This is a genomic window from Chitinivibrionales bacterium (genome assembly GCA_014728215.1).
Classification (GTDB): Bacteria; Fibrobacterota; Chitinivibrionia; order Chitinivibrionales; family WJKA01; genus WJKA01.
In genome coordinates this window covers 1-57,671 of sequence record WJLZ01000200.1, presented here as the reverse complement: position 1 = coordinate 57,671, position 57,671 = coordinate 1, and the positions used below count along the sequence as shown (strand labels likewise).

The window sequence follows — 57,671 nt, the reverse complement described above, 5'->3', positions numbered from 1 at the left end:
ATTGCAGCTTCTCGACGATATTGCTGCAAAGAGCGAGAAAGTCGCAATCGTCGGCGATATGCTCGAGCTGGGAAGTGCATCGAACCGATTGCATAAACAATTGGGAAAGCTGGTGTACGACAGTGGGGTCAAACGGGCGCTCGCCGTTGGAGAGTATGCCGATTCTATTGCCGAAGGCGCTGTAAAGGCGGGCATGAAAGCGAAAAATATTGCGACCGCCCGGTCGGCGGAAGAGGCCCTTGATCGGGCCCGGAAAATTATCAAACCGGGAAACGCGGTTTTAGTTAAAGGAAGCCGGAGAGTCCATCTGGAAACAGTATTTGAAAACTTGTAAGTAATTACTAATGAACAGGCAAAACAAAACAAATCAACTTCCCCAAAGCGTCGCGGTTATCGGAGCCGGGAAGAGCGGTATGGCCGCGGCCAGGTATCTGGTGGAGCATGGCGTGAAAGTGTTTATCAGTGATTCCTGTTCTCAGGACCGGCTCGATTTCAAACTTGCGGTCAATGAGCTGGCGACCGTCCCTCATGAGGCTGAGGGCCACAGTGAGAAAGTGCTGGAATACGATACGATTGTTATTTCGCCGGGAGTTCCCACCGACATGCCGATTATCGATCAGGCTAAAAGCAAAGGTATACCGGTATGGGCCGAGATCGAACTTGCCTGGCGCATTTGCCGCGCGCCGGTGCTTGCCGTAACCGGGGCCACCGGAAAGAGCACCACCGTGAGTCTGATGGGAAAGATTTTCGAATGCGCAGGTGTTACAGCGCCGGTGATCGGCAACATAGGACTTCCGGCAACAAACGCCGTACCCCCTCTGGGCCCTGCTGATTTTGCCATTATCGAGGTAAGCAGCTTTCAACTCGAAAATATCGATCAATTCAGGCCCCGTGGAGCATGCGTGCTCAATATCCTGGCAAATCATCTGGACCGGTATGCCGATATTGATGAATATTTTGCTGCAAAAAAGGAGATCGCGAAAAATTGTACTCACGATGATTTTGTCGTGCTCAATGAGAATGATCCGGCACTCAAAGCGTGGGGTGAAGAGTTGTCGAAACAGACCCGGTGCCTGTTTTTCAGTGACCGGGATGGAGCCGGGGAGCGGATCTGGTTTCATGAAAACACGATTCATTACCGGCTGAAAGAGGCGGGAGAAGGAACTCTCGATCTGAGCAGGATGAAATTGACCGGTGCACACAATAAACTGAATGCATGTGCCGCAGCAGTAATGGCATTCTGTGCAGGAATCGGTCCGGGTGCGATAGAAGAAGGGATTACGGGTTTCACCGGACTTCCCCACAGGTTGGAATTTGTCGCCGAATTTAAAGGGGTTAAATACTACAATGATTCCAAAGCAACAACCGCCGAATCGGTGCAGAGTGCTGTGTCGTCGTTTGATGTCCCGGTGCATCTGATCGTGGGCGGAAAAGATAAGGGATGTGATTTCGATTCGATAAAAGAGACCATTAACAATAAGGTAAAAAATGTCCTTTGTATCGGTGAAGCTGCTGGGCGGATTAAACAGGCATGGCGCAAGGCCGCCGATATTCGCAAATGCGACACGTTACAGGATGCAGTATGTGTCGCCCAGAGGACTGCCCGGGAAGGAGACGTCGTTGTCCTTTCACCCGGATGTTCGAGTTTCGATATGTTCAAAAATTACGAACATCGAGGCAATGTCTTCAAAGAAATCGTTTTTGCCATTGAAGAGAAAGAGCGTGACGCCTGATGAATGAGCGGATAACAAAAATGGATCTGGGAATTTTTATCGCTTCCCTTTTAATGCTGGCCTGCGGGATCGTTCTGGTCTACAGTTCTTCGTTCGCCCTTGCAGCGGCAAAGTATGGTGACGGCTATTTTTTCCTGGCCCGTCAGGCGGTACGTGCACTGGTGGCGATTGCAGGGTTCATGATCTTTATCAACATCGATTATCATTTCTGGACAAAAAACAGTAATATCGCATTCATTATTGCCGTGGCACTGTTGATTATGGTGCTTGTGCTGCCGCAGGGACAGGCTATCAAAGGCGCCCGGCGGTGGATTTCAATCGGTTTTATCCGGTTCCAGGTCTCCGAATTCGCCCGGACAGTGCTTATCCTCATGCTCGCACATCAGATCGGAAAGATGGGTGATGCACTGAAGGAATGGAAAAATGTGGTTGTTCTACTTGTCAAGATTGGCATTATCTGTGGGCTAATCGTTATCGAACCGGATTTCAGTACCGGACTGGCGGTTGCGGTTGTGGCACTGGCAATCCTCTTTATCGCCGGGGCACGGTTTTCCCATCTTTTTGCGATCAGTGCCCTCTCGATCCCCTGCATTGCGGTGCTTTCGATCAGCAGTCCTTATCGTTTGAAACGATGGCTCGGTTTCATAAACATGACCGATCATTCAAAGGATATCGGCTACCAGGCATTTCAATCGCTGGTCGGGCTGGGAAACGGTGGTCTTTTCGGACGGGGACTGGGACAGGGCAACCAAAAATATTTCTACCTTCCCGAACCACATACCGATTTCGCCTTTGCAATTCTCGGCGAAGAGATCGGGTTTATCGGACTGGTTATTGTCCTTGCGTTGTTTCTGTTCATGATTTTTCGGGGATTCAGAATTGCGTTTCGGGCCCCGGACCTTACGGGCCAGCTGATCGCATTTGGTTTTACGCTGACCCTGGCGGTCTATGTGGTTCTGCATGTCAGTGTCAATACGGGACTGGTTCCCACCACCGGAGTGCCGCTTCCATTCCTCAGTTATGGAGGGGTGAACCTGATATTCATGATGTGCTGTATGGGGATTCTTCTTAACATATCGAGCCAATGCATTGCCCGGGAAGCAAGGAAAGATCGCACGAACGAGAAATTCGCTCTCCGGACCAGTGAATCACGAAAGGCGAACGGCCGGTGGAAATCACGACGAGTTAACCAACGACGAAGGGGGAATCGATGAAAATCGCGATTGCCGCAGGAGGTACCGGAGGACATATCTTTCCCGCACTCTCCATAGCCCTGGCCCTGAGAAAACAGTCCCCCTCGGTTTCGCTGGTATGGTTCGGTACAAAACGGAACAGGGAAAAAGAGCTTTGTGATGCCAATGACATTCCTGTCGAGTTTTTGTCGGTGTCAAGTTCGCATCGACGGATAAGTTTCAGGATTGTCGGTGCTTTGATACAGTTTGGCCGTGAAGTTTTCAAGGCAAAACGGATACTGAGCACGCATGAACCCGACGCCGTTATCGCTTTTGGCGGGTATGTGTCCGCACCGGTGCTTGGCGCCGCCATCCTGAAAAGGATTCCCTTTTTTCTTCACGAGCAGAATACAATTCCTGGCTTTGTCAATCGGATTTTTGCACGATTTGCCAAGGTTACCTTTCTCGGCTTTCCTCTGGTCGGTAACTGGAAACTTGCCGGAGAACTACGGGTTGTTGGAACCCCGGTCCGGGATATTGAGGGTGATTACTTTGATTATCCCTATCCCGAAGGTCTCGACAGAATAAAAAAAGGCGTTCTCATTTGCGGTGGAAGTCAGGGGGCTCGGTCAATGAATCTCACTCTTATTGATGCGGTCAGGCACTGGCTCGAAAACGATATCCAGGTGGTGTGGCAGACCGGAACCGCAGGATACAAAGAGATCTGTGAGGCCCTTGGAAATCATAAAAAGGCCTTTCTATTTGAAAGTATCGAAGATCTTTATCCCTATTATGCGATGTCAAAAGTTGTGGTCGGACGATCCGGAGCATCGACACTTGCCGAGGTGGCCTTTTTCGGGCTTCCCTGCGTAATGATCCCTCTGCCGTGGTCGGCCGAGAACCATCAGTGGATGAATGCCGGACTGGTGGAAGCCCAGGGATGGGGAATCAGAGTTGCGCAGGATGACGATACCGGCGTAAAGGTGGATGAAGCCGTGATGCAAATTCTTACCAATCAATCGGTTTTTGAGACGATGAGCAGGGCTGCATTGGATAATGGTTTGACAAATGCATCGAAGGTAATCGCAAAGGAAGTACTTTCACAGATGGGGAATGAGCGTGCTGAGGTATAAACGAAGAATTCACTTTTCCGGTATCGGCGGCGTCGGTATGAGTGCGCTCGCCGAGATACTTCACGCCCATGGCTTTGATGTCACCGGCAGCGATCACCTGAAATCATCGGTGACCCGCCGGCTCGAATCATTGGGTATCCGGGTCCAGTATGATCATACTCCTTCGTTAATGAAAGACGCCGATATGCTGGTCTATTCGAGTGCGGTAAAAGAACATAACCCCGAACGTGAATACGCTTTAAAGACGGGGATACCGGCGCATAAACGCTCGCGTATCGCAGGAGAACTGATGCAGTGCCGTTTCAGTATCTGTGTTGCAGGCACTCATGGGAAAACAACGACATCATCGATGATAGGAAAAATATTGGTGGATGTACAGCGTGATCCAACGCTGATTATCGGTGGATTTCCTCTTCAGGGAGATTCCAATGCCCGTACCGGTGCAGGACCTCTGCTGGTTGCAGAGGCGGATGAATACGACTGTTCGTTTCTTGACATGATACCCGCTATGGCGGTAATTACCAATATCGAAGCCGAGCATCTTGAGTGTTATGCCGGCCTCGAGGAAATTAAAGATGCTTTTACTCTGTTTGCCGGAAAAGTTCCTTTTTATGGCGCGGTAATCGCTTGTGTCGATGATCCCAATGTAAAAGACATTCTTTCCCGTCTCGACCGGACGGTCATTACCTATGGGTTCGAGGAGGGTGCCGATTATCGGGCAATAAAGAAGACTGAAGGGCACGAAAAAATCCATGCAATCGAATGTCGTGGGGAACATTTAGGCACTCTGCAGCTCAGTGTTCCCGGCGAACACAATGTATACAATGCTCTGGCTGCCCTCGCCGTGGCAATGGAAATGGATATCTCTTTTTCCGATGCCCAAAAGAGTCTGGGTGATTTTACCGGTGTCAAACGTCGGTTTGAGACGGTCGGCAAAGAGCGGGGCGTAACGGTTATTGACGACTACGCTCATCATCCCCGAGAAGTGAGGGCCACTATCGAGGCGGCAAAAGAAAAGGGGTTCAACAACATTATTGCCGTTTTTCAACCTCATCTCTATACCAGAACACGGGATTTCATGGGTGAATTTGCCGATGCATTGCTGGAATGCTCTGTTGTTATCGTGACCGAAATTTACAAGGCCCGTGAAGAGCCGATTGCCGGCGTGAGTGCTGAAAAGATCGTCGAAACGTTGTGCTCCCGTGGTCATTCCGATGTCGTCTTTGTTCCGGTAAAGGAAGCTGCTGTGCAGGAGGTTATAAAAAAAGCCCGGGATGGCGATGTTGTCATTCTCATGGGCGCAGGGAATATCAATGCCCTTGCTCCGGATATAATCAAGGAGTTGAGCCATGCCTAAGAAGAAGAGAGTCGGTGCAAATCAGAAAAAAAAGATGAGCGAAAATCGTCGTGGCCCGCGGAAGGGACGCAAACTGTCGATACCCTCATGGATCTGGTTTGTCTTTGCCGGCATAGGCGTTGCAGGGGCCCTTGGCTTCGGTTGGATTCGGTATGGTTCCGGAATCGCCGAGCGGGTAAGAAAAATCGAAGCATTTACTTTGCGTGAAATTGAGGTTGGTGAAACCAGAATCGTCGATAAAGAAATGGTCGTTGCGCTTTCGGGACTCGGGGAAGGTATGCATATGCTTGATGTCAAACCGAAGAAAATCCGCAAAAAGCTGGAAGAGCTTGAATGGATTAAAAAAGCGCATGTATACCGGCGATTGCCCTGCAAAGTGAAAATCGCAATTGTCGAGCGAAAACCTGTTGCTCTTGTCGGGCTTGGAAAAGTCTACTATATGGACAGAGACGGTAATTTGTTGTCGCTTTTGCCGGGAACATTTTCCGAAGTGCCGCTGATTACCGGGCTCAGAGATACGATCGCCGATTCGACAAAAGGAAAGCGCCTGAGCAAACAATCGGTTGAGGCAATTACAGGCTTTTTCAAAAAGGTAGAACGGCGGGACCCGGCATTACTCGGCAGAGTAAGTCAGGTTGATTTTTCCGGCCCCTCGGAGATCCTATTTACTCTGGCGCCCGATAATACTGTGATTACAATAGAGAGAAAAGGAGTGACAAAGAAGATAGAGCAATTATGCAGGCTTCTGAATGTTCTCAAGAATGAGTCGACAGGCATGCCGAAACACATCAATCTTTGTCGCAATAATTTTGCGTATGTGAATTGACGTTAATCCTATGGGAGGCTGGTTATGGATGAAAATTTGTATGTTGGATTAGATATCGGAACAACAAAAATTGCCTGTATAATAGCGGAGCTTGACAGTGCCGATATGCTGAAGATCGTAGGCGTAGGAGTGTCGCCTTCCGATGGATTGCGCAAGGGCGTTGTTGTCAACATTGATAAAACGGTCCGTTCGATACAAAAGGCTGTTGAAGAGGCCGAATTAATGGCCGGGGTGGATGTCGACTCAGTGTGGGTCGGTATTGCCGGTGATCATATCAGATCGATCAACAGTAAGGGAGTGGTGGCAATCTCACGGGAAGATCATGAGATTACCGAACTCGATGTTGTGAGGGCAATCGAGGCGGCCCAGGCGGTTTCAATACCCATGGATCGGGAGATACTTCATGTCATTCCTCAGGAATTTATTGTTGACGATCAGAAGGGGATCAGAGAGCCGATCGGTATGTGTGGTGTACGGCTCGAAACGCAGGTTCATATCTGTACCGGTGCGGTTACCAGCGCACAGAATATCTACCGTAGTGTCGATAAAGCCGGGTTTAAAGTCGAAGATCTTGTCCTGCAACCTCTGGCATCGAGTTATGCTGTACTGGAGAAAGACGAAAAGGAGCTGGGAGTTGCCCTCCTGGATATGGGAGGTGGAACGACCGATGTCGCCATCTATTCGGATGAGAGCATTCGACATACCGCTGTCGTTGGGCTGGGTGGAAAGAATGTAACCAGCGATATCGCCATCGGGATACGAACACCTGTTGACAAGGCAGAAGAAATAAAAAAGAAATACGGCTGTTCCTATTCTCCTTTGATCAAAACCGATGAATTTGTCAGTGTTCCCGGGGTTGGGGGACGGGAGCAACGTGAAGTCTCCAAGGCGATCCTGACATCGATAATAGAACCTCGGTTGGAGGAGATCCTTTCACTCGCGCTTCGGGAAATCAAGCGTACCGAATATGCCGATATGCTCGGTGCGGGAGTTGTGCTTACCGGAGGCGGCGCGCAAATGGATGGTATTCAGGAACTCGCCGAAAAGGTATTTGAGATGCCGGTGAAAATCGGTATACCCTCCAATTTCGGCGGTTTGACAGAAGCGGCAAAATCACCGGTTCACGCTACCGGTGTCGGTCTCTGTATGTATGCCGTAGAACAGGGCAGAGCAAAGAAGAGGACCGGAAAGGGAGGGAAAGGAGATGATACCTTCAGAAAGATATTTGATAAGATGAAATCTTGGGTGAGCGAATTTTTTTGAACCGAAAACCTGAATAAAAACGCCAGATTTGTTTAGTAAAACTGGAATTGATAATGAAACGAAATATTAACAAACAAAAAAGGAGGCCCTATGGTATTTACCATGGATGATGAATTCAACGCCACCGCAAAGATGAAAGTTGTTGGCGTTGGCGGCGCGGGCGGAAACGCAGTCAACAGAATGATCAGCGACGGTTTGAGCGGGGTCGAGTTTATTGCAATCAATACCGATGCGATGGCCCTTGACAATAACCAGGCAACCCACCGGGTTCAGGTCGGTGAGCGCATTACCAAAGGTCTTGGCGCAGGAGCGAATCCCGAGATCGGCCGAATTGCCGTCGAAGAAGACCGGGAACGGATTGCCGGTATGCTTGAAGGCGCCGATATGGTTTTTATTACTGCAGGTATGGGCGGCGGTACCGGAACCGGCGGTTCACCGGTTATTGCTGAAGTGGCTGCAGAGATGGATATCCTCACAGTCGCCATCGTCACCCGTCCCTTTCTCTTCGAGGGAAAAATCCGGGATAGGAATGCTAAAGCGGGAATCGATAATCTCCGGAGAAGTGTCGATACCATTATCGTTATTCCCAACCAGAAACTGCTCTCAATCGTAGATCGGTCGACATCATTAATCGATGCTTTCAAGAGTGCTGATGATGTTCTGTATCAGGCTACAAAAGGAATTTCGGATCTCATATCCGTGCATGGCCTTGTTAATCTTGACTTTGCAGATGTCAAAACAGTCATGCGTGGAATGGGCGATGCTCTTATGGGTACCGGACACACCGATGAAGGTGAAAACCGGGCAGTCCTTGCTGCGGATAACGCAATTCACAGCCCATTGCTTGATGATATTTCGATTACCGGCGCGCGCGGTATTCTTATCAACATTACCGGTGGTGAAGACATGACCCTCTATGATGTCAGTGATGCTACACAGACGATCTATGATGCTGTTGGTGAGGATGCCGATGCCAATATTATCTTCGGCGCGGTTACCGATCCTGAAATGAACGGCAAGATCAGAGTGACGGTCATTGCAACCGGGTTTAATGATGATCAGGGTGTGGTAAGGAAAAAGACCGGTGCGGCGATTCCCAAAGGTTCGTCAAAGCCTGCCGCAAAAAAGGAAGAATCATCGGTAAAACAGATGGCTTTTGAATTCAAGAGCCCGGAAGCGAAGACGCCTGAGAGGAGCAAGGAAGAAGCTTTTCCGGCCGGGTCACTTCATGAAGAAAAAGACCCCGCTGTGATGAAAGCCGAAAACATCGAATCCAAACAGGAGCCCCGGAGTGAAAAACCTGAAGAGAAACAGAAAAATGTATCGTCATTGGACATTCCGGCGCCCTATCTTAACAAAGAGAATATTAAGAAAGAGGCCCAGGTATTCGTGCATAAAGGTGAAGTTATTACCCATTATCAGGATGATATCGACGTACCCACTTTCTTACGGAAACAGATGCAGTGAGATAATGTTCTGTACGGATATGCAATTTGTGATGATGTGATTCCGGTCGGGGCCTCTCTCACGGGGAGGGAGGCCTTACTTTCAGTACCTCCGTCAAAGGAACGCCAATGAGCAGATTACAGAAGAAATTGATTAAAATGGCGCTGAAACAACACAAAACAATTCTTCCCTGCGGAGATAAGAAAAGCCTTGAGGAATGCTTTACACAGCATGAGGATACCATGCTTTTCTGGTTTAACACTCATGACAAAACCACAAAAATAATAACTATTAACAAAAAGGACATTCAGAAAAAGGAAAAGATACCCGCCTGATAGTATAACAACGCAGCCTTCGTTCTTATCCCGTCTCTTGCTTCAAGTTACGATGCCGAGCATCGAATTTCGAATTTATTTCTATCCTGGGGGCCAGGTCAATTTCCGTCCGCTCAGAATGTGGACATGAATATGGGGCACCAGCTGTCCGGAATCCTTTCCCGAATTGATCACTAACCGGTAGCCGTTTTCGGTGAGATTTTCCTGTTTGACTACTTTCCCGATCGTTGCATACAATGTGCCCATGGTATCGATTTTGTCGGAAGGAATTTCATGAACTCCGGCATAATGCTCTTTGGGGATAGCCAGCAGATGGACCGGCGCTTTGGGATTGAGGTCCTTGAAAATCACCGAATGCTCGTCATCGTAAACCTTTTCGGAAGGTATCTCGCCTTTCGCTATTTTGCAGAAAATACAATCTTCCATGGTATGCTCCTTGTTTTATTTCCGGTTACCGCATATCCACTAATTAGAAACCATCTCATAAATGCGGACCGAGGATCTCGGAGCGCGACGAGGCCATATGTGAGGCGCGAGATCGGCGCATACCGGGCGTATGCAACGATTGAGCAACGAAGCAGATGGGCTCGTCCAACCCGATCAGTTGGCAGGAGCATTTGTGAGATGGTTTTGAGTATATATACAACCAAAATTAAATATAATTGATGTTACAAATCAAAAAATCCGGCAGCATCGCAACAGCATGCCGGTCCATTACAATACTATGCTGAGTACTGGTGAACAGTCGCGATGACAATCTTATTTCCTCGTCAAGATAGTAACGACCCATGGATTGGTGATATTTTTTCCGTTGTTCCTTCTCACATCGTTGTCTCAGATCTCCTTTTTCTTCCCCCTCCTTCATCCAAAGTATATTTTGAAAAGAGAGTGTCGATATCGGTCTGTGTCCTCACCATACCGGATTCGGATCGCTAACCCATCCTTAATTTCTGTAAACCGGAAGGAGGAAGTGAAATGATGAGAATCTTTTCTTCCCCAACAGGAATAGTTTTATTTGTTTTGCTCACAAGCTGTGCTTCCCGTCAGACATACAAGATTATTGAAGGCGATCAGCCCCGGAAGAAGGCCGAAATCGTGTATGGCGGAGGAAATGGGGAATCGTATGAAGAGGCGGTCATTATTGAGGGCGCCCGGAATCAGAAGGAAGGCGTGGCGGCGGAATACGATTTTATCGCAGAGATCTACGGGAAAAAGGGGAAGGACTGGAAGGTTACGGCCCAGAGCATGAGCAAGGAAGGGAATAAAATTTTTGATATTGTGGAAATCCGCATTCTCGATACTGAAGACAGGTATTTTTATTATTTTGATATAACCGATTGTACCTGGAAATCTGAAGATTGACGGCGCAACCACTATTTAATCTTCTCCTTATCAAAGCAAAAAAAGTATAGATTCACTGGTTAATGATTGCGACACTCTTTTTTATCAGCATCATTGGCGGATTTTTATCGGGATTGCTTGGCCTTGGTGGCGCGGTGGTGATGATTCCTCTGATGCTGACGGTTCCACCCTTAGTTGGTGCCGGGCAGTTGACCATGAAAACCATTGCCGGCCTCTCCATGGTACAGGTCCTTGCCGCATCATTGTCCGGAATCATGGTGCATGGAAAAAACCGGTTCATTCATACAAAAATACTGCTCTATATCGGCATTCCGATGGGAATATTTGCCCTGGGTGGATCTTATTTATCAAAATATATGACCAACAGACCGGTAATGATACTCTTTGGAATACTGGTTGTGGTCGCTTTTTTCCTTCTGCTATTTAAAAAAAACGATCAAGAGAACGGGGCATCCCTCGATCAGGTCGATTTCAATCCTTTTCTTTCATTTGGTGCGGGCGCTTTTGTCGGCACCTGTTCGGGTATTGTTGGTGCAGGTGGAGGATTTATTCTTGTTCCCATAATGATTACACTTCTGAAAGTCCCGGTAAAAATAACGGTGGGAACCAGTCTGGGAGTTGTCTTTATCGGCGCGCTCTTTGGCGCCCTGGGAAAGATAATAACATTTCAGGTTGATTTTATTCTTGTTCTGCCAGTCATTCTGGGATCGATTATGGCGGCACAAATAGGCGCCAGGATAAGCAAAATAGCCTCCCCGAAAACTATCAAATATCTTCTTCTCCTCGTAATCATCTTAAGCATTATTCAGGTGTGGCTGAAAATCTTCGGCATTCTATAAACATCATTCCTCAGTTTATGGGCATATTTTGTGCCCAGATTGCCCTTTAAAGGCTGTAAAAAGCAAATTTCCTTTTATATGTTGAATTAAAAAAAACTTTTATTCCGAATTTTGGTATATTATATGATGATAAATTCAAAAAAAGTAAATATCATTCAGCAAAATGTAATTTCTTTAGCAAGAGTGGCAGTTGTGGGAATTGCCATGGGGGAGAGGTTTGATGTTCAGCGAAATGAAAATTCTTGCCTGTATTATTGTTTATATAAATCTTTCACTTTTTGCAGAAAATATAATTTACCCTCCCAATTCCGGTGTTATCGATGTGACCAAGTCACCGTATGATGTCGATAAATTCGGCAATTACGACGTAACTCAGAAACTTCAGGAAATACTTGATACCTACGCAGACCGGAACAGGATTATCTATTTCCCCAATGGTACCTATCTTGTTTCAAAAACTCTTCAATATGGCGGAGCTCAGAAACGAACGGTTCTTCAGGGGCAGAGCACCGAGGGTACGATAATCAGGCTTGATGACAATTGCTCTGATTTTCAGGATATACGAAATCCTGCCGGGGTGATCTGGACCGGCGAAGCGCCTGCGCAACGATTCAGGAACTCTATTCGTAACCTTACTGTTAGTGTAGGAAAAGGAAATCCCGGGGCCAGCGGGATCCAGTATAACTCAAGTAACCAGGGGCACATCTTTAATGTGAAAATAGTTTCCGAGGGTAGTGATGCAACTGCCGGTCTCGATATGCGCTATACCAATGAGATTGGCCCCTGTCTAATCAGGAATCTGCACGTTGTCGGTTTCAATTACGGCATTTTGACCGAAAATCCCATGAATAGTATGACCCTGGAGAATATAACGCTCGAAAATCAAAAAAAACTGGGAATATATAATAAGCATCAGGTCATGAATATCCGGAATTTGAAAAGCACTAACCGGGTTACGGCGGTTTATAATGTCAGTCCTGCGGTTACAACCGTCATCAATGCCGAGTTGATCAACCCAGGTGGTGATACATCAGTTCCGGCAATGCGTAATACTTCAATGATGTTTGCCAGAAATATTAAAACAACAGGATACAATCAGGCCATCGAAAACTTTAATGATACAACCCGTTCTAAAAAGGGCTCAAACGTTACCGAGTTTGTTTCCCATGAGCCCTATTCGTTGTTTCCATCGTCGAGATACTCTCTTAATCTTCCGGTAGAAGAGTCGCCGGAAATGGTCTGGCCGCCGCTTTCTGAATGGGAGAGTCCGCTTGAACACGGCGCACAGGGAGACGGTACCACCGATGATACTCGAGCGGTTCAGGATGCGATCGATGCGGGGAAGAGTCTGGTTTATTTCAACGGTGGGAAAACATTTCGTATTGACGGGACTGTTTATCTTCGCGGCAATGTTAAGCGCCTGATCGGTCTGGAGGGGCGCTTGTCGGGAAGCGGGACCTTCGTTGTAGGAAACAGCGGACCCGATACGGTAATGGTCCAGGGTGTCGACTGCGGAGGCGCCGGGATTGAAATCAAACATTCGAGCAATAGAACTCTGATAATCCGCGGAGTCCTTGGAATGCAGTATGTGAGTGATGGTAATGTGGGAACGCTTTTCCTCGATGATTACTGTATCAATGAACTCACGTTCAAAAATCAAACAGTCTATGCGCGGCAGCTCAATTGTGAAAGTTCGAGCACCAAAATATTCAATAACGGGGGTACTCTCTGGATTTTAGGCTATAAAACTGAACGGCACGGGACCCTCTGCAACACTTTCAATGGCGGCAAAACCGAAATACTCGGCTCTTTTTCCTATGCAACCGGCGATCCGAAAACCATGTCGATGTTTATCGATAACGAATCGGATTTTTGTCTTGCCGGGCATGGTGCAAAGAGCACTATTCTTAACAACTGGGAAACATTGGTTGCCGAAAAACGGGACAATACCACAAAAACACTCGATAGGGGTGATGTTATTCCCCGTGAATATGACAGCGCTATTCCGCTCTTTATCGGCTTTGAAAGTGATGAAACCTCTCCTTTTTTCAGCGGCAAATTATCCGATACTACGGTCATGGCCGGCGACACACTCGAACTTCCTTTACTTGCCGAAGACCTCAATCCAGGGGATACCCTGACCTACAGCATTGTACAGGGCCCTCAGAATATGGAGATTATTGATCAGCAAACAATTCGATGGCCGATACCGCTTGAGGCGCAGGATGCAACAGTTATCATCCGGGTTGAAGATGTAACTGATCTGGCAGTTCAGGATACATTCACCCTTTCGATAAATCATCCTCCGACTATTACTTCGGATCCTCCGCCTGAAGATACCATAATTTATGTGGGCGATGCCTTTCGATGGAATGTCGATGCCGTCGACTTGGATAGCCATTCATTTACCTTTCATCTCGATTCGGGTATTGGATCAATGATCGTTCAGGATGTGTCGGGACTTATTGCCTACTCGGCATCCCTTGAGGATACCGGTATTCATCCGGTGACTATCCGGGTTACCGATTCTCAGCAGGGATCTTCTTATCAGACCTTTTCTCTTCGAGTTGCGGAAAACCGCTTGATTTCAACATTACGGAGAATCAGGAACGAACTACCCACCACGTTTGGATTAAATGTTTGTTCGGAAGGTTTCGCTTCAGGCAAAACGATGATACACTTTGCCGTGCCTCCAATAAGGGGAACTGAAAAAAACAGCACGGTTTCCGGACAGTCAATTCGTATCTGCCTGTTTGACATGAAGGGGAAGCTTGTCGCAAAGCTTTTCGACCGTTCTGTAGCGGCGGGATACTATTCTGTGCCTCTGAATGCCGGCTCATCTCCGGTTACAGCCGGAGGAAGCGGCCTGTATGTGGTTACCATGCATTCACATGAATTTACTACGCAGCAAAAAATTATTCTTTCACCTTAGAAGTATTCTCTCTGCTTTTCAGCAGGGGCTTTTTCCAGAGAATGAGAGACCCGATATCGGTGTTCAGGTCTCGGGCTACGCACTTGCATTTTATTCGCAAAATAAAAAATATCTTCTCATTGTCAACCTGCAGCAGGGTTTCAAGATTGCCCTGTCCTTTGGAGATAATAATATCTGCATTCCAGAATAATTTTTTGAATTCGCTGCTGGCTTCTTCCAGAACCGTTCCCGGATAAATACTGCCGCTCGATATGACACAGGCAATCGAATCGATTTTTGCCAGAAGAGCATCCTCCCGGGTCGCGTCGTTGATAACCGGTCTTTCACGCACCGCATAGGTAAGAGATACCGACGGATAGCTCTTTGCTATGTAGTCGAGGAGTACTTTGTCGAATACCGTTTCACCCGAATTGTCACCAATGTAAAGAATCTGTCGGGCATTGTTGAGTCTCGATAGGAATAACTCATAGTCGAAAATAGAAAACTCGAGATTCGGAATGTTTTCGATTTCACGGTCCACATCCACGGAACCATGATCTTTTGCGCCAAAATCGATAATATTTCCTGCAGCGGCAACCTTGATTGCCGCAGCCGGTTTATCCTGAGAGTTGTTTACAATATCAAAGAGTGCCTGCTCGTGGCTGAGTGCAATTGAATTGGTCGAAGCCTTTATTTTCCTGTAAGGGTCAAAACATTCGCTCCCCTCGTGAAGTTCTTCCTGAATAAAAGAATACATCTGCGCAACCAGATGGGGGGGAGTTGTGTGAGGTGCCCTATCAATCAGGAGTCGCATTACTTTATCGATTATTGCTTTTGATCCGATTGTCCCGAGTCCTGCAACCTGAGCGGTATTCAATGCCATACGGAGAAGGCAGGGATAGCAATCGAGGTAAAATTTCATATGGAGAGTCCTAGTAAAGGTGAATAATTCCGGGTAACAAAAAAAATACCTAATTCCCACGTTGTAGAGGGTTATTTGGGCCATCATGAGATAAGAAAATAGAAGATTGAACATGCGCAATGAGAGAAAAGATATATTTTTGAACAGTAATCTGGATTTTTTAGTAAAGGAATGGTTATGACATTGATTGAAGAGTTGAGATGGCGGGGGATGATTCAGGATATTACTCCCGGAGCGGAAGAACAACTGGAGCAGGGGGCGAAAACTGTGTACGGAGGTTTTGATCCTACTGCATCTTCGCTCCAGCTGGGTAATCTGGTTCCTATTATGCTGCTGCTTCATTTCCAGCGCGCCGGACATAAGCCACTGGCGCTCGTGGGCGGGGCAACCGGTATGATCGGCGATCCTTCCGGAAAATCTGCTGAGCGTAACCTGCTTTCGCCCGACACGGTGAAAAACAATCTCGAAAGATTTAAAAAGCAACTTGAAAAATTTCTCGATTTTGATTGTGGTGATACAAGTGCCGAAGTGGTCAATAATTATGACTGGTTCAAAGATTTCAGGTTTCTGGATTTTCTCAGAGATGTAGGAAAGCATCTGACCATCAATTACATGATCGCAAAAGAATCGGTGAAACAACGGATGGAGACAGGGCTTTCCTATACCGAATTTTCCTACCAGCTTCTTCAAGCCTACGATTTTGTCTGGCTGTATAAGAATAAGCACTGCACATTTCAGGTTGGCGGTTCCGACCAGTGGGGAAACATGACCTCAGGGACTGAACTGGTCAGACGAATTCTTGGAAAAGAAGCCCATGTCGCAACGTGTCCGTTGCTGACCAAAGCCGATGGAACCAAATTTGGGAAAACCGAAGGGGGAGAAAGAATCTGGCTGGATCCCTCGATGACATCACCCTACAAATTTTACCAGTTCTGGCTTAATGCTGCTGATGAAGATGCGAAGAGATTTATTCGCATATTCACGCTTAAGTCCAAAGAGGAAATCGAGAGTCTCGAAAGTGAACACGCCCGAGCTCCACACCTTCGGACTTTACAGAAAGCCCTGGCAAAGGATATTACCATCAGGGTCCATTCCGAGGAAGATTATCGGGCTTCAGTGGAAGCATCGGAAATTCTTTTCGGCAAAGGAACAACCGAGGCATTGAGAAAACTTTCCGAAGAAGATCTTCTCAGTGTATTTGAAGGTGTCCCTCAGAATGTGATATCCAGAACAGAACTTGAACAGGGAATTCCCCTGATCGAACTTCTGGCAACAAAAGCATCGGTTTTTTCTTCAAAGGGTGAAGCTCGTCGCATGCTCACCGGTGGAGGAGTAAGTGTGAATAAAGAAAAAATTACCGATATTGATACCGTTATCTCAACAGATGTCTTACTGAATAACCGCTATATACTTGTTCAGAAGGGCAAGAAAAACTATTATTTGATTATTGCTTCTTAGAAAAAGCCTTTTTTCTTTTGAGATTTCCGGCTTTCGTAGTGAAGGATCGGGTCGCATTTCCCCGGGAATTTTTCGGTAACTTTGTCCTCGCATCCCGCAGGACCGAGTTTGTCGCATTGGAGACAGACATTTTTATACCATTCATCGGTGATGCCGGCCGGCTTATTACCTTTTTTGCCGCTGCCTGCATTAAGGTTATCCAGTTTTCCTACGATAGTTTGAGCAACTTTGGCAACTTGTTGTACCTGATTACCGGGCATCCGGGTGGCAAGAATCTGAACATATACCTGCAAAGCTTCGGATATAAGTGATTTTTCTTCGGTAGTAAGTGACATACATTCCCCCTGTTCAGAATAATTATTAACGAAATATTAGTATTCGGCTTTTTTCAATCACTGCTAAAATAATATATTTTTAAATTCACTTTTTTATTATCTCTTGAATATTTAGAAAACAACAGGGGTCTATTGCTTGAATCGAATTGTTTTTATTTGTACGGGAAATATGTGTAGAAGCCCAATGGCGGAAGCGATTTTACGGGAACGATGGAATCAACTGGGGCGCAATGATCTCTATGTTTCTTCAACAGGAACCTATGCTCGCGACAATCAGCCGGCTGCCAAACTCGCTGTGGAGGTCTGTGGTGAAAAGGGCATTGATTTATCCAATCACCGTTCCCATTCCGTAGACCCCAAAGAGCTTACCGCATCTGATCTCATTTTCACCATGGAAAAAATTCAAAAAGAGTACTTTAACCTCTTTTTTCCTTCAATTTCGGATAAAGTTTTTATGCTGAGCGCTGCATGGGACGGTCCCGAAAATAAAAAGAAGGACATTCCGGATCCCATGGGAGGCTCGATTAAAAAGTTCCGTAAAACATTCGACATAATCGACCAACACATCGACCGTATCGTTCCCTACCTCAAAGAACGGTTTTCGGAAAACCGGTAAGAAGCACGGCATTTCCTGAAATTCTTTATCCATTATTTCCCCCGGCGTTTTTACCCAATATGCCGTCCGCCATCAACATACATGATCTGACCCGTTATATAGGTATTTTTGATAAGGTATTCGTAGGCCGACTGGAGCGATTCCATGGAGCCGGTCTTTCTAAGGGGTATGGTTTGTTTAAGCTTTAGAAATTCTTCCCGGCTTTGTCCCGGAGCAGGGAGCATGGCGCCGGGAGCAATCGCATTGACCCGGATTCGGGGGGCAAAGGCAAGAGCAAGTTGCCGGGTGGCATCCTCAAGAAGTCTTTTTGACATACGATAGTTCTGATACGGAAGGTTACTGCGGTATATATTGGCATCGGTAATATTGATAATCCAGCCCTCTTTCACTGAGCGGGAGAATGCCGCCGCAAGTTCCATTGGAATAAGTGCATTGATAAGAAGCGTTTCTTTGAGATGGGAGAAATTTGCGAGATCGCCTTTGTTGAAAACAGAAGCATTGTTAACAAGACCTTCAATGTAGGGAAATCGTGCACACCATTCTTCGATCAGCTGTGATGGACTGTTACGGAGATCTGCATCGACAAAATGAACCTTGGGTGAGAGGTGCGGATTTTGCTCTATCCATTCCTGCGCTTCCTGATTGCTGCTTCGGTAGTGAAGAACTACTTCGTAGCCCAGGGCCAGGCTTTTTTTTGCCATGGCAAGGCCCAGACGTCGTGTCCCTGCGGTAATGAGAATAGCTGGTGCGGTATGAGGCATAATCGATTCCTTGAGGGGAAAAGTGACGGCATACTTCAAAACAGAACGATTTTTCCTGTTTGAGGTAACATAAAAATATAATTCGTCAAATAAAATGAAAGTATGGCGCTTATTTTCTTGGCATTTATTATTCGCTTAAACCATATTTTAATAAGACAATTATCTCTAACGGTGATATTTCATACCGGTGTTATGGAAATAAAATCCTGCCTTCTTCAAAAATACAACGACTATCCCCTGGGGGAAAGCACTATTGGTGAGTTAATCGGAAGAAACGGCAAAGATCACTTATGGGAAGATCGGACCGATGGAAATGTGGATACGATTGTAATCCATTATATTAGTGCTAATAAGGTAGTGCCCGGGGAGCCTTTTAATCGTGATCTGATTCTGGGTATTTTCTGTGAATATGATGTCAGCAGTCATTATTTGATCGAAAGAACCGGGAATATTTTACGGCTTGTGCCCGAAGAGTACAAGGCATGGCATTGCGGTGGAAGTATCATGCCGGAGCCGGATAACCGTCAAAAGGTTAACGATTTTTCGGTGGGAATAGAACTGGCCGGTACCGAAAGTGATAAATTCACCGATGAACAGTATCATTCATTGCAGGAGCTTCTCGACCACATCGAAGCTCGGTATGGGGGAGCGCTCAAAATTCTGGGGCATTCTGATGTTGCAGGAGAGCGCGCAGTAAAAATGGGGATCCGGAGTATGGCAAAACCCGATCCCGGCCCCTTTTTTGATTGGAAAAGGCTTCACCAGTCGCATTTTGAAGGCCATAATGGTAAAATATGGATCAGTGGAAAATAAGACCTTGAATTTAAACGTCTTGAAATTGCATTACACAAATAAACATATTATAATTTCCTATTACATTCTTTGAACAAAATTACTCAAATAATTTGTGATTATTAACCGCATAAATTATTCTAACCAGGCAAACATACCATTTAATTGAAGGAGGCCGGGCAATGCGCAAGTTCCATGTTATAACAATTCTCTGGTGCATCATTGCATATAGTATGAATTCATGGAGCGATGAAACCCTTGATAAGCTTATCAAAGGAAAAAAGTACAAGGAAGCAATTGAGCATGCAGATCAGAACATTGCTCCGCCGAACCGTTCTGCGGATGAGTGGGTCCAGATCGCCAGGGCAAATGAACAGCTGGGACTCACCGAAAAGGCACTGGCCTGTTATCTGGTTTCATCGCGGGTAAATCCCAAACATTACGAATCATTCCTGGGCGCAGCGAGGATCTACAATAAGCTGGGCCAGCACGAGAATGCTTTAACCAATGCCAAAAAAGCACTGGAATTGAATTTTACCGGTGATGCAAGCTGGCAGTATGCCAATGCGTGCATTAAACTCGACCGTTCTGCTGAAGCAAAGAAAGCGTTGGAAAAGGTTATTGAGACCGATCCTGATAATATCGTTGCAAATCGGGAGCTTGGGAACATTTATTTCAATGATAAGGAATACAGCAAAGCAATTCCGCTGCTTCAGAAGGCATACGAGAAGAAGGCTAATGCTGATGTGGCGTATAAAATCGGAAAATCCTATCTTGAAACCGGCAACACACAATCTGCTATCGATTACCTTAATAAGACGCTTAAAGAGAAGCCCGGGTTACATCAGGCCCGTCTCGACCTGGCCCGGACGTATTATCAAATGGGTAACTATAAGGATGCAATTGATGAATATGAAAAATCAATTGACAAGGCAAAGAGTGAGCCGAAAGATAAGTATCATCTGGCCATTTCCAAAGAAAAAACCGGCGATTCGGCGGGTGCCTATAAAGCGTATAATGATGCGATCAAGGCGTTTGGTGCCGATCGTTCGAAAGAAGCTCTGCTCAGCCGCTTGACAGTAGCTAAGGCGCAGTTGAATAAAAAACAGTATCAGGAGGCGCTCGGACATTTGAAGTTTATCAATATGGCCGATAAGGAAGGAAAAATTGCGCCCGATATCTATTTCCTTCTTGCCGATGCCTATGAAGGATTGAAAAAAATATCCGATGCGATTACGAGTCTCAAAAAAGCGATCGAAAAGGATGAGAAAAATATCGAAGCTTACGCACGCCTGGCGGATCTTTACAAGAGAGCCGGTAATGATGCGAAGGCTAAAGAAACATACGAAAAAATGATCAGTTTGAGTCCTAATGATCCCAATGTCTATCTCATTTTGGGTAACTATAATCTCAAAGCCGATAATTATACCAAAGCCATGGAGCTTTTCCAGAAAAGTAATACGCTGCAAAAGAGCGGCGCGGCTCTGGAGGGAATTGCTATTTCATCGGCAAAAACTGATCGATGGGATCGTGCACTCGATGCCGCCGAATCGGCAATCCGCATGGATCCGAATCTTCAGGAAGCAAGGAAAGTTCTGGCAAAGGCCCTGATGAAAGAAAGTAATTATGCCGCCGCAATCCAGCATTACGAAAAGCTGGCAAATAAAAATCCCAAAGAAATCGAGTACTGGAGAGCGCTGGCAATCTGCTATGAAAAAACACAGAACCGGGAAAAACTCGCCAACGCTGATAAGCAGATCATCAAGCTTGATTCAAAGGATGTTCCTTCACGTTTGCGTTACGGGAAATATCTTCTGTCTAAAAAAGAAGATAAAAAAGCATTGAAAATTTACCAGGAACTCGCTACACTGGCTCCCAAAAATGCCGCGGTTTTCAAGAACCTGTATCTTATTACCAAACGTCTGGGCGATAAAAACAAGTCTCTCACCTATGTAAACAAGTATCTCGAACTTAATCCGAAAGATGCCGAGGCATACAGAGACAAAGGAAATTTTCTGTATGAAAAGAAAGATCTCGACGGCGCCCTGGCCGCCTATCGTACAGCCTTGAAACTCGATCCCACGATCAGTGGATTCTACGATCGTTACGCCGAAATTGTTATTGCCAAAGGACAGCATGATGAGGCTATCCGGGCGATTAAAGGAAAAATCAAATCGGGAAATGCAACGGTTGAAGACTATACTACCCTGGGTATGATTTATCAGAAAAAGAAATCGTACAAAAATGCTGTGGAAAATTACCAGAAAGCTCTTCAGATGAATCCACAGAAACTTGATGTTCTCACTGCGCTTGGAGAATGCCAGGCCGCAATGGGACAAATCAAGGAAGCGATTATTACCTACGAACAGGTTATCATGATGAATCCCAAGGCCTCGAAAGAGTATAAGGCCCTCGGTGATTTATATGCAAAGCAGAATCAGGATGAACAGGCGCTTAAGGCCTATAAGAAATATCTTGATAGCGGAGCAAAGGACAATGCTGTTGCCCGAAAAATCGCCATGATCGAATTCAACAAGAAAAACTATAAAGACGCGGTAAAATATTTTGGAATGGTAAGCGGGAAAGAGGCTGATGAATTTGGTCTTAAACTGGCCTATGGTGAAGCCTGCTACCATGCAGGACAATATCAGAAGGCAATCGATATCCTGTCCTCACTCAAGCCAAGGAATCCCAGCCGTGATGCACTAAAAACAATTAATCTCTTGAGTGCAAAGTCGTACGAAAAACTGGGAGAAGATGCCAAGGCTGCTCAGGAATACCTGGCCTACACAAAAATATCTGGTGTTCGTGATGAAGATGCTGCGTATAAAGTAGCACTGCTTCAGGAAAAAACCAATCCGTCTGCGGCCATAAAACAATATGAAATAAATATTGCCAAATATCCCAAGGACTATCGAAATTACCTGCAGCTTGGTCTTTTGTACTCCGATAAAAAGGAGACGCTCAATAAATCGATAGCCATGTTTAAAAAGATTACCGCCATGGCCGATTCATTTCCGGTTATCTGGGAAAAACTTGGTGATGTTTATGGTAAACTGGGTAAAGAGGATGAAGAACTCAATGCCTATAAAAATTATGTGAAAAAGGAGCCTCAGGATACAAAGGCCAACAAGCGTATCGGAGTTCTTCTGGTTAAAAAAGGCAAGTACAAAGAAGGCTTGATCTATCTTGAAACTGCAAGCACGCTTGCTCCAAAAGATGTTGAAATCATGTATTCGCTTGCCCATAGTTATGCAAAAACCAACCGTCCTAATGAAGCGATCAGTGTTTTGACAAAAGCAAAGGAGCTCAAACCCAGAGATACCAAGATTCGCAATCGTTTATACAAGCTCTATATGAAAGTGGGTAAGGAAAAAGAGGCTCGTGAAGAGGTCGAACAGCTTCTTGCAATCGATCCGAATGATGTCGAATCCCGGATGGTTTATGCCGAGCTTTTATTTCAGGACAAGAAATACAAAGAGGCCGAAAACGAAGTTGAAAATATCATGGCAACTTCGCCGGGCAATGATGTCCTTATGCTGCTTGGAAAGATAAAGACCGCGCAGAAAAAATATAAGGACGCTCTTACTGCATACGATGAAATCATTGCGATGGAAAATTATGCCCCTGCACTGTACGAAAAAGCCGAATTATTCCGAAGTTATGGAAAGGAATTGGGAAAGAGTCCTAAATGGGCCGAAACGTTCTATAAAAGAGCTTTGCGTTCCGATTCGACCTATGCGCTGGCAGAGCTCGGACTGGCTCGTCTGCAGAAACTCTGGAAACGTGATGACCTTTACCGGAAGCATCTTCGGAGAGCCAAAGAGCTGGATCCAACGAACGATGAAATCCAGAAGGAACTCAAAAAAGCTCGATAACATACAGTGGTATTTCCTGCGTATTCATACGCATTTCCGACAAATCATCGTTTCTACGCGATACGCTTCACAAAGGCCCTTCAGAGAGGGGCCTTTTTTTCTGATTGAAGTAAAAAGCACGCATAAACATCGATTAAATAGGCAGTAAAATCATCTCATTAATGCGATTTATTATATTTTTGTCTTAAAACCGGGTTGAAAAATCTAAAAATTTCACAATAAAACTAACGGACCAGTCGTATTCACTATGAATAATTCAGACAACGACAAAGATTTGTTCGATCTTTGGCAAAAAGGTGATCCGAGAGGTTTTTCGGGTTTATATGAAAAATATAAGCACCGTGTTTTCGGATTTCTGATGAGAATGACCGGAGATCGTAACAAAGCGGAAGACTTGATGCAGGATACATTTATTGCTGCATTGAGGAATATCAATCAGTTTGATAAGAACAGAAATTTTTTAAGTTGGATTTTCGGTATAGCGCATAAACGGACAATCGATTATTTCCGTCATGCAAAAGTCGAAAGCGACCATGAAGAAGATGCGGTTTCATCGATCGGGAGCAAATTCGAGACTCCCGAAGGGAGCATGTCCAACAGATCGTTGCGTGAAAAAATAAACGAAGCTGTTCAGTGCCTGGAGGCTTCACAACGAGAGGTCTTTCTTTTGCGTGAGCTTGGAGATGTACCTTTCAAGGATATTGCCGAAATCATGAATTGTCCAATAAACACAGCGCTGGGACGTATGCGCCTGGCATTAAAGAATATCCGTAAGGAACTACAGAAAAGGGGTATTCATGGAGTGCAATAAGTGGGAAGATGAAGGATTACTGTATACATCAAATGAACTTGATGGTACGCAACGATCCGAATTCGAAAAACACCTGAGCGAATGCAACTTCTGTTCACAAGAACTGAAATCCTATCAAAAGGAGAAACGCGAATTTTTCTCCGAATCTATTCTGGGTGAGTCACCTTCACCGGAAACCGACCGGGAGATTCTCCGGGTCTGTTCCAAGCCTCCGCGGCTCAAGACTTCATTTAACGTTTTCTCCACAGTCATGAGGAAAGCAGCAATTTCCACAAGTCTCCTGCTCATGGGATTTCTGGGGATGGGATATCTTGTATATGTTATGCAGGATACCAACCAGGACGTTCAATTTGCAAATGAAAAAACAGATGAGTCGTCGGTTCGTACCGCAGAATCGGTAACCACATCATCGGAAAAAGAGGTTCTTCTTGCCGATGGTCGTGATACTCTGCTCAACGATTCTATTAATTCCGATGATGATTCTATTCCCTTCTCCGACAGATTAGGTGATATGAAACGCGAAGGCGTTTCTACCGTTGATCTCAACGCTCAATAATCCTTCTACGGACAGTTTTGGCTGATTTTAAAAGCATTCTTCGGAATGCTTTTTTTTTGGTGCCTATTCAGGTTACGCTTTGTCGTCGCATTATTATATTTTATTGCCTTGCATTCTGATATCCACCATGAAAAATTTTAAAAAAATCAGCACACTATTAAAGGTTGCTCAATTTATTGCGGTAATTTTTCTGACTGCAATGATGATAAAGGCCATGAAACTGCTTTATTGTGCTATGAAAGGGGAAGGGCTCTTTTGATCACCTGCACGGTATTTAATCCCTGTCTTGATGTCACTTATTCACTGGATGAGTTCCATGTGGGAAATACCTATAACGATACAATATCAAAACGTGGGCCTGCAGGAAAAGGAATCAATGTCGCACGAGCGATAAAAGAACTGGGAGAAGATGTCGGGGTGGTGATATTTCAGCCCGAAGAAAATCATGGACGGTTTAAAAAATATTTTGAGGACTGCGATATCGATGCAAAATATTTTACCTTTCCCGGCAGTGTACGAATTAATACGACTATTTGTGAAAGGGCTGCGGGAAGGACAAGTCATATCAACAGCCTTGGAACGGCGGCACCGCCGGAGGTCCAGAACGCTTTTATTAAATTTATCGAGCAAAAAGTTCGGAAAGACAACCGCCTGGCACTCTGTGGAAGCCTTCCACCTGATCACGATATGGATGCTTATCGTAAAGTAATTACGGCGTTGAAAAAGAAGAGCGTTTTCTGCCTGCTTGACTCCAGGGGGGATGCCTTCCGCAGGGGGCTCCTGGCCAGACCCGATGCCGTAAAACCTAATCATGAAGAACTCGAAGAATATTTTGGAGAAGAAATCCGGGGAATTCATCATATCGCATTGAAAGGGAAACGATTCTGCGATATGGGAATCCGATATGCCTTTATTTCTCTGGGTTCCGACGGCATGATTGCGATTCATGACAACAATTGCCTGCTCTGCAGTGTTCCTCCCATAACACCGGTCGATACTATTGGCTGTGGCGATTCGGTCGTTGCAGGAATTCTGGTGGGAATGCAGCGAAAACTTTCATTCGTCGAGACATGCAGGCTTGCTGTTGCATGTGGTATCTCCAATGCATTGAATGAAGGAGCCGGAATAATTAATAAAGGGGATGTACAGCGGCTGATGAAAGACATCTGTATCGAGTCGGTTTGACCGTGGAGTGCAGAACCGGCATAGAGAAATATATTTTAACGATAACGACAAATGGAATATAAGGAGGCAGTTTGATTGAAGAATATGATCCGCATAGTATTGAACCTAAGTGGCAACAATACTGGGAAAAAAAGAAATGTTTCAATGTTGATGAAGATAAGTCAAAGAAGAAGTATTATGTTCTTATAGAATTTCCCTATCCATCGGGGGAAGGGCTTCATGTAGGCCATCCCCGCAGTTATACTGCCCTTGATGTTGTTTCGAGAAAACGGCGGATGCAGGGATATAATGTACTTTTCCCTATGGGGTGGGATGCATTCGGGCTTCCTGCCGAGAATTTTGCCATTAAAACCGGGCAGCATCCACGCGAAGTAACGCAAAAAAATATCCAGCGATTCCGTTCTCAATTAAAACGGCTCGGATTTTCTTTTGACTGGTCCCGCGAGATCGACACGACCGATCCTCATTATTACAAGTGGACTCAGTGGATATTTTTGAAACTGTGGGAAAAGGGGCTGGCCTACAAATCCGAAATGCCGATCAACTGGTGTACATCGTGTAATGTCGGGTTAGCCAACGAAGAGGTCGTTGGAGGAGTTTGTGAGCGATGTGGCGGTGAAGTGGTACGGAAAGTTAAAAGCCAATGGATGCTTAAAATTACCGAGTATGCGGAGAGGCTTCTTGCAGATCTGGAAATGGTAGACTTTTTGGAACAGATAAAAATGCAGCAGACAAACTGGATCGGCCGGTCTGTTGGTGCGGAAGTGGATTTTCCGGTGCACTCCAAAGATGAAAAAGAACGCACAATGCGCATATTCACGACCCGTCCCGATACACTTTTCGGGGTAACCTATATGGTTCTGGCGCCGGAGCATCCGCTGGTCAACGAATTGCTGCCGGTGTGCGAAAATGCAGAGGAAGTGCGCAAGTATGTGGAGGAAGCCGCAAACAAATCGGATTTTGAACGGACCGAGGTCGTTAAGGAAGTAAGCGGGGTGGAATTCAAAGGGATTACCGCACTCAATCCGGCTACTCATAACAAAGTTCCTGTATGGATTGCCGATTATGTGCTCATTTCTTATGGCACCGGTGCAATCATGGCTGTTCCGGGGCACGATGAACGGGACTGGAAATTCGCCGGAAAATACGGATTGCCTGTTGTCGAAGTCATCTCCGGTGGTGATGTATCGCAGGGAGCTTTTGTTGACATCGACAAAGGTACACTGGTCAATTCAGGTCCTCTTGACGGGATGCCGCCTCATGAAGCGATTGAAGAAATGATCCGTATTGTTGAATCTGAAGGGTATGGGAAAGCATCGGTCCAATATCGCTTACGAGATTGGGTGTTCAGCAGACAGCGGTATTGGGGGGAGCCTATTCCCATGGTGAAGTGTCCTCAATGTGGATGGGTGCCCTTACCGGAATCGGAGCTTCCGTTGCTTCTTCCCGAAGTCGAGCGTTACCGTACAACCGATACCGGTGAATCGCCGCTGGCGCTTATTAAAGACTGGGTTGAGGTATCCTGTCCTCGATGCAATGGGCCGGCCCGGCGTGAAACGGATACGATGCCCCAATGGGCGGGATCGAGCTGGTATTTCCTGCGCTTTACCGACGCCCATAACGATACCGCCCTTGCTTCACCGGAAAATCTCTCATACTGGATACCAATCGACTGGTACAATGGTGGTATGGAACATACGACGCTTCATCTGCTGTATTCCCGGTTCTGGCATAAATTTCTCTATGATATCGGTGTCGTGCCGTCTCCCGAACCCTACAAAAAACGAACTTCTCACGGCCTTATTCTGGGGCAAAACGGAGAGAAAATGTCCAAGTCCCGTGGAAATGTGGTCAATCCCGATGAAATGGTCGAAAAATACGGCGCAGATGCTTTTCGGCTTTATGAAATGTTCATGGGGGCTTTCGATCAGCCTATTCCGTGGAATACTCAGGGACTCACTGGTATGAACCGTTTCATAAACCGTGTATGGGAGCTTATTGGTAAAGTCAGTTCCGAAGCTCCGGAAAACAATGATGTCACCACTCTCTTGCATCAGACAATTAAGAAAGTTTCTGAAGATATCGAGGCGATGAAATTCAATACGGCGATTGCTCAGCTGATGACTCTTTCCCACACCCTCAACCGCCAGGATGCCGTCAGGAAAGAGGATATGGAACGTTTCGTATTGCTTCTTTCACCTTTTGTCCCTCATATTTCCGAAGAATTGTGGCAGAAGCTCGGGCATGATTCAACACTTGCCTATGAAGAATGGCCGTCGTGGGAAGAGGATAAGCTTAAAGTCGATACCGTGACTATTGTTATACAGGTTAACGGCAAACTGCGTTCGAAATTCAATGCACCGGCAGATGCATCAAAACAGGAACTCGAAAAGTCTGCTCTCAATGACTCTAAAATTAAGCAGCATATCGAAGGTAAAACCGTACGCAAGGTTATCGTGGTTCCCAATAAATTAGTAAATATCGTTGCAAAATAACTCATCGAATTGGTTTGATATCATTGACTAAGAAAGGCTAAGCCGTCGACCCATGAAAGAGATGGTTGATACCAGGAATTCAGTCTCAGATGAATTGCTCATTGCTACGGGTAACAGAGGCAAAGTTGAGGAGATACAAGAGATACTTGCCGGGTGTAACTTTACAATTACATCTCTTCGAGATCATTGGGACCCTAAACCTGAGATACCGGAGACAGGGGATACCTTTTTGGAGAATGCATTTTTGAAAGCCCAATGGGTATTTTCCCGAAAAGGGATAATGACGCTTGCTGACGATTCGGGGCTGGAAGTCGATTTTCTGGGAGGAGATCCTGGTGTTCGCAGCGCCCGGTATGCCGGTGAAAAGGCTGATGACCGGTTAAATAACGAAAAACTGCTTAAGAAAATGGAACTCTGTCCCGAAGACCGGCGTACAGCACGGTTTCGATGCGTTATTGTCTGTATCCTGTCCTGGGAAAAAAGCATCGCGGTTCAGGGTACCTGCGAGGGAAAAATCGGATATGAGCCACGGGGAAATGGAGGATTCGGTTACGACCCGCTTTTTATCCCCTTTGGATACGATCAAACATTTGCCGAATTGGATGCTGAAACCAAAAATACTATCAGTCATCGGGGAAAAGCACTGGCGAAACTTAAAGAAAAACTGATTAAATCTCTGAAAAAATAAATGAGAGATGTCTTTTCTCTTTTTATCTAACCTATATTGTATATTTAATTTAGGCAAATAATTTCTACTATTCATTTTTAATTCTTTGAAGGAGGGGATCCATGAAAGCGAATGCTGTTCATTCATGGTCTGTACGGTCGTTACAATGGTGCCTTATTGTACTGCTGGGATTATCCGTTATTGCCTACGGTGATAAAAAATTTGACGCTTTGGTTGATGAGGGCAAATTTGCTGAAGCACTTCAGTATTACATCGAGAATGGCAAATATAAGGATGCAATAAAATATGCGGAAGAACAGATTCCACCTCCTTCACGAACGGTTGAAATCTGGATAGCACTTGCCGATGCCTACAATGAACTGGGAGAAAAAGAGAAAGCACTGGCCGGCTATAAAGAAGCACAGAAAGCTAATCCTTCCCATCCCGCGGTCTATCTTGCTTATGGCCATATCAATTTCGATAAGAAAAAGTATGAAGAAGCAATGAAACAATATCAAAAGAGCTATCTCCTCGAGCGGAATGCCGAAGCTGCCGAGGGAATTGCTGTTTGTGCCGCTCAGCTCAAGCAATGGGACAAGGCTCAGGATGCTGCCGAATCGGCGGTTTCTCTGGATAAAAATCTCCTCAAGTCACGCTTGATACTCGCAGATATTTATCTGAAAAACAAGAACCACAAATCAGCTGCAGTGCAACTCGAATCAATTGTTAAGAAAAAACCCAAAGCAATTAAATATTGGAAGCAGTTGGCTCAATGTTATGTAGAACTGGACGAAAGAGAAAAACTCTCGAAAGTCGATCCCCAGATAATCAAGCTCGATAAAAAGGACGTAAAGTCCCGCCAGCGGATGTCGGAATATGCTCTGGCAAACAAGGATATCGAAACCGCCTATACACTTCTTAAAGAACTGGCGATTCTTACCCCCAAAGATCCGAAAGTTTTTAAACATCTCTATGAAATAACCCGCAAAAAGGGTAAACAAAAGGATGCCACACTCTATTTAAAAAACTATCTGGTGCTCGATTCCAGCCATGCCGAATCATACAAAGCATTGGGTAATTTGTTATACGAACAGAAAGAAATGGATGATGCGCTTGTTGCATATCGTAAGGCGGTGGAGCTGGACCCAAAGCTAAAGGGGTTCTATAAACGCTATGCAGACATTGTGCTTGATAAAAAATTGGAAAAGGAAGCGGTGAAGGTTATCACCAAAGCCATCGAAGTGGGTGAAGCCGATGCCGGGATGTACACGGCACTTGGTAATATATATAAGAAAAATAAAAAAGACGCCCAGGCAATCGAAATGTATCAGAATGCATTGAAAACCGATGGGAAAAACATCAAAGTACTCACTTCGCTTGCAGAATGTCAGGACCGGAGCGGCGATCTGAAAAATGCAGTGGTTACGTACGAACAGGTGGTCATGCTCAATACCAAGGCAGTATCGGAGTATAAAGCCCTCGGTCGGATAAATATGAAACTGAAAAAAGAGAAGGATGCTATTGATGCATTCAAAAAGTATATAGCGAAAAAATCCGATGATCAGAAAATTGCCCGGACAATCGGATTTTATGAGCATAAAAACAAAAACTACAAAAATGCCATATCCTTTTTCGAGATGGTCACGGATGTTAATTTAAAGACCAAGGACTATCTTATTGCTCTTGGTGAGTCGTATTACCAGACAAAGGATCATAAAAAGGCGGTCGATGTTTTTGTTCAGGCCTGGCAGGCCAAGCCAACCGCCGATGAATTAAAAAAGATACTCATGCCCCTTGGTGAGTGTTATGAAATATTGGATCAGGATGCCAAAGCGGCACGGGCCTATGAAGCTTATGCCAAAATTCCCGGGATAAGTAATGCTGATGTTTCATATAAAATGGCATCGCTAACAGAAAAATCGGATAAGGCCAAAGCGATTGAAGCTTATAAAGCTAATACGATGCAATTCCCAAAGGATTATCGAAATTTTCTCCAGCTGGGGCTGATATATTCTCAAGATAATGAGAAATTGCCCCAGGCGCAAACCGCGCTCAAGAAAGCCTCAGCACTTATCGATACCGCGATTGTGTGGGAAAAACTCGGCGAGGTGAGCGGTAAGCTGAAAATGACTGATACCGAGCTTTCAGCCTATTCCAAACTCCTGGAAAAAGAACCACAGCATCTCCGGGCAAATAAGCGTGTAGGAGCTATTCTGATTGAAAAAGGGCAGGTCAGCAAAGCGATTACCAACCTCGAGATGGTTTTGACCATGTCGCCAAAGGATTCCGAGACGATGCTGCTGCTTGCGGACGCTTACATGAAAACAAAACGTCCAAAAGAAGCTGCCAATGTTTTACAAAAAACTAAGAAGTTGCTGCCAAAGGATGTGGCGATCAGGTTATCGCTTATCGATGCCTTGAATAAGACGAATCAAACGCAGATGGTCGAAAAAGAACGGGCTGAATTGGCAAAATTGGATAAGGAAATCGTTTCCAAAGATAAAAAGAATATCGAATCCAGAGTCCGGCTTGCCGAGTACTCCATGGAGAAAAAGAATTTCAACACCGCATATCCGCTCTATGAAGATCTTGCGGTGTTAACGCCGAAGAGCAAAGAAGTCTTCAAAAAACTCTATGACATCTCTTCAAAACAAAACAAAAAGAAAGCTGCGGTAGGTCATCTTAAAAAGTATATCGAACTTGGTCCAAAGAATGCTCAGGCCCACAAAAGTCTTGGTAATCTGCTCTATGAGCTGAAAGAGTTCGACGAGGCTTTGTCTGCCTACCGTTCGGCACTTAAATACGATTCTTCAATAAAAGGCTTTTATAAAAAATATGCCGATATTGTTTTGAAAAAGAAACTGGATGACGAGGCAGTGACGGTTATCACCGGTGCTATCAAGGCTAAAGAGGCGGATGCGCCGATGTACATTGCACTGGGTGATATTTATAAGAAGCAGAAAAAGTACCAAAGCGCAATTGGAATGTATCAGGAAGCTCTGAAGACTGATACTAAAAACGTCAAAGTGCTTACATCTCTTGCCGAAAGTCAGGCAAAGATCGGCGACAATAGTAATGCAATTATCACCTATGAACAGGTGGTTATGCTTAATCCAAAGGCGGTTAATGAGTTCAAGGAGCTTGCCGAATTGCAGGAAAAAATCGGTAAGCAAGGGGCTGCTATTGAAACCTACAAGAAATACTTTGTAAAGGCCCCGAAAGATCAGAAGGCTGCCAAAAAGATCGGGCTGTACGAACACCAAAAGAAAGAGTTCAAAAGCGCTATCACCTATCTGGAGAAAGTTCAGGATGCAGCGTTACAGGACGCACGGTACCTCATAGTTCTGGGTGAATCGTATTATACTACCAAACAGTATAAGGAGGCTGCCGAAGCATTTGCCAAGGCAAGAGCAAAAAAGCCTTCGGCTTCCGAATTGAAGCGGATGCTCAAGCCGCTTGCCGTATGCTATGAGAAAATTAATAAACCTGTTGATGCCGCGAAAACCTATGAGGCGTATACGAAACTGCCTGGGGTGGTTGACAGTGATGCTGCTTATAAAATGGCTTATCTCAGGGAAGCATCCGATAAGGCGGGCGCAGTGAAACTGTATCAGGTCAATACGTCAAAATATCCGAAAGATCACAGGAACTTTTTGCGTCTCGGAATGATACTGGCCGAGGATAAGAAATCTCTTTCAAAAGCGGCATCCATGCTCTCCCGTACAACGAGTCTGGTAGATACGATTGCAGAGGTATGGTTCACCCTTGGGCAGGTGTATGGAGAACTGAAAAATGAAGGCAAGGAGCTTTCTGCATTCAAAAAGCTGCTTACACTCGATCCGCAGAATGTCGAGGCGAATAAGCGAGTGGGTGCCATACTCCTGAAGAAGAACCAGACAACTCAGGCCCTGGCAAACCTCGAAACTGTTCATGCCATGGCACCTAAAGATGTCGAGACAATTCTTCTTCTTGCCGAGGGGTATATGAAAACGAATCGGCCCACTCAGGCGATTGACCTTCTCGAAAAGGCGAAGGCCATCAAAACAAAGGATATCGAAATTCGCATGGAACTCTATAAACTGTATAAGCAGGCCGGTAAACAGGAGAAAGCCGGCGGTGAAATGCTGGGGCTCATCGAGCTGACCAACGATAACAAATACCGTGCTCAGTATGCAAAGGATCTTATCGAACGGAAACGCTACAGCGATGCGGCAAAATATATCGAGGAGATCAGGAACTCCGAACCGGGAAATATCGAGGGCTTGATGTTGCTTGCTACAGTTCAGAGAGCCGAAAATAAGCTGGTTGAGGCCATAGAAACCTACAAATCGATACTCTTTATCAACGACAAGCATTTTCCCGCGCTCTTTGAACGGGCTGAAGTATACCTTCAGAAAAATGATTTCACCCGGGCGAAAAAATATTACGAGAAAGCGCTGGGGGTTAAACCGGATCATGCACTTTCGGAATTCGGGCTTGCGAAAGTCGCCAAAAAAGAGAAGAACAAAGCCCTGTACACAAAACATCTGAATAAGGCAAAATCTCTCGATCCTAAAAATCCGGTTATAATCAAAGAAGCAAGTATCGGCTGGAAATAATCTGCCGGCTTACAATATTACAATGGTGAAGGGAAAAGGGTTAGTCATCCAATCTAGCCCTTTTCCTGATAAACCATTCTGTACCGAAGAGGAGCAGAATGATAATCAACAGGGGCCAAGTTTGATTGATGCGAAAGGTCCCGGTTTGGGTTTCCCGTTCCCTCTCTGTCATACTCTGCTCGAGTTGCTCCAGAAAATCTTCTGATTCCTCCGGTGAAACGGGCTGAGCCCACTGCTTGAGAAAAAGCGTGTTCTGTTCCCGTACCTCCCGTTCCGAATTGTCGACTGTGACATGCAGAGAATCCCGGAAAGAATAATGTTGTCCCTGTGCAGTGAGATATGCCGTGTAGATATAGGAGTCGGCGGGAACAGGTGCCAGACTGAGCCGCATGGTTCCGGAAAGAGGGGGAATGAATGACAAGGTGGTATCCTGAACCGTGTCTTGGTTGGAAACGATGAGAAGCCTGGCATGAACCTTTGAAGATTGCAGGCATTCTGCGGGAAGCACGGCGCGGAAAAAGAGTGAATCCCTTTCGTGTAATTCTTCCTTATCGGGAAAGAGGTAAAATTCATCAACCGCATTGATAAGAAGCTGTTCCCGGATAAGCGATAAGAGATACTGAGAGAAGGGAAAGCTACTCACCGGCCGGTCAAATGCCTGTGTCTGGAAATCCCATCGCCATATCCCCTCTGCAGTCAGAAAAAAAGATGTGCGTTTCTTGTATCTGCCGACAACAAGGAGTGGAAGCGTATCCTGATGGGAGGACGTGGAAACGGAATAATCTGCAACAACACTAAGTCGTACTGATTTCCAAGGGAGAGTTTCGATATCGAAAGACCGCAGGCTCGATGGAGCGGGCATATTTTCGGGCAGAGATGGTAGCGGATTGTCAGAAAAATCGGAATGGGCAATCACTGTCAGTCGTGACGGCCTGATAACCCGGCTTTTTTCGAACGGTGAGCAACCCATGAATACAACGACACTGTTTTTTGGTAGTGCCTTTATGATTTTTTCGGTCTCGATGTTCCAGTCAAAGATGAAAAGGACCGATGATTTTGAGGTAGTTTCCGTGGCCATCCAGTCTTCCAGCCATGTGCAGGCGAGTGAAATAAAACGCCTGTCGAGTTTCGGTGAGGTGCTGTAAAAGCCTGCAAAAAACCGGCTGGGAACAACTGTCTGGATGAGCCTGCATGATGATTGCACGGTATCGGTATTGTTGATTGCTGAAATGGTGTAGAGGTGCCTTCCGGTGTGCGATGTTGGGAGTGGCAGTTTTACCGTATCCCGAAAGAAACCGGAATCGGCCGCCACCTTTCTTTCGGCCAATGTCGTTGACCGCTCGTTCATCGAGAGATTCAATGGCAATGAGTGGCTTTTGTAGCCATATATATGTATCAGCGCCTGGGAAAGTGAATCTCGAGGCACATCCTTTTTATCCGGGTGGGCTTCAATGTGGATATAGGGTTTGGGGGCGATTTGAGGAAGTTGATAGTAATAGACATTTTTTTCTTCCAGTGCATTTCCGGCGAATTGGGCATTAGTCCAGTTGCCGTCCGAAACAATAATTATTGTGGATGCATTGCGGAGATCCTGGTTGACAGATGTATTAGGGAAATTGCTCGAATTCCCGGTAAAGGATACTTCCGAAATATCCAAACAGAGTTCCAGCGTATCGCCAAATGTATAAACCGGAAAAAGCTTTGTACCCTTGCTTTTTGTTTTACTGAAAAATGCCTTTATAAAAGGGCGTACCGCAGAGTCCGGATTGAAAAGGGCCATGCTGGCAGAATTATCGATAAGAAGGGCTGTTGAGGGAGTTTTCTGCGCAAAGTACCTGAAAGTAATGGATGGCTGAAAGAGGGCGACGAGAAGAAAAACCGGAATAGCTGTCCTGAGGACTATGAGAATAAATCGCAGCCATTTCTTATTCGGCATGCGATAAACATAAACGATTATCAGCAATAGATAGACAACAACAAAAAATGCAACTGTCAGCCAGAGCGGTATCATACGCGCAATTGTAGGGGAACAACAGAATCTTTTTTCCAGTAGCGACTATTAACACCGGGGAAATCGGTGGTAAAATGAAGCCCCCGGCTCTCATGACGGCGCAGAGCTGATGTCACGATTAACTTCGCCACAGTGACAACATTCCGGAGATCGAGAACCGGAGGAGTTATCCTGGTTCTTTTATAGAAATCTTCTATTTCTTTCTGCAGCAAATTTATTCTTCGGTAAGCACGTTGAAGACGAAGCGTTGAACGGACAATGCCGACATAATCCCACATCGTAGTCTGAATCTCGTGAAGGTTATGCGAAAGCAGTATCCATTCTTCCGTTTCCACCGTTCCGCTGTCATCCCATGGGGGGATTCGGCGTTCGTCAATAAAGGGAATTGATGAGAGCCGGTTACGGGCATCATGAACTGCCCGATAAGAAAAAACCAGTGCTTCCAAAAGCGAATTTGAAGCCAGACGGTTTGCACCATGAACACCGGTGCATGAGTTTTCTCCGCATGCATACAGGGTGTCGATACTTGAATGACTGTTACTGTTGACCCATATACCACCGCACAGATAGTGGGCGGCAGGGACCACCGGTATAAGGTCTTTGGTAATATCGAGGCCCAGCTCTTTGCAACGGGAATATATGTTCGGAAATCGTTGTTTTGTTTTTGAACCGGAAATATGCGTGATATCCAGGTACACGCAGGGTTTTCCTGATTTTTTCATCTCCTTGTCGATTGCCTGCGCTACAGCATCCCGGGGGGCAAGAGACTTCATTGGATGATATGAATCCATAAACTTTTCACCGTCATGGTTTTTCAGCACTGCACCAAATCCCCGTACGGCTTCTGAGATAAGAAAGGAATCGCTGTTTTTATGGTAGAGCATTGTCGGATGAAACTGGATAAATTCCATGTTTCGTATTTCCGCACCTGCCCTGAACGACATGGCTATACCATCGCCGGTAGCGATCTCCGGATTTGTCGTATGGAGATAGGTTTTTCCAACGCCACCAGTTGCCAGGCAGGTGACTTTCGCTTGAAGAGAAAATATTCTGTTTTTTTCGGTATCGAGAATATATGCTCCGTAGCACCGGTTTTTTTGTGGTGGGTTTTTAACGTGGTGATTGGTAATCAGCTCGATGGCATAGTGGTTTTGAAATAGTGTGACATTTGGCAGGCGGTTCACTAAATTCAATAAGGTAGCTTCAACCTCCTGGCCGGTAAGATCTTTTGCATGAACTATTCGATTTGCCGTATGGCCGCCTTCCCTTCCAAGGTCGAGACTGGCATAGGCTTTCGAATCGGTGGAACGGGAAAATTGGACCCCCCAGCTCAGCAGTTCCTTTATCCTTTCGGGGCCTTCATTAACAAGGATTTCGACAGCATCCGTATTACTGAGACCTTTACCGGTTTCGAGTGTGTCATCAATATGACGGCTGAAATCATCGTCGGGATCCAGCACACATGCAATACCCCCCTGTGCACGATTGCTGTTTGAATCGGTATTGCTCTTTTTTGTGATAATAACGACATTTCCATACTGTGATGCATGGATCGCAAAATTTAGCCCTGCAATCCCGCTGCCGATAACCAGAAAATCTGTTTTTTCAATATTCATTGATGTTGATAACCATTAATGTTTTGAAGTGTACATGTCATGAACATGCATTTTTTGCCTTTGTTCCGAGATATCCTCCGTGATGTCGCAGACCGAATTCTTTTTGTGTGATATTTTTCCGTTCCATAAGCACAAGCGCAAGTGCATCACTGATTGCAAGCATGACAATTGTACTTGACGTAGGAGTCAGTCCTAAAGAGCATGGCTCGGTGATTTCACCCATATTCAGCACAACCGGACATAATTCCCGTATGGATGAGTCTGGATGGGAAGTAATACCTATCATTGATGTTACGCCGAGGTGGCGTGCCAACTCCAGCATTTCGAGAACCTCGCGTGTTTTTCCACTGGTGGAGTAGGCAAGGATCGCATCGCCTTCACTCATAACCCCCAGATCACCGTGAGCAGCTTCGCCAGGGTGCAGATAACATGCAGGAGTACCGGTTGAACAGAGGGTCCCGGCCATTTTCTGGGCAATCTTTCCTGCTTTTCCCATACCGGTTGTAATGACTTTACCCGGACATCTGAGAAGCTCGGATACAGCTTCTGCAAAATCGGAGTCAAGGGGGATATTTCGAATTGCAGCAGCTTCAGCATCGAGAATCTCCCTCGCCCGTTTCAGATCATTATCCATATGTTTTTCCTGAATAGAACTTTTAATAAAAGGAGCCGGATATCAGACTCACAAAGCACGCGTTTAAACTATGATAATATACATCAAATAACCCGCTCGCAGCGGATTTTCACCACAAATCTCCCGGATTGATCGGTAATTTGACAGCGCAAAACAGCGGAAAAGAGGGCTGGAAAATAATTCTGTCCGGCCGGTACGGATAGCAAGATAAAAAACCGTTTATTACCATATCTAATATATTGATTTTGCTGAGGTAATACAGTATACTACATAATAGGAATCAACTGGTATAACCCCTGCGCCATAATTTATTATTGTTAAAGTAAAATTGTTTATCATTAATTAAAATATTTCTGATGAAAAACAGAAAAGTGATGTTACGATTAAAAACTGCTGTAGTTTTCATTGTATTTGCCGGAATTTCCTCTTTTATTTCCGCTTCATCCGGAGATAAAAGTGTAAAGCAGCTCATATTTGAAGAACAGCGAATTGAAGGAAAAATCAGACGTCCTCAACTGGTGCTTATCAAGGCCGATCAAAGACCGGATTTCGCTCCTATGGTAATCCAGAGCCTGGGAAAAAATACTAATGTTACCGATCTGGTCGATGAATCGGTTATCGAAAACTCTCCTTATGAGGAGGCTTTTGAATTTTCCGGTAAAGAAATCAAAAATTATGTACCCTAAAGAAAAAAAGTACCTCTCTCTGCTTATTATTTTCTTATCCTATGCATTGTATAAGTAAATCATTTATCTTTAATCATTGTTCTTCGGTTCCTTTGCTGTTTGTTACATACGGAGGAGCGGGGATTAAAGCTGTTGAAGCAGTATCTTATCCGAAAACTATTTCCAAGGAGCTCGTATGAACTTCTTCGCAAAATTTTTCCACTCATTCAATCCCTCCGAACCCGGATTTCTCTTTATGTGGATTTTGCTTGTGGTTGGTATTTTCTGTATCGCTATTGTACTGGAACGCTTTTTTTATTTGATGAGCCGGTCCGGTTTCAAAGCGGAGTTGTTTGTTAAAGAAATATTGACCAATATTAAAAAAGATGATATACCTGCTGCGCAGCGTATGTGTGCAAAGGCCGGCAAGATGGCACTGGCATCGGTGGTCAAGGCCGGTCTTGATGAAGCGAATCGCGGGGCCGATCGAATCCGCAACAGCGTTGATGAAGCCATACTGAAAGTAGTGCCTCAACTTGAGAAGAGGACAAATTATCTTGCTACGGTCGGAAACGTTGCTACACTGCTCGGGCTCATGGGAACAATTTACGGACTGATTCTCTCTTTTGCCGCCGTTGGAAAGCCAGGCATTGACGCCGCTGAGAAATCAACTCTTCTTGCCTCGGGTATTGCCGCGGCCATGAATACCACCTTTACCGGTCTGATGGTTGCCATCCCGGCAATCATTCTCTATGCAATTTTCCGATCAAAAACCCAGAAAATTATCGACGAAATCGACGAGCACTCATTACGACTGGTTAATGCACTCGTAGAAAAGTCATACAGAACCCATAAATATCATATCAGTGCTTCCCAACTCAAAGAGGGAGTCGGGGTCCATGTGACACATAATAATATAAAGCTTTTTACTGATAATAAACTGATCAAAGAAATCAATACGTAATCCTGTCGGTATTGCATAGGTACTCCTTACGTTATGAATATTTTAGCCGAAATACTTGCATCGTTTTCGCCCGGACAGAGCGGGTTTATTTTCATGTGGATACTTGCGGCGGTGGCTGTGCTTGCCCTTATTCTGGTTATTGACCGGTGGTGGGATCTCGGGCGTCGTACGGATGTGGATGCTGAAGCATTTACCGGGAAGATAAAAAAGTTAATTGAGGAAAATAAGCTTGATGAAGCCGACCGGATCTGTAATGCTGGAGGACGGCGGGCGTTGCCGAGAATTATCGGGGCAGGAGTGCGGAAAGCAAAGGAAATCCCTGAAATGATCAGAACCGCTATGGAAGAAGAGAGCCTTCATATGATCCCTCTTCTTGAAAAACGGGTGGATCTGCTTATGATGCTGGGCAATGTATCGACACTTTTAGGACTTATGGGAACTATTTACGGGCTTATCCTTTCCTTTGCCGCCGTAGCACGCCCTGAAGTCTCTGCTGTTGAAAAGTCGTCGCTTCTTGCTGCCGGCATATCCGCTGCTATGAATACTACATTGATGGGACTTTTTATCAGTGTGCCCTGCATACTGGTCTATTCTTTATTACGTTCGAAAATCGATCTTGCAACCAAAGAGATAGACCGGTTTGCCGTTTCCATTCTCAAGGCACTGGTTCCGTCACAAAAGGTCCAGAAATCTTACAAGATCTCATCTAAGCGGATTAAAGAAGATGTCGATACCGAGCCGAATATTGCGCCGATGATGAACCTTATGGTCATCCTGATTCCATTGCTTTTAACCTCCGCGGAGTTTGTGAAAATTGGTGCGATCGAACTCAAACTTCCTGCAACGGCAAAAGGCGGTAGTGGAGGACAGGGTGACAGTAATCAGCCCCAAAAGCAGGTAAAGCTCGATCTCGGCGTTGTTGTTACAAAAAAAGGCTTTAATTTGTTCCATTATTTCAAGGAAGAAGACTCTTCCACTGTTGCCGCCGGCAGTGGAAAAAAACCGGATATCCCGCTCCTTCGTGATTCATACGATTTTGAAACCCTGAACCGGGAACTGGCAAAGATAAAACAAAAGGCTCTTTTTGAAATAATCCAATCCTATCATCCTCAAGTAAATAGGAACGCAACATTGCTCCAGCTCTATACTGTGTACACTAAGAATGATTTCTCTGATACTCCGATGTTCAATGATCTTGAAAATATAAAAATTGTAGCCGAAGACAAAATCAAATATCAGACGGTTGTTTCGGTTATGGATGCTGCACGGGGGATTGCGTACCCTGAAGGAAAAGTTACCATGTTTCCAACTGTTTCACTTGCAGGAGGTATTATCCAGTAATGCCTAATGCCCGACTGGCGCGACAAGCAAGAAAATCACGGAGCAATACACAGGTAAAACTGAACATTACTTCGATGATGGATATGTTTACCATTATCCTGGTATTTCTTCTTAAAAGTTTTTCAACTCAGGGACAGCTGGTAACCCCTGCAAAGGGCCTGCTCCTTCCGGCATCGTCAATCGAACGAACCGCCCGTCAGGCTCAAACAATCAAAATTTCCGAAAATTCAATTGCGGTTGAAGATGTCCAGGCTGTTGATGAAACCGGGTATGAAGAACTGCTTGCACAAAAGGATTTTCTGATTGAGCCGCTGTATGATGTACTCATAAAGTTTGCAGAAGAAGCAAAGCGTTTGGCAGAGGCGACCGGCGATGAGTTTTCCGGTGAAATCACCATCCAGGGAGATGTTGAGATTCCCTATAATGTGCTGACCCGGGTCATGTATACCTGTGGTCAGGCCGGATATCCTGTCATGAATCTGGTGGTATACAGGAAAGAATAGATGGAAATCAAAGAAACAGGAATATTTTACGCGGGAGCTTCGGCAGCGGCGGCAAAGCCTGTTGAATTTCCCAAAGAATTGCAGCGCCATCTGTTTGCCCGGCTGGAGGGGCGGTTCCTGTTATTTCTGGTCTCCACTGCGGTTATCCTTATAAGCATTACCCTTCTTCTTTCCCTCCGTGATATGCCCGAGGAGGTTACAGAAGAGGAAATATTGCAGATACAGGAACGCTATGCCCGTTTGGTACTCGATCAACCCAAGCCAAAACTCAAGGAAAAGGAAATTCAAGAACAAATCAGCGAGCAGGAAGTCGCCGAGCCTCAGGAGAAGAAAAAGGAGGCAATCGACCGCGAAAAAGAGACATTTGTAGAGCGGCAGCAACGAAAAGAGGCTACTCGGGAAGAACGAAAGGCCCGTCGGGAAGAAGTGCAACAGGAGATTCAGTCGACTGGTATTTTCGCAGCGATTACGTCCTCGGGCGATGAAAACGATGCCGGCAGCGCCGCTGTATCCGATCTTCTCGGTGCAACATCGGAAGGAATCGGTGATTTATCCGATATTGATATCTCGAAAGGTACATTTGCTACAAAAAAAGTTGATCCGGCAGCGTTGGCCTCACGAAAAGGTGAACGGACATCGGGAGTAAGTATCAAAAAAGATGCTATCGGTAAAACTTCGGGTTCACAGATTGCTTCAGCCGGAAAAGTAGCGATGACTTCTTCACCACCCGAGGTAAAAGCAGAATCCGGAGCCACTGTAACAAGCAAGTCCTGTATCCAGAAGATTGTTAATCGAGAAAGCAAACGGCTTAAACGTGTCTACGAAAACTGGTTGAAACGGGACCCGAGCCTTTCGGGGCAACTCAAAGTGAAATTTACAATTTTGCCCTCAGGGGGGGTCACCAATGTTTCGGTGGCAAAATCCTCGACCAATAATACCAGTTTTGACCAGAATATTATCCGGTATGTCAAACGATGGAGCTTTTCATCATGCTCCGTTGCAGAACCCATTGAAGTAATATATCCCTTTGCCTTTACCGGGATGTCTTAATAAAATGGTGACGTGATGTCGGGTCACATTGTATCTTTAATCCTCTTATTATTATTCAATAGGAGTTGTAATGCCTCCGATGAAAGAACGATCAAGCGAACGCATTGAATCTCTCAATGTAGATCCGGACAGGGTTACTTTTTTCGATTTAAGTAAAACCGGTGTGTGCTGCCTTTATAAGAAAAAGCTTGAAAAGGGGGCTGTGGTTTCGGTGAAAATAAATGATTTGCAGCTTAAGGCCCGGGTGATTTATGCAATCGACAGGAAAGATGGTGCACGGACAGGGCTGCAATTTATCGATACCAGCCCCGAAATACAGAAAGAGCTGAACACGCTGGTAGAAGGTTTTTCAAGGGGCATTCCGGTTTCCTGTGCAATAATTGAAGACAGTAATCAATGATTAAGGCCATATGAATCCGTCATCATGGGAAAAGAGCAGAAATAAACGTCGCCCCCTCTGGATACTCCTGACAGTTGCTGGTGTAGCAATTATTGTGGGGATTTTCATCCAAAATAACAGCGATTTGTTCTGGGAGACTTCGACAAAGGTCGAGGAAGATACGGAATATTCGGACACAGAAGAAGATTCCGAATCTCTTGAGTTTTCTCACGACAGTATCAGAGAGGCAATCGCGTCCAAGGTTGGCAAACCGTCTTCTGGCCAAGGGCAACCCGATATGCGGACAGAGAGCAGCCCGGAGAGGACTGTTGAGCTGAATAATGTAAAATGCAAAATTGCAGACCGTCCCGGCCTCGCCGTTATTATTTCAATTAAACTAGTATATAATAATAGCCAGGTAGAGGACGAAATACTCTTTAAACGTGAAGATTTGAGGGTAATGATCTATAAGGCGCTGGCGGATAAAAAACTGTCCGAAATTCTTGTGGAAAAAATCAGACCGGAAATTATTCGTGAGGTCAACAGCGTCTTAAAAAAAGGCAAGATTACAGACGTGATTTTTACTGACTTTCGGATAGAGAAGGTATTTGATTAATTATGTTACTTAAAATAATGGGGAAAGTTTTCGGTTCAAAATCGGAACGGGATGTAAGAAAGCTTAATCCGATTCTCGACAGGGTTAACAGTCTGGCCGATACCTATCGTGCACTAACCGACCAGGATCTTCAAAATAAAACTGATGAATTCCGCTCAAAACTTAAGCAGGGCCAGACCCTTGATGATATTTTGCCCGATGCCTTTGCTGTGATTCGGGAGGTGACGCACCGCGTACTTGGTGAAGGGCGGATGGTTATCGATCCGGTTACAAAACAGGAAATCCCTTTCATGGCCCACTTTGATGTCCAGATAATGGGTGGAGTTGTGTTGCATCAGGGGAAAGCAGCGGAGATGAAAACCGGTGAAGGAAAAACTCAGGTTGCTGCGCTTGCCGCTTATCTTAATGCCCTGGAGGGTAAAGGCGTTCATGTCATAACTGTTAATGATTATCTGGCAAAGCGCGATAGTGAATGGATGGGTAAGATATTCAATTTCATGGGCTTAAGTGTTGCATGTCTCGATACCACCGAGCCGGGAAGCTCCGAACGGCGGGAGGCATATAATTGCGATATTACCTATGGAACAAATAACGAATTCGGTTTTGATTATCTTCGAGACAATATGGCGTCATCACCTGAAGGATGCGTTCAGCGGGAGCTTAATTATGCCATTATCGACGAGGTCGACAATATTCTCATCGATGAGGCACGGACGCCGCTTATTATTTCCGGACCGGTTACCCGGTCAAATAAAGAATATGAAGAGCTGAAACCAAGGGTTACCAAAGTTGTTAGTGCCCAGAATGTGCTGATTAAAAAGGTCCTATCCGATGTTGAAAAACTCCTTCAGGATCCCGAAAAGGAGTATGAGGCAGGATTCAAGCTGCTTGTTGCGCAGAAAGGGGCGCCAAGAAGTAAAACGCTCTCCACTTTTCTCAAAGAGCCTGGTGTGGCAAAAATCATGAAAATGGTGGAAACCGATTATCTCAGAGAACGGAAACTTCACGAGATCGACGAAGAGCTTTTTTATGCCATCGATGAATCGGGACACAGTGCCGAACTGACCGAGAAGGGACGGCAATTAATAAGTGAATCCAATCCCGAATTCTTTGTCGTACCCGATCTTGCAGAAGAGCTTGGGAGGATCGATAATGATGAGAGCTTGGATTTTGAGGCTAAGGCCGAGGCCAGAGACAAAGCACATCGTGAGTATGCAGAGCGTACCGAACGAATACATTGTATTTCTCAATTAATTCGTGCATACTCGCTCTTTGAAAAGGATGTCGACTATGTGGTACAGGAAGGTCAGATATTAATTGTTGATGAGTTTACCGGACGAATACTTCACGGTCGCCGATGGAGTGAAGGGCTTCACCAGGCAGTAGAAGCCAAGGAAGGGGTACGGGTTGCAGGTGAGAACCAGACACTCTCGACAATCACCTTTCAGAACTACTTCAAGCTTTATAAAAAAATCGCCGGAATGACCGGAACTGCTGCAACAGAGGCTGCCGAATTCCAGGAGATTTATAAACTCGATGTGGTTTCGATTCCCACAAACCGTCCCATGGTAAGAGTCGATCATGACGATGAGATCTATAAAACTCAAAAAGAAAAGTACAATGCAATTTTAGATGAGATCAAAAGGATTAATGAAAAAGGTAATCCTATTCTTGTGGGAACAACATCAATCGAAAAGTCGGAACATTTAAGCAAGATGATGGCCCGGGAAGGGATTAAACATGAGGTTCTCAATGCCAAGCAGCATGCTCGTGAGGCATCGATTGTCGCTCAGGCTGGACGTTTGCATGCGGTCATGATCGCTACGAATATGGCTGGTCGTGGAACTGATATTGTTTTAGGCGGTAATTTCGAGGCTATGGCGGCCAATGAACTCATTAAAGAGGGTATTGATCCGGATGATTTGACGATTACCGAGATTCGGGAAAAACATAAAAAGCTCTATGAGCAGCTCAAAGAGGAGCATGATAAGGTCGTTGAAATGGGGGGCTTGTGCATAATCGGCACCGAACGTCACGAAGCCCGGCGTATCGATAATCAGTTGAGGGGCCGGGCCGGCCGTCAGGGAGACCCGGGATCGTCAAAATTTTTCCTCTCTCTTGATGATGATCTGATGCGGATATTCGGTTCCGGCAGAATTGCATCGATTATGGACAGGCTGGGTGCTGAAGATGGTGAAGTTATTTCTCATCCGCTTGTTAGCCGTTCAATAAGCAGCGCACAGAAACGGGTTGAGGGAAGAAACTTCGATCAGCGAAAACACCTCAAAGAGTACGATGATGTTATGAACCTTCAGCGAACGGAAATCTATGGCCTCCGTCAGAGAATGCTGAAGGGTGAAGATATTAAGGAAGAAATACTCGAGCAACTGGCTGCATATGTCGAGGAGATAATCTACAAGTATTCTTCCAAGAGCAAGTATGCGGAAGATTGGGATTTGAAATCGCTCTACGAAGAATTACAGATGGCTTTCGGGCTAACCTATCATGTCCCCGATGAGAAGCTTTCGAGTATTACCCATGAAAATATGTTTGATGAGATCTGGAAAGAGGTCAAGGATCGGTACGAAGAAAAGGAATCCCGTTTCGGAGCCGATCAGATGCGGCAGTTTGAGCGGGGCGTCTTTCTTATGGTCATTGACAATCTCTGGAAAGACCATCTTTATGAGATGGACCATCTTAAGCAGGGTGTACAGTTCAGGGCATTCGGTCAGAAGAATCCTCTGTATGAATATCAGCGTGAGGCATTGAAGGCCTTTGATGAGTTACGAAGCGCCATTTCACGGGAGGTTTCATCCTTCATTTTCCGCCTTGAGGCAGTAAAACAGGAAGAAGACCGGATGGGGTTGGACCATTCCCGTACCGTCCATGCTGAATTTGATGTATTTTCTAATGTACAGGCAGGGCAACCGGAACAGGCGGCTGGGGGAGCAAAGGCCCGGCAGCCGCAGCTGATAACCAACAGAGCGGGAGGAGACGGAAAACCCGCTCCGGTACGTGTGGAAAAACATGTTGGGAGAAACGAACCCTGTCCCTGCGGAAGTGGGAAAAAATATAAGAAGTGCTGTGGCAAAGCATGAGAAAGGGTCTTTTTATAACATTTGAAGGTATTGATGGATGCGGTAAGAGCACGCAGGTGGGCGAAGCCGCAAAGCGTCTGGAAAAAGATTCTATTCCCTGTCTTGTTACAAGGGAGCCGGGCGGTACACCGATCGGTGAGAAAATACGTGAGATTATATTGTCAAATGATAATGTCGAGATGGGCGCCGAATGTGAACTACTTCTGTACCTTGCATCACGGGCCCAGCATGTTTTCGAAAAAATATTACCGGCGGTGGAAAGCGGAAAAATCGTTCTCTGTGATCGATTTCAGGATGCTACATTTGCCTATCAGGGATATGGTAGAGGGTTGTCAATTAGTCAATTGCAGCAGTTGAACGAATTTTCCACCCGAAATCGGGCGCCCGATTTAACCTTTATTTTCGATTGTACGGTTGACGAAGCGGCTGAAAGACTGAAAAAGAGTAATAAAGCGCCGGATCGACTTGAAGGAAATTCCAGAGATTTCCATGAGCGAATCAGAAACGGTTATCTGGCCCTGGCAGAGCAGAATCCAAAACGGTGTATTATTTTTTCCGGAGACGAATCTGTTGAAACGTTGTCCTGGAAAGTGTACGAAAGAATTCAGCAGCTTATCAACGAAATAAACTCTTAGATAGATGAAGATTAACCGATTGGAGTAAAAATGAACAGCGAAACAACAACCTCCTTGTTCACCAAACCACGAATTATCGGCACCGTCATTTTAACGGTGGTAATATCAGGTCTTTTAATCGACAACATTAAGGCCGACAGCGATAATTTTTATTCCGACATTATTCGTCTCGATGATGTTGCCACCAAGATTCATCAGGGTTATGTTGAAGAGGTCGATTCAAAGCGGCTGGTCAATGAGGCAATAGAGGGCATGCTGACGATCCTCGATCCTCATACGACCTATTTCGAGAAGAAGCAGTATGATGAGCTTCGCATCCATACCGAGGGCAAATTCGGCGGTCTCGGCATTCAGATTTCAATCAGAGATAATGTTTTGACGGTTATGACTCCTATAAGCGGAACACCGGCCTCCCGGGCTGGTATCCAGTCCGGTGATCAGATCATCGAAATTGAAGGTGAGTCCACCAAGGGGATAAAACTTGATGAAGCTGTAAATAAGTTACGGGGAGAACCGAACACCGATGTAGCAATTAAGATTCGTAGAAAAGGTGAACCAAAGCCTCTCGAATATACAATTACAAGAGAAATTATTCAGATAAAATCGGTGCCCTACTATGGTGTTTTTAACGACAGTATCGGGTACATCAGGCTCAATACCTTTTCGCAGGAAGCCGGTAAGGAGATTGAAAAAGCGATAAAGCTTTTATTAAAAAAAGGCATTAACGGATTGGTCCTTGATCTGCGCCATAATCCCGGTGGATTGCTTCCCCAGGCCATTGAGGTGGCATCAAAGTTTTTACCCCGGAAATCACTTGTTGTCTCGACCAGAGGACGTTCGCCGGGACAGAATAAAGAGTTTGAAGCACCATCAAATCCTGTTCTTCCCGAAGACATGAAACTGGCAATTCTGGTAAATTATGCAAGTGCATCAGCCTCGGAAATTGTCGCCGGAGCCATTCAGGACTGGGACCGGGGTGTTATCCTTGGAGATACAACATTTGGTAAGGGATCGGTGCAAAGTATTCTGCCCCTCGAAGACCAGAGTCATCATATTAAACTGACCACAGCCTTCTATTATACCCCCTCGGGAAGGTGTATTAATAAGCCCGAAAATGATATTCAGGGAGATAAGGATGTCGAATCGGAATTCAATCACGAAGAGGGGATTCAAGAAGAGAACGGCGATACAGATGAGAAATCGGAGACCCCCAGGGATACGGCTACTTACAAAACCAAGAATGGCCGGCTGGTATATGGCGGAGGCGGAATTATTCCCGACACCGTGGTTATCCCGGAAATACCGAAGCTTCTTGTCCGGGTTCTCTTTCGGAACGATGTTTTCTTTAAGTTTGCAAACAGGGAGCATCCCAAAGTCAAAATGGATGACATGCAAATAGACAGCTCATTTAATCTGAACAAAAAAATAATGAACGATTTTTATACTTTTATTGATTCAATCGATTTTGAATATAAAACAGTTGCCGGACTGGCGTTCGATGATTTTGAAGTTCGTACCGGGCTTGTTGAAGATACGGCGGACAGTGATTCGGTGGAACGGAATGTTGAAGAAATGGAGCTGTCCAAAGAGGATAAAAAGAAGCTTCAGGAAGCTGCACACATTATTAACGATGTACTCAAACGGCAGCGAAAAGAAGAATTCAGTAATCAGGAAGATGAGATAAAGAAACATATAACCGAGGCGTTTCTTATTCGAGAATACGGACAGGATCATGAGATTGTATACCGGCATAAGCTCGCCGATGACGAGCAACTGCAAACCGCTATGCAGCTTTTATCCAATCCTGATCCCTACAAAACCCTTTTACAGCCGCAGGTACAGGAAAAGGAATAGCAGGATTAAAAAAAACAGCCCTGATTTTTGCTACATCTCTTGTTGCGGCGCGTGGACTAACGTTATTTTAGTCAGCTTATTAATTTTTGATTGGAGTAATTAATGATTTCGAAAATGCGAGAAATTGCACCAACGGTAATTCTTATCGCACTGATTGGTTTTGTCGCCACCATTTTCTTTTCCTGGGGAATGGACATTTCCGGTAAAGACCGGAAGCATGTTGTCGGCAAGATTGAAGGTAAAGAAATCACCTGGGAAACATTCGATAAGGAAGTAAATATCGAACGTGAGCGTCAGCGTGAAATGGCTGGCGGTGAACTTCAGCCTTATCAGGCACGTATGATTCCTCAGCAGGTGTGGGAAACAAAGGTAAGTCGTCATTTGCTCATTGAAAAATTCAAAGAGATGAAAGTTGGGGCTTCTGCCGAGGAAATATACAGACACATACGCAATAATCCTCCTCCGGGAATTGCCAATAACCCCAATTTTATGACCGATAGTGTATTCGATACGACAAAATTTGAAGCGTTTCTTAATAATCCCCAGCAGGTTGGCCAGCAGGGGATGCAGTTTCTGGAAGCCCATGTCAGAGATTTTATGGTTCCCATGGAAAAGCTTCAAACAATGATCAATGCCGGAAACATGGTTACAAAGGCAGAGATTGCCCGGGAATATAAATTAAAAAACGAAAAGGGCATTTTTGAATACGCGAAAGTCAGTTCTTCTTCGTTCAAGTTCGATTCTTCCGAGATTACCGATAATATGATTCTCGATTACTATGAGGCTCATCCCGATTCATTTGTTGAAAAAGAACAGGCTGTTGTGGATTATGTCAAAATGCCCAAAACTACAACTGCAGAGGATGAACGGGAGTACTATAACGAATTACTTGAAATAAAAAGCCGCATTGAAAGCGGTGAAGCCACATTTACCGAGGAAGCCAGGATTGCATCCGATGATGAAGGTTCGGCACGAAACGGTGGCGACCTTGGCTGGTTTAAAAGGGGTATGATGGTAAAGGAATTCGACAGTGTTGCTTTTTCACTCGACACTGGTGAAATATCCGATCCGGTAAAAACAAAGTTTGGTTATCATCTTCTACTGGTTGAAGAACGAGAGATGGACGGTGACAGTATCGCTCGAGTCAGGGCTCGTCACATACTCAGGAAAATTCAGCCTTCGGCAGAAACCCTCGACAGCCTTCAGGAGCTCGCCGATACCCTGAGAATCCAGATGGATAAAAAAGGTTTTGCCGGAGTCCTTGAAGAATATCCGGGGTTAAGCGCCGATTCGGCCGGGCCGTTTAAAAAAGGTGAAGTTGCAACGGGTATTGGATACATTCCCGGTATGACCTACTTCGTGTTTAACGGTACTGTGGGCGAAATTGCTGAAGTTCCTTACGAAAACCAAGACGCTTTTTACATTGTCAAAATTGCGCGCAAAATTCCTGCAGGACGTATGCCGCTTGAACTGGTTCGTGATGAAATCTCCACAAAGCTCAAGCGCCGGATACAGGAAAAGAAAGCTCGGGAGTATCTCGAAAATCTTATCGCGAAAAAACCGGATTCCATCAGTATTGCCTCCTTGTCTGATATCGATTCTCTGGTATCATCAGGCATTACCGATACGGTATCACGCAATGAATATATTCAAGGGGTCGGTAAGGATAATAAAGTTGTTGCCGCTGCATTTGCACTCGAAAAAGGCACCCGGTCTTCGGTAGTTGAAGATAACGGTACATTCTTTGTTGTCAAACCGCTTCACCATGATCAGGTCGAATCTATTCCATGGGACAGTCCACAGATCAATTCGATTGCCCGACAGATCCTGGCGAGTAATTATCAGAAACTCTATTACGATTGGTATCTGCAGGTAAAAGAAAACGCAGATATCGAAAACAACGTAAGCGATTATTACTACAATTAAGGTGCAGAGTTCCGCTGCACCTTTTTCTCCCCGAAGAGAAAGTGTTTACAAAAAATCACTCGTCCGGTCGAAGTCCTGCACCGGCAAGCGCGTAATCGTAGATTGTCTGATGACGGGTTACCTGAAATCCCACGATTGCAGCCAGCCCTCCCGGAAAACTGTATTGCAGACCGAATATTTCTGCTGCCATTACCGCTGAAGAAATTGGTACATTCATACTACTGGCGAGCATACCCGAGAATCCTGCTGCTGTAAAGGCAAAGTAGGTTGGAGATCCTATAGGGATACCGAGGAAACAGGCTGCAGAGGCCCCGAGGAGCATGCCGATAATTGCTGCAGGACCGGTAAATCCGGCACTCATCCCGCAGCCTACCGTTATGCAATTACAGAAAGCTTTGAACATAAGCATTATCAGGAGCAGTAAGCCGATCGATTCTATTCCATGGAGTCGGCCGGTAAGTGTATTCATATCACCCGAAAAAATGGCGGCTATAAATTGGTTGCTTGTTCCAAGAAGTTCCGGATTGATCGACCAGGCTATCAGTGATGCAACAAGGGATCCGACAATTACCTTGAAAACAACGTTCCCTTCTTTTCGTTTGAAAATTCTGACAATTAAAGCATACAATGAGGGATACAGACCACCCGAAATTCCTAGGAGTATAGTAAGGGCAAGGAGCCAGCCGACCTTGTCAATTTCCATAAATGAATCCACAGCGTTGATTTGATAAAAGGAATTCCAGCCCACTGCTTTGCAGAAAAATGTGGAGGTCGCGCTGGTAAGTATGGCGGGAAAAAGATCTTTGTATCCCATTTTGGCTTTCTGGATTATTTCGACTGCAAAGATACCGCCCCCGATTGAAGAATGAAAGACCGCTCCCACTGTTGCGGCCAGTCCGCAGATTGATGCCGTTCGCAGATCATCACTCGAGAATCCGACATTCAGTTTTTTCATCCCCCGTGTGAGAATCGACATGATTCCCGCTGTTGTCCGTCCGAGAGGCCCGATAACTCCTCCATTGCCGAATGTGGAGAGTGTCGCCAAGGCAGCCCAGTATTTAAAAAAAGTTACCGAAAAAAGAAGATCGCCTTTGTGGGTACGGATGCCTCTGATATAACTGGGAATGCCTTCCCCGGCCGCATGGGGCTGCAATTTATATATAACCCCTCCTGCAACCAATGCTCCGATTACTGTCCAGAGGGGAAGAGGGACTGGATAGGAAAGAAGAAATGATGAAATTAACCTGGAAAGAAAAATAAAGGAACGTACAACGCATGAGCCGACAATACCCGCCGAAACAGATAAAAAGAACCACTTAATAAGGTAAAGGTAAGAAAGTCCGACCTGGGAATCGAAAGGAAAATATTTACATGGGTTATTTTGTGACATCAGGCATTATTTCACAATTCTGTATTTAATTATAGTATTGTTATACTAAAAAATCCAGCATGGTGAAACACAGATAATAAAAACGCCGAAATTAATTACCCTATGGGAACAGTTCAGGTAAAAGCAACGATGTGAGCATTTTAGTGAGTAAATAGCATTAATGGCCCATGTGTAATGGTGCAAATCATATATTTAAATGTTTAAGTCGGTAGACACTATTTATTCAGATGTGCATAATTAATATTTTATGGTTAACACAGAATGGGTATAAATTTCATGGGGAGTCATTAATCCTGAAAAGCTGAAGATGAATCCAAGGGGGATTTTCATGAATACTATTCATGAAGAAAAGCGTCATACAACATCCGGAATTCTCATGACCTTTTCGGCTTTTATTCTAGTCGTGGTTCTGGGATTCGTGGATTATTTGACCGGATATAGATTTGATTTTTCTCTTATCTATCTTATACCGGTATTGCTTGTAGCATGGTTTATCGGGCGTTGGCAGGGATTCACTCTTGCAGCATTCAGTGCGATCATTTGGCTTATTGCAGATAAAACCGCGGGGCATGATTATGGAGGGGCCTTTTATCCATTCTGGAACATGATTACCCGTCTGCTCTTTTTTTCGCTGACGAGTCTTTTCCTTTCCGGAGTTCGTCATTCTCTTGTAAAGGAAGAGGAGCTTTCCCGTATCGATGCACTTACCGGGATAATGAATGGGGTAGGTTTTTCTGAGCAGGCCGCCGAGGAAATCAACCGGTCCCGGCGATTTAAAAATCCATTGAGTATTGCATATATGGGAGTAAATAATCTCAAGAAAGTCAATGAAGAGCTTGGGCACAGCATCGGCAATGCCGTTTTGAGAAGAGTTGCTCAGGCGCTCTTAAGGAATTGCCGGTCCTTTGATACGGTCTCACGGATCGCTGGTGATGAGTTTGCGATTCTGCTTCCACAAACAGGGCCCGAACAGGCTGAAGCTGCGGTATCCAAATTGCAGAAAAGCTGTGTTAATACAGTTAAACTCGAAAAATGGCCGATTACTTTTTCTATAGGAGTGGTGACCTTTTTTTCGGCGCCTACGACTATTGATGAAATGATAAGAGCGGCGGACGGTCTTATGTATACAGCAAAAGACCAAGGCCCTAATGTAATAAAATACCGGATTTCAGATTGATATCCTCTGTATCGATTCGACCCGGTATTTGTACTGAGTTTCCCGCTGCTAAAAATTAAATTTATGATTCATTGTTTCGATACTTCACATTGCCCGAATTAAAAGGAGGTTTCCGGTGTACAAACTGGGAATAGACCTGGGCGGTACGAAAATAGAAGGAATCATACTTGACGAGAGGGATAACGCCCTGTTTCGAAAGCGTATCCCGACCGAACAGGAGTATGGCTACAATCATATTCTCACCAATATCCGGCACCTCTATGAGCTTATGTGTTCCCGGATCGATAACAGGGAACATACCCTTGGCATCGGAACACCCGGTGCGATCTCCAGGAAAAGCGGACTCCTGAAAAATTCCAATACCGCCTGCCTGAACGGTAAGCCGATCAAGGAAGATCTTAAAGAGCTTCTGGGGATTAATGTAAAGGTACAAAATGATGCCAATTGCTTTGCTCTTGCAGAAGCGAGGATGGGCGCTGTAATCGGCAATGAGCTCGTGTTTGGTGTCATTATGGGGACTGGATGTGGTGGTGGAATTGTCCATCACGGGAATCTCATTACCGGCTTACAAGCCATCTCCGGAGAATGGGGGCATATGGCTATTGATCCGGATGGGCCCGAATGCTGGTGTGGATCACGAGGCTGTGTAGAAACTCTTATCAGCGGCGGCGGAGTGGAAAGGCGGTATAAAGCGAGATTCGGCACCAGGCTTGATTTCAAGGACATAATAAAAAAATATCATGATAATGTGCCTGAAGTGAACAGTTTTATGCGGGAATTCTTTTTGCATTTTGGAAGAGCATTAGCTAATGTTATTAATATTCTGGATCCCGATATTATAGTTCTTGGCGGTGGGGTTTCGAATTTTGATGAGCTCTATACAATCGGTGTTGAACAGACAAACAAATTTGTTTTCAGTGACAGCATGGATACTCCAATTGTTAAAAATCAGCTCGGTGATTCTGCTGGTGTAATCGGAGCAGCTTTTATCGGTTGAAAGTCAACGGCATAAGGTTCGGTATGCTTCAGTAACCCATTTCAATGCGATGGAAATGGTTTATAGAGGGCACCTTCAATACTGTCACCCGGTTCAATCGAAATTAGTTCTCAGCCGCAACCATCACAGTCCAGGTATATATAATTAATGAATAACGCTCATGTAATAATACCGTAACCTCTGGTATATAATTTGCTTTTTATAAAGATATAATAAAGAAACGAAACAACATTATCGGGTGAGGCTTTTATGGGAAGCGGTTTTCAAGCACCAAAATTCAAGTCTCGAGGGGCGAGACGTGTTTCCGAATATTGTTTAACAACATTTAATTACAAGGGACTGGATTTCTATGCAATTATGACAAATGTGTCCAGAACAGGAGCCCAGTTTCAAATGATCAATGTAGCCGAAAATGCCGATTTCAAGACCGGGAACTCACTCAACATAACAATTAAAACGCCCATTGGAGAAACAATGGTGAATGGGGAGATCAAATGGATCAACAAGGTTGACAATCTCTGTAAGTGGGGAGTGGAATTCAGCCCTATGGTTACAAACGAACTGGACCCGATTTGTTATATACTTTCGATGGATAAATATGATTAAATAAGAAAAGCCGCCTGACTGAAAGCAGACGACTTTTCTTAATCGGGGTGACTGGATTTGAACCAGCGACCACTTGAACCCCATTCAAGTGCGCTACCAGGCTGCGCTACACCCCGAATCTTTAAATATAAATTCCTTTGCCTTTCAAAATCAACGATTCCTGCCCTGGAACCGGCATTTCTTTTCAAACCGTCTTATTTGTAAAAACGCTTTGCCAAAATCCTCTGCAAGTGGCACACTTTTCGCTTCTTTAAAACATTAAAAGCATATACGATAGACCCGCTTGAGTAGGGAGTATGGATGTTGATAAAATGGTTAAATGCATTAAAAGATTGAATAAGCAGGGATACAGATTAATCGATAAGATAGAAGAAAGAATCGCATCATGACGGCTTTATTAATATTAAGGAGAAAAATATGCATTTCTGGGAGAATGTCGATATAATAGTTGCAGGAGCCATGCTTGCCTTTATGATTGCGGCTTTTGTTTTTGCTGCAATACGGCTGTAAAAGCAACTGAGAATAAAAGATACGGCTGTCTGTTACATATGTTTCCGGCAGAATTGACATCCATGTCGGGGATTTAGCTCCGACGCAGATCTCTTTCTCTTTTGCTTAATATACATCCACAATAATCCTGCCGGTATAATCCCAATTCCTGACTGAGAATTATGCTCTTTTTAAAACCGTCCTTTTTCTTGAAATTAAACGGCACATAAGCAATGTCGAATTCCTCCGCGGCAATTTTTCCTGCCTTGTTGAGCATATCGATTTTTTTGTGAGGGCTGATACTCATGACCGTAGTAAAAGCGGGCCATCCTATTTTTCTGCAAAATCGCGCAGTATCCCGAAAACGGAGGAGAAAACACTGAAAACAACGCTCTCCACCTTCCGGAGTGTCATAATACTGCCTGGTGGCTGTTGTCCATATAGATGAATTATAGGGTTCTGAACTGAATGGTACGTTATAATGCTTTGCAATATGCGAAGCCTCAGTAAGTCGTCTGGTGTATTCGGATTCGGGTTGAATGTTCGGATTGCTGAAATAACAATAGAGTTCATATGAATCATGCAACGACTGCACAACCCATGCTTCATCGGGAGCACAACAAATATGTAGTACAAGTTTGGATGTCATGGCAACCTTAAAAAGAGGACAATAGAAACAATAACCAAAAGCACCACAGGAACTGCCAGATAAAGCGTATGCTGCATATGATATTTAAATATGAAATCTCTGAACTCTGCCGGTTTTTGTCCGTAAAATCTTAGTAGCCGCATGCTTTCCTGTCCCCATTTATTTCGAAAACCTTTGCTTTTATAGAGATGATTCATAACATCGTTCCATCCATTTCTTTCCACATATTTCATGAGAAAAGGAATCGCATAGGAAAAATGTTTTCTTTCGATGAGAATATCCACCATCGGGGGAATTAAATCTATTTCACCGGGCATGAGTTTATATGCTTTTCTGAGACTGGTAAATGCCTTGAGGCTTTTGCCCCGCTCGCGATAGTAATCTGCCAGAAACCAGAAATCTTCCATGCAATAAGGGTATTCCATTCGGATAACTTTATGGACAACTTTCACCATCTTGGAAAAATTACCACTCATTTTCAGATGGTGATAATAGTCTCTCAGTATTTCCGGATTATTTGTTTCTATGCGGAGGGCTTTTTGAAAAATACTGTCGGCGTCAGTCATTTTTCCCGTTTCTGAATGAATGATAGCCATAACCCGAAGTGCTTCTGTATCAAGTGGCGCAACATCGAGAGCTTTTTGGGTTGTTGCAAGAGCCTCATCGAACTTACTCATATTTAAATACACATAGGCGAGATCGACGTAGCCGACCGGAGAATTGGGATAATAGAGAATTGTTTTCTGAGCTTCTTTTAAAGCCTCATCATATGAGTCATTTTGACAAAGGCAAAATACGAGTCTTGAAAGGGCACGAAGGTCATTGGGTGATTCCTTAAGGTAATCCCGGTATAACTGTACGCTTTGATCCGTTTTCCCCTGCAAAATAAAAAGGTCGGCAAGAAAATCACGAACTTCGTGATAATGTGAATTAATCTTGAGTGCCGATTCAAAGCATTCCATTGCTTCATCATACCGCCCCAGACGTTGATACGAGAGTCCGGCATGCTGAAATGTTTCGGGATTATCGATACCGAGTGTGAGGGCTTTGCTGAAATATTCCAGTGCCTTACCTGGGGCATTCTTTTCGTTATAAATCCAGATCAGTGCATTAAGGACTAATTCGTTTTCCGGATGATACTTTTCAGCCTCCAGAAGAAATGGCGTCGCTTTATCCGGCTGGTTGAGTTGAGTGTAAGCATAAAAAAGACCAAGCAGGCATTCGACATTCTCCTTTTCGATGCCTATTCCTTTGTAAAGCCAGTTGAGGGCTTTTTGTGGTTCTTCCTTTTCAGAATAGAGGCGGGAATATAATATAGTTATATCGATTTCATTGCCAAAGACCGGCTCATACTTATCGAGAAGCTCCTGAGCCTGATCAAGAAGGTTCAGTTCAATGAGTTCATGCGCCTTGTCTACAAGATCCGGAAGGTCGAGCCATTCTTCCATAAAGTTCTTTATCACATTCCTGGTTGAAGCCTAGTTTACTTGATCAACCAGGACCGCAGGCCGCAGTACCTGTATTGTCTTTTCTATAAGCGCTGCAATACCAAAACTCGCTCCGGCAAGAAAAAGACAGGTCAAAGCAACATGGGGAGAATTAATCGATTGAGGCGAGACG

At 45.0% G+C, this 57,671-nt stretch carries 47 protein-coding genes and 1 tRNA gene (1 of these 48 running past the window's edge); 36 read left to right on the top strand and 12 right to left on the bottom strand.

Going from position 1 to position 57,671, the window contains the following annotated elements; translation table 11 throughout:
- The 9 genes from murF to GF401_18145 all read left to right on the top strand — a co-directional run.
- Positions 1-334, top strand: partial view of a UDP-N-acetylmuramoyl-tripeptide--D-alanyl-D-alanine ligase gene (gene murF, locus GF401_18185; protein ID MBD3346987.1) — the 3' end only. Its footprint begins 1,046 nt before the window's first position; the window shows 334 of its 1,380 coding nt (coding positions 1,047-1,380); its start codon lies off the left edge, out of view; its stop codon occupies positions 332-334.
- Between the two features lie 10 nt (positions 335-344).
- Positions 345-1,733 (top strand): UDP-N-acetylmuramoyl-L-alanine--D-glutamate ligase, encoded by a 1,389-nt coding sequence (gene murD / locus GF401_18180; protein ID MBD3346986.1) that lies wholly within the window; start codon positions 345-347, stop codon positions 1,731-1,733.
- Positions 1,733-2,947: a putative lipid II flippase FtsW gene (gene ftsW / locus GF401_18175; GenBank protein MBD3346985.1), complete on the top strand. Its 1,215-nt coding sequence runs from the start codon at positions 1,733-1,735 to the stop codon at positions 2,945-2,947. Before murD ends, ftsW begins: the two co-directional genes overlap by 1 nt.
- Complete coding sequence (murG, locus tag GF401_18170; protein ID MBD3346984.1) at positions 2,944-4,038, top strand: undecaprenyldiphospho-muramoylpentapeptide beta-N-acetylglucosaminyltransferase; 1,095 nt, start codon at positions 2,944-2,946, stop codon at positions 4,036-4,038. Before ftsW ends, murG begins: the two co-directional genes overlap by 4 nt.
- Positions 4,019-5,395, top strand: a complete 1,377-nt coding sequence (locus GF401_18165; protein MBD3346983.1) for a UDP-N-acetylmuramate--L-alanine ligase — start codon at positions 4,019-4,021, stop codon at positions 5,393-5,395. The genes murG and GF401_18165 overlap by 20 nt, the downstream gene beginning before the upstream one ends.
- Complete coding sequence (locus GF401_18160) at positions 5,388-6,221, top strand: FtsQ-type POTRA domain-containing protein (GenBank protein ID MBD3346982.1); 834 nt, start codon at positions 5,388-5,390, stop codon at positions 6,219-6,221. The genes GF401_18165 and GF401_18160 overlap by 8 nt, the downstream gene beginning before the upstream one ends.
- A gap of 24 nt (positions 6,222-6,245) precedes the next feature.
- Positions 6,246-7,484 (top strand): cell division protein FtsA, encoded by a 1,239-nt coding sequence (gene ftsA, locus GF401_18155; GenBank protein ID MBD3346981.1) that lies wholly within the window; start codon positions 6,246-6,248, stop codon positions 7,482-7,484.
- Between the two features lie 90 nt (positions 7,485-7,574).
- Positions 7,575-8,951, top strand: a complete 1,377-nt coding sequence (gene ftsZ, locus GF401_18150; GenBank protein MBD3346980.1) for a cell division protein FtsZ — start codon at positions 7,575-7,577, stop codon at positions 8,949-8,951.
- A gap of 107 nt (positions 8,952-9,058) precedes the next feature.
- Positions 9,059-9,265 (top strand): hypothetical protein, encoded by a 207-nt coding sequence (locus GF401_18145; protein MBD3346979.1) that lies wholly within the window; start codon positions 9,059-9,061, stop codon positions 9,263-9,265.
- An 81-nt stretch (positions 9,266-9,346) separates the two neighbouring features.
- Here GF401_18145 and GF401_18140 read toward each other — a convergent pair whose 3' ends face one another.
- Positions 9,347-9,691, bottom strand: coding sequence for an HIT domain-containing protein (locus tag GF401_18140; GenBank protein ID MBD3346978.1), 345 nt, complete (start codon positions 9,689-9,691; stop codon positions 9,347-9,349).
- A gap of 549 nt (positions 9,692-10,240) precedes the next feature.
- Here GF401_18140 and GF401_18135 point away from each other — a divergent pair.
- From GF401_18135 to GF401_18125, 3 genes are all read left to right on the top strand, one after another.
- Positions 10,241-10,627, top strand: a complete 387-nt coding sequence (locus tag GF401_18135) for a hypothetical protein (GenBank protein ID MBD3346977.1) — start codon at positions 10,241-10,243, stop codon at positions 10,625-10,627.
- A gap of 62 nt (positions 10,628-10,689) precedes the next feature.
- Positions 10,690-11,466: a TSUP family transporter gene (locus tag GF401_18130; protein MBD3346976.1), complete on the top strand. Its 777-nt coding sequence runs from the start codon at positions 10,690-10,692 to the stop codon at positions 11,464-11,466.
- Between the two features lie 220 nt (positions 11,467-11,686).
- Positions 11,687-14,398, top strand: a complete 2,712-nt coding sequence (locus GF401_18125) for a hypothetical protein (protein ID MBD3346975.1) — start codon at positions 11,687-11,689, stop codon at positions 14,396-14,398.
- On the opposite strand, the gene GF401_18120 is transcribed toward GF401_18125, so the two are convergent.
- Positions 14,382-15,413, bottom strand: a complete 1,032-nt coding sequence (locus GF401_18120) for a DUF89 family protein (GenBank protein MBD3346974.1) — start codon at positions 15,411-15,413, stop codon at positions 14,382-14,384. The two genes, GF401_18125 and GF401_18120, sit on opposite strands and share 17 nt — an antisense overlap.
- Positions 15,414-15,476: 63 nt before the next feature.
- On the opposite strand from GF401_18120, the gene GF401_18115 reads away from it, so the two are divergent.
- The gene (locus tag GF401_18115) at positions 15,477-16,757 is read left to right on the top strand and encodes a tyrosine--tRNA ligase (GenBank protein ID MBD3346973.1); all 1,281 of its coding nucleotides are present in this window, start codon (positions 15,477-15,479) and stop codon (positions 16,755-16,757) included.
- Here GF401_18115 and GF401_18110 read toward each other — a convergent pair.
- Positions 16,754-17,092: a hypothetical protein gene (locus GF401_18110; protein MBD3346972.1), complete on the bottom strand. Its 339-nt coding sequence runs from the start codon at positions 17,090-17,092 to the stop codon at positions 16,754-16,756. The genes GF401_18115 and GF401_18110 overlap by 4 nt on opposite strands.
- A 169-nt stretch (positions 17,093-17,261) precedes the next feature.
- Between GF401_18110 and GF401_18105 the strand changes: the two genes are divergently transcribed.
- Positions 17,262-17,708 carry a low molecular weight protein arginine phosphatase gene (locus GF401_18105; protein MBD3346971.1) on the top strand — a complete coding sequence of 149 codons (447 nt, stop codon included), beginning with the start codon at positions 17,262-17,264 and terminating at the stop codon, positions 17,706-17,708.
- A 50-nt stretch (positions 17,709-17,758) separates the two neighbouring features.
- Here the strand turns inward: GF401_18105 and GF401_18100 are convergent, their stop codons facing one another.
- A complete protein-coding gene (locus tag GF401_18100; protein MBD3346970.1) occupies positions 17,759-18,469 on the bottom strand; it encodes an SDR family oxidoreductase in 711 nt (236 codons plus the stop codon).
- Positions 18,470-18,571: 102 nt separating this feature from the next.
- Between GF401_18100 and GF401_18095 the strand changes: the two genes are divergently transcribed.
- Positions 18,572-19,282 carry a hypothetical protein gene (locus tag GF401_18095; GenBank protein ID MBD3346969.1) on the top strand — a complete coding sequence of 237 codons (711 nt, stop codon included), beginning with the start codon at positions 18,572-18,574 and terminating at the stop codon, positions 19,280-19,282.
- Positions 19,283-19,443: 161 nt separating this feature from the next.
- Positions 19,444-23,139 carry a tetratricopeptide repeat protein gene (locus GF401_18090; GenBank protein ID MBD3346968.1) on the top strand — a complete coding sequence of 1,232 codons (3,696 nt, stop codon included), beginning with the start codon at positions 19,444-19,446 and terminating at the stop codon, positions 23,137-23,139.
- 24 nt (positions 23,140-23,163) lie between these two features.
- Here the strand turns inward: GF401_18090 and GF401_18085 are convergent, their stop codons facing one another.
- Positions 23,164-23,259 (bottom strand): hypothetical protein, encoded by a 96-nt coding sequence (locus GF401_18085; GenBank protein ID MBD3346967.1) that lies wholly within the window; start codon positions 23,257-23,259, stop codon positions 23,164-23,166.
- Between the two features lie 127 nt (positions 23,260-23,386).
- On the opposite strand from GF401_18085, the gene GF401_18080 reads away from it, so the two are divergent.
- From GF401_18080 to GF401_18055, 6 genes are all read left to right on the top strand, one after another.
- Positions 23,387-23,950: a sigma-70 family RNA polymerase sigma factor gene (locus GF401_18080; protein ID MBD3346966.1), complete on the top strand. Its 564-nt coding sequence runs from the start codon at positions 23,387-23,389 to the stop codon at positions 23,948-23,950.
- Complete coding sequence (locus GF401_18075; protein MBD3346965.1) at positions 23,937-24,506, top strand: hypothetical protein; 570 nt, start codon at positions 23,937-23,939, stop codon at positions 24,504-24,506. The genes GF401_18080 and GF401_18075 overlap by 14 nt, the downstream gene beginning before the upstream one ends.
- 156 nt (positions 24,507-24,662) lie before the next feature.
- Positions 24,663-25,691, top strand: a complete 1,029-nt coding sequence (locus tag GF401_18070; protein ID MBD3346964.1) for a hexose kinase — start codon at positions 24,663-24,665, stop codon at positions 25,689-25,691.
- A 74-nt stretch (positions 25,692-25,765) separates the two neighbouring features.
- Positions 25,766-28,186, top strand: a complete 2,421-nt coding sequence (locus tag GF401_18065) for a leucine--tRNA ligase (protein MBD3346963.1) — start codon at positions 25,766-25,768, stop codon at positions 28,184-28,186.
- A 61-nt stretch (positions 28,187-28,247) separates the two neighbouring features.
- Positions 28,248-28,874: an XTP/dITP diphosphatase gene (locus tag GF401_18060; GenBank protein MBD3346962.1), complete on the top strand. Its 627-nt coding sequence runs from the start codon at positions 28,248-28,250 to the stop codon at positions 28,872-28,874.
- A 101-nt stretch (positions 28,875-28,975) separates the two neighbouring features.
- The gene (locus GF401_18055; GenBank protein MBD3346961.1) at positions 28,976-33,451 is read left to right on the top strand and encodes a tetratricopeptide repeat protein; all 4,476 of its coding nucleotides are present in this window, start codon (positions 28,976-28,978) and stop codon (positions 33,449-33,451) included.
- Between the two features lie 40 nt (positions 33,452-33,491).
- Here the strand turns inward: GF401_18055 and GF401_18050 are convergent, their stop codons facing one another.
- Genes GF401_18050 through GF401_18040 form a run of 3 tightly spaced genes read right to left on the bottom strand, consistent with a single transcriptional unit; the run spans position 33,492 to position 37,712 of the window.
- Complete coding sequence (locus tag GF401_18050; GenBank protein MBD3346960.1) at positions 33,492-35,462, bottom strand: hypothetical protein; 1,971 nt, start codon at positions 35,460-35,462, stop codon at positions 33,492-33,494.
- A complete protein-coding gene (gene nadB, locus GF401_18045) occupies positions 35,459-37,078 on the bottom strand; it encodes an L-aspartate oxidase (GenBank protein ID MBD3346959.1) in 1,620 nt (539 codons plus the stop codon). The genes GF401_18050 and nadB overlap by 4 nt, the downstream gene beginning before the upstream one ends.
- A 37-nt stretch (positions 37,079-37,115) precedes the next feature.
- Entirely contained in the window at positions 37,116-37,712 is a 597-nt protein-coding gene (locus tag GF401_18040; GenBank protein MBD3346958.1) for an SIS domain-containing protein, read from the bottom strand.
- 374 nt (positions 37,713-38,086) lie between these two features.
- On the opposite strand from GF401_18040, the gene GF401_18035 reads away from it, so the two are divergent.
- The 11 genes from GF401_18035 (at position 38,087) to GF401_17985 (ending at position 50,743) form a co-directional block, all read left to right on the top strand.
- Positions 38,087-38,398, top strand: coding sequence for a hypothetical protein (locus GF401_18035; protein ID MBD3346957.1), 312 nt, complete (start codon positions 38,087-38,089; stop codon positions 38,396-38,398).
- A gap of 175 nt (positions 38,399-38,573) precedes the next feature.
- Positions 38,574-39,341: a MotA/TolQ/ExbB proton channel family protein gene (locus tag GF401_18030; protein ID MBD3346956.1), complete on the top strand. Its 768-nt coding sequence runs from the start codon at positions 38,574-38,576 to the stop codon at positions 39,339-39,341.
- A 33-nt stretch (positions 39,342-39,374) separates the two neighbouring features.
- Entirely contained in the window at positions 39,375-40,682 is a 1,308-nt protein-coding gene (locus GF401_18025) for a hypothetical protein (GenBank protein ID MBD3346955.1), read from the top strand.
- Entirely contained in the window at positions 40,682-41,185 is a 504-nt protein-coding gene (locus GF401_18020) for a hypothetical protein (protein MBD3346954.1), read from the top strand. Before GF401_18025 ends, GF401_18020 begins: the two co-directional genes overlap by 1 nt.
- Entirely contained in the window at positions 41,186-42,235 is a 1,050-nt protein-coding gene (locus GF401_18015) for a TonB family protein (protein MBD3346953.1), read from the top strand.
- Between the two features lie 70 nt (positions 42,236-42,305).
- The gene (locus GF401_18010) at positions 42,306-42,635 is read left to right on the top strand and encodes a hypothetical protein (GenBank protein MBD3346952.1); all 330 of its coding nucleotides are present in this window, start codon (positions 42,306-42,308) and stop codon (positions 42,633-42,635) included.
- Positions 42,636-42,645: 10 nt separating this feature from the next.
- Positions 42,646-43,230 carry a hypothetical protein gene (locus GF401_18005; protein ID MBD3346951.1) on the top strand — a complete coding sequence of 195 codons (585 nt, stop codon included), beginning with the start codon at positions 42,646-42,648 and terminating at the stop codon, positions 43,228-43,230.
- A gap of 2 nt (positions 43,231-43,232) precedes the next feature.
- Positions 43,233-46,328 (top strand): preprotein translocase subunit SecA, encoded by a 3,096-nt coding sequence (gene secA / locus GF401_18000; GenBank protein ID MBD3346950.1) that lies wholly within the window; start codon positions 43,233-43,235, stop codon positions 46,326-46,328.
- Positions 46,325-46,963, top strand: coding sequence for a dTMP kinase (locus tag GF401_17995; GenBank protein MBD3346949.1), 639 nt, complete (start codon positions 46,325-46,327; stop codon positions 46,961-46,963). The genes secA and GF401_17995 overlap by 4 nt, the downstream gene beginning before the upstream one ends.
- A gap of 30 nt (positions 46,964-46,993) precedes the next feature.
- Entirely contained in the window at positions 46,994-48,817 is a 1,824-nt protein-coding gene (locus GF401_17990; GenBank protein ID MBD3346948.1) for a PDZ domain-containing protein, read from the top strand.
- A 102-nt stretch (positions 48,818-48,919) separates the two neighbouring features.
- Positions 48,920-50,743, top strand: a complete 1,824-nt coding sequence (locus tag GF401_17985; protein MBD3346947.1) for a hypothetical protein — start codon at positions 48,920-48,922, stop codon at positions 50,741-50,743.
- 55 nt (positions 50,744-50,798) lie between these two features.
- Here the strand turns inward: GF401_17985 and GF401_17980 are convergent, their stop codons facing one another.
- Positions 50,799-52,133 carry a hypothetical protein gene (locus GF401_17980; GenBank protein MBD3346946.1) on the bottom strand — a complete coding sequence of 445 codons (1,335 nt, stop codon included), beginning with the start codon at positions 52,131-52,133 and terminating at the stop codon, positions 50,799-50,801.
- Positions 52,134-52,440: 307 nt separating this feature from the next.
- Between GF401_17980 and GF401_17975 the strand changes: the two genes are divergently transcribed.
- The 3 genes from GF401_17975 (at position 52,441) to GF401_17965 (ending at position 54,913) form a co-directional block, all read left to right on the top strand.
- Positions 52,441-53,310 carry a diguanylate cyclase gene (locus tag GF401_17975; protein MBD3346945.1) on the top strand — a complete coding sequence of 290 codons (870 nt, stop codon included), beginning with the start codon at positions 52,441-52,443 and terminating at the stop codon, positions 53,308-53,310.
- A gap of 115 nt (positions 53,311-53,425) precedes the next feature.
- Entirely contained in the window at positions 53,426-54,307 is an 882-nt protein-coding gene (locus GF401_17970) for an ROK family protein (protein ID MBD3346944.1), read from the top strand.
- Positions 54,308-54,556: 249 nt separating this feature from the next.
- Entirely contained in the window at positions 54,557-54,913 is a 357-nt protein-coding gene (locus GF401_17965) for a hypothetical protein (GenBank protein ID MBD3346943.1), read from the top strand.
- 42 nt (positions 54,914-54,955) lie between these two features.
- On the opposite strand, the gene GF401_17960 is transcribed toward GF401_17965, so the two are convergent.
- The 3 genes from GF401_17960 to GF401_17950 form a co-directional block, all read right to left on the bottom strand.
- Positions 54,956-55,029 (bottom strand) — tRNA-Pro (locus tag GF401_17960).
- Between the two features lie 467 nt (positions 55,030-55,496).
- A complete protein-coding gene (locus GF401_17955) occupies positions 55,497-56,051 on the bottom strand; it encodes a hypothetical protein (GenBank protein MBD3346942.1) in 555 nt (184 codons plus the stop codon).
- Positions 56,048-57,514, bottom strand: coding sequence for a tetratricopeptide repeat protein (locus GF401_17950; GenBank protein ID MBD3346941.1), 1,467 nt, complete (start codon positions 57,512-57,514; stop codon positions 56,048-56,050). The genes GF401_17955 and GF401_17950 overlap by 4 nt, the downstream gene beginning before the upstream one ends.
- Between the last annotated feature and the right edge of the window lie 157 nt (positions 57,515-57,671).

What these genes read in the sequence shown, in the direction of transcription:
- murD (MBD3346986.1), top strand. Translation starts at nt 345, where the DNA reads ATGAACAGGCAAAACAAAACAAATCAACTTCCCCAAAGCGTCGCGGTT.
- ftsW (MBD3346985.1), top strand. Translation starts at nt 1,733, where the DNA reads ATGAATGAGCGGATAACAAAAATGGATCTGGGAATTTTTATCGCTTCC.
- murG (MBD3346984.1), top strand. Translation starts at nt 2,944, where the DNA reads ATGAAAATCGCGATTGCCGCAGGAGGTACCGGAGGACATATCTTTCCC.
- GF401_18165 (MBD3346983.1), top strand. Translation starts at nt 4,019, where the DNA reads ATGAGCGTGCTGAGGTATAAACGAAGAATTCACTTTTCCGGTATCGGC.
- GF401_18160 (MBD3346982.1), top strand. Translation starts at nt 5,388, where the DNA reads ATGCCTAAGAAGAAGAGAGTCGGTGCAAATCAGAAAAAAAAGATGAGC.
- ftsA (MBD3346981.1), top strand. Translation starts at nt 6,246, where the DNA reads ATGGATGAAAATTTGTATGTTGGATTAGATATCGGAACAACAAAAATT.
- ftsZ (MBD3346980.1), top strand. Translation starts at nt 7,575, where the DNA reads ATGGTATTTACCATGGATGATGAATTCAACGCCACCGCAAAGATGAAA.
- GF401_18145 (MBD3346979.1), top strand. Translation starts at nt 9,059, where the DNA reads ATGAGCAGATTACAGAAGAAATTGATTAAAATGGCGCTGAAACAACAC.
- GF401_18140 (MBD3346978.1), bottom strand. Translation starts at nt 9,691, where the DNA reads ATGGAAGATTGTATTTTCTGCAAAATAGCGAAAGGCGAGATACCTTCC.
- GF401_18135 (MBD3346977.1), top strand. Translation starts at nt 10,241, where the DNA reads ATGATGAGAATCTTTTCTTCCCCAACAGGAATAGTTTTATTTGTTTTG.
- GF401_18130 (MBD3346976.1), top strand. Translation starts at nt 10,690, where the DNA reads ATGATTGCGACACTCTTTTTTATCAGCATCATTGGCGGATTTTTATCG.
- GF401_18125 (MBD3346975.1), top strand. Translation starts at nt 11,687, where the DNA reads ATGTTCAGCGAAATGAAAATTCTTGCCTGTATTATTGTTTATATAAAT.
- GF401_18120 (MBD3346974.1), bottom strand. Translation starts at nt 15,413, where the DNA reads ATGTTCAATCTTCTATTTTCTTATCTCATGATGGCCCAAATAACCCTC.
- GF401_18115 (MBD3346973.1), top strand. Translation starts at nt 15,477, where the DNA reads ATGACATTGATTGAAGAGTTGAGATGGCGGGGGATGATTCAGGATATT.
- GF401_18110 (MBD3346972.1), bottom strand. Translation starts at nt 17,092, where the DNA reads ATGTCACTTACTACCGAAGAAAAATCACTTATATCCGAAGCTTTGCAG.
- GF401_18105 (MBD3346971.1), top strand. Translation starts at nt 17,262, where the DNA reads ATGTGTAGAAGCCCAATGGCGGAAGCGATTTTACGGGAACGATGGAAT.
- GF401_18100 (MBD3346970.1), bottom strand. Translation starts at nt 18,469, where the DNA reads ATGCCTCATACCGCACCAGCTATTCTCATTACCGCAGGGACACGACGT.
- GF401_18095 (MBD3346969.1), top strand. Translation starts at nt 18,572, where the DNA reads ATGGCGCTTATTTTCTTGGCATTTATTATTCGCTTAAACCATATTTTA.
- GF401_18090 (MBD3346968.1), top strand. Translation starts at nt 19,444, where the DNA reads ATGCGCAAGTTCCATGTTATAACAATTCTCTGGTGCATCATTGCATAT.
- GF401_18080 (MBD3346966.1), top strand. Translation starts at nt 23,387, where the DNA reads ATGAATAATTCAGACAACGACAAAGATTTGTTCGATCTTTGGCAAAAA.
- GF401_18075 (MBD3346965.1), top strand. Translation starts at nt 23,937, where the DNA reads ATGGAGTGCAATAAGTGGGAAGATGAAGGATTACTGTATACATCAAAT.
- GF401_18060 (MBD3346962.1), top strand. Translation starts at nt 28,248, where the DNA reads ATGGTTGATACCAGGAATTCAGTCTCAGATGAATTGCTCATTGCTACG.
- GF401_18055 (MBD3346961.1), top strand. Translation starts at nt 28,976, where the DNA reads ATGAAAGCGAATGCTGTTCATTCATGGTCTGTACGGTCGTTACAATGG.
- GF401_18050 (MBD3346960.1), bottom strand. Translation starts at nt 35,462, where the DNA reads ATGATACCGCTCTGGCTGACAGTTGCATTTTTTGTTGTTGTCTATCTA.
- nadB (MBD3346959.1), bottom strand. Translation starts at nt 37,078, where the DNA reads ATGAATATTGAAAAAACAGATTTTCTGGTTATCGGCAGCGGGATTGCA.
- GF401_18040 (MBD3346958.1), bottom strand. Translation starts at nt 37,712, where the DNA reads ATGGATAATGATCTGAAACGGGCGAGGGAGATTCTCGATGCTGAAGCT.
- GF401_18035 (MBD3346957.1), top strand. Translation starts at nt 38,087, where the DNA reads ATGTTACGATTAAAAACTGCTGTAGTTTTCATTGTATTTGCCGGAATT.
- GF401_18030 (MBD3346956.1), top strand. Translation starts at nt 38,574, where the DNA reads ATGAACTTCTTCGCAAAATTTTTCCACTCATTCAATCCCTCCGAACCC.
- GF401_18025 (MBD3346955.1), top strand. Translation starts at nt 39,375, where the DNA reads ATGAATATTTTAGCCGAAATACTTGCATCGTTTTCGCCCGGACAGAGC.
- GF401_18020 (MBD3346954.1), top strand. Translation starts at nt 40,682, where the DNA reads ATGCCTAATGCCCGACTGGCGCGACAAGCAAGAAAATCACGGAGCAAT.
- GF401_18015 (MBD3346953.1), top strand. Translation starts at nt 41,186, where the DNA reads ATGGAAATCAAAGAAACAGGAATATTTTACGCGGGAGCTTCGGCAGCG.
- GF401_18010 (MBD3346952.1), top strand. Translation starts at nt 42,306, where the DNA reads ATGCCTCCGATGAAAGAACGATCAAGCGAACGCATTGAATCTCTCAAT.
- GF401_18005 (MBD3346951.1), top strand. Translation starts at nt 42,646, where the DNA reads ATGAATCCGTCATCATGGGAAAAGAGCAGAAATAAACGTCGCCCCCTC.
- secA (MBD3346950.1), top strand. Translation starts at nt 43,233, where the DNA reads ATGTTACTTAAAATAATGGGGAAAGTTTTCGGTTCAAAATCGGAACGG.
- GF401_17995 (MBD3346949.1), top strand. Translation starts at nt 46,325, where the DNA reads ATGAGAAAGGGTCTTTTTATAACATTTGAAGGTATTGATGGATGCGGT.
- GF401_17990 (MBD3346948.1), top strand. Translation starts at nt 46,994, where the DNA reads ATGAACAGCGAAACAACAACCTCCTTGTTCACCAAACCACGAATTATC.
- GF401_17985 (MBD3346947.1), top strand. Translation starts at nt 48,920, where the DNA reads ATGATTTCGAAAATGCGAGAAATTGCACCAACGGTAATTCTTATCGCA.
- GF401_17980 (MBD3346946.1), bottom strand. Translation starts at nt 52,133, where the DNA reads ATGTCACAAAATAACCCATGTAAATATTTTCCTTTCGATTCCCAGGTC.
- GF401_17975 (MBD3346945.1), top strand. Translation starts at nt 52,441, where the DNA reads ATGAATCCAAGGGGGATTTTCATGAATACTATTCATGAAGAAAAGCGT.
- GF401_17965 (MBD3346943.1), top strand. Translation starts at nt 54,557, where the DNA reads ATGGGAAGCGGTTTTCAAGCACCAAAATTCAAGTCTCGAGGGGCGAGA.
- GF401_17955 (MBD3346942.1), bottom strand. Translation starts at nt 56,051, where the DNA reads ATGACATCCAAACTTGTACTACATATTTGTTGTGCTCCCGATGAAGCA.